We start from the raw sequence: 57,671 nt of genomic DNA, 5'->3' as shown, positions 1-57,671 counted from the left end.
TGAAACAATAGAGCCGATTATAAATAACCTGCCAATGACGAATGTTTCATGGCTGGATTCGCTTGCCTTTTGTAATAAATTATCCAACATGTTTGGTAATACTGAATGCTACACATTCACAAATGAAAGCAAGAACACGATATATAATAAGGCAGCAAACGGCTTTCGTCTATTATCTGATGCTGAATGGCAATACACTTGCAAAGCGGGAACCGCGGGATATCGGTATGCAAGTATTGATCAAATTGCATGGTATCAAGGTAACTCCAACGGTTCAGTTCATCAAGTAGGACAATTGCTTCCTAATTCATGGGGGCTTTTTGATATGATTGGAAACGTGTGGGAATGGTGCTGGGATCTATACGATACTGAACGATATGGGAACTATAGTGTCTTTCGGGGAGGTAGCTGGGCTGAAGTTGCGAACAACTGTGGTTCAACGAGTAGAAGGAAAAGCATGCCCGATTTCAAAATTGATGATCTTGGTTTTAGAATAGCTCTTAATTCCTAAGCTTAATAATGAATTCTAACCAATGAAACATAGGCTAGTGCAGACAGCTTCACTCGTAAACGACTTGAAACACTTCACAATGTCATACCTCTTCCCCCTTTAGCGTAAAGATTTCTTCATTTTAAAATTCGGGATTTCCGTACCGTTGCGTTCAACAATTTGTTGCTTTATAACTCTTAATCCATTTTTCCCCAAAATCGATCTTTCAGTAATACTGGCATCGGTGTCAATCTCGACAAGAGACAATCTGTTCGCTTCCGATTCAAGGGTGCCTACCAAGATGGAAGCAATGCCTTGACCATGATAATCTTTTTGAACAAATAGTCTTTCAAGGTACGATAGCTTAATGGCAAAGTTCACTCGTATGCCTTTCCTGCCAATAACGAGGTTGCAAAGGTACTCCAGGTTGGCGTATAAGAAATCAAATCTGAATCATTTAACCAAGCCTCCATTGCTTCCAAAAAAAACTCCAGTGTTTGGTTCTGCCAGGTGGAAGCATTCTCAGTTAAATCATGTCTCAGTGCAAGAAGAAATGTTATCAGGTCTACTTTTGTTGATTCGTTCTTTGGGGTCAACTTATGAGGTCCTCCTTCAATAAATAGATTCAACTAAAGTTATCCGATAGCAATGATTTAACATATAGGCAAGTAAGTATGTTGCTATTTCTCCTATTCATAAATTTTTTTTCAAGCATCATTCCAAGTTTTTCAGCTACTCTACTAGAAGCGTGGTGAGTTTCCGGCATATTTGCGCATATTCGCTTTAGATGTAATTCTTCGAGCCCATACATCATTAATGCTCTTGCAGCCTCGTATCCAATGCCTTGGCGCCAGTAAGTGGATTTAATAATGTAACCTAAGTCGTTCTCGATTTGTCCATCTGTCTCAAGCTTCAACAGCCCAGCATCCCCGATTATTTCACCTGTTTCCTTGAGTTCAACCGCAAGTCTGCCATATCCTGTTTGGTAATTCTCGATTCCTCTTTTTTGGATCCATTCTTTACATTGAGAATAATCGAAGGGCCTTGGCCAGAAGCTCATTGTTAGGTCATCCGAAAGTACTTGATGTAATGCTGAGATATCCTCTGTTGTATACTCTCTTATACGCAGTCTTGCTGTTTCGATTTTCGTCATAGCAGAAGCTCACTCCCATTCGTTGCCGCGGTTTACTTATAGACGTTAGTAGCCTTTAATTGTTTCGTCAGAGATTTATGATTAACTCGCAGGCTCGTAGGTAACTAAAAAAAATGGAATCAAGATTATAGAGGAATGCCATAAACGAATGCCCTTGAGACAATTATCTCCGTTCCCGTTCAACCTTCTCTTAGATATACCAACCAATTGAAGGAAAAATCAAGCCGATTAATCCCATTATGAAGAAGAATCGAAACCATCTTTCTGCTTTCACTCATCCCATCTTAAAGAAAATCAGCCACACATTATAACTATACCATTTAAATATTCCATAATTTTCCAGACTTTTGTAGCTGCTCATTCCCGCAATGAAAATCTGTTCCTTCTCCTGCGTCTAGCAAGACGGGTAAGGTGACCGTCGCTTGTCACATCCGGTATTGAAGCCGTATCCAGAGAAATTCTGTTTAATTCTTTATCCAAGTAGCGGAATTCTTTAATCTGAATGGCATTTGAAGTACAAATATTATTTTCTTCTCTTCTTTAATCAAATAGGCATACATTCATGTTACGCTACTACTTGATAAAGAGTCGACGGACTATAAGTATCGAACGTCACGTTCCACACGGCCAATATTATTTTCAATCCAGCCTTAAAAAATTGCCACGAATGTTATCCATCAATCCCTCAGGCAAAAGAGATGTTGAACTTTTGTATACTAAATGGGCCGTATAGAAATACATTCTACACGGCCCTTCTTAAAACCTATTCAATTGGATCGTTCTCAACATTCCCATCGGAATCAAATGGTCATTACTGGTTCAGCCTAAACGGGTCGATTAATAATAAAGAATTTGATCTCGAGAAATGTATTTCAAAGGAATCAGCCTAGTTTACCATGAAACTGGGGATGAATTATTACGGAACTTTTATTACAAAAGGTACTGTAAACACTTTTCCATTTTGCTGAAATTGCCCCCAAATCTTATATACGCCGGTATGTGGAAAAGTCGTCATAAATTTAGCATCCGGTCCTGACACATTCTCATCTGTCGGATGCACATGAAGATAATTCTCTGCATCTTGAGTTAAGATTACGACGTGTCCAACAGCCCCTAAGTAAGGTTGCAGGTCTTTTACAGGTTGCTTCGACTGTGCGTCTTTAATATTGAAGTTCAAGTTTAGTTCCATACCTGCCATAAGGTGATCAATCGAAAGCGTTACTTCCTTACCGTCTACTAATTTAGTTAATGATGTGTCAAGTTCAATTGATTTTTGAGCAGACTGTTCTCCTTGAACCGTAATCCATTGGCTCTTACTCATTGCACCCATACCCGTTGGAGAGATATCTGCAATCACCTTGAACTCACCTGAAGTCGGAAATTGTGTAGTTATGGTAAATTCACCATTTCCTTTGTAATCGGGGTGAATATGGTTAAAAAAAGATAAATCTTTGCTGACGATAATAAAGTGCATCTGTTTTTCATGCACAGTATCAAATTTATCAATTGCTTTGCCGTCTTTATCCTGAATATTAATCGTAATCGTTGAATCTTGGTTTGGCACTGTCTTCTCACTAGAAAGTTTAAACTTTGCTTGGACATTTCCAGCATGTGTGGAATCAACATCATTTCCCATGCCGCTATGATCCATTCCTGCTGTAACGCCTTGCACTGCATGACTCGTTGAAACTGGCGTTTCGCTATGCGAAGAGTGCTTGGTCGAACTTCCTGATTTTCCGCATGCCGTTAAGAGCGCAGCCGTAAGTAAAATCGAAATTGCTACTTTATTCATGATTTCCTCCTAATATTAGGAACTTAGATCAGAGATCTAAGTCCATCCTCATTATTTCTTTATCATAAAAGGTACATATGAGATCTTGTGTAGATCGGCACTTAAGATTGTCTTCATACATAGAACTCCCCCCGTTACGCTCACTCTGCAATTGCTTTGTGCAATGCCTCGATTGTTATCCGATTGATAAATTTCGAAAACTTTTCTTTCATTTTGCCATGTTGTTGATAATAATGGATAAGACTTTGAACCATCTGAATCAACATGTCTGCTCGAACGTCAGATATTAGCAAGACCGCAAAAGATGGCTTTAATGATTTGGGCTCGCCACCGATATAAATATCAAACGTATCTCTCATTTTGACTACACCGATATCTTTCAACAAGGGTTCGCTTGTTCCGAGAGCACACCCTGCATATCCAATTTTCAAAGGTGTTGGCGTTTCGATCCCTGAGATCGACTTATTTAACGCTTCAGCCATTTCAAGCCCTGCATCTTCTGCCCCACGGCAAAAGTTACACGTAATAAGGCTCTTGGTCACAAATCCAGTAGGATATATTTCTAAGCCGATCTCAGACAACTTTTCCTTAACTTCATCAATTTTCTCTTCTTGCATTTCAACATACAATTGTTTAAATGTCGTTAATTCTATTGCTGCATCCTCACTGACGATCGATCCCAGGACCGCCAATTGTTCTGGTTTAAATATGGTGCCACCAGTTTGAAACCCTGGGGTAATAGCAAACTTCATCATCTACATCTCCTACCCTCCCATGTATTCTGCTTATATCTTCACTCTCTGCAAGCGTAGAGCGTTTACCACAACTGATACTGAGCTTAGCGCCATAGCAGCACCAGCTACCCATGGAGCTAAAAGTCCAAGTGCCGCAATCGGAATCCCTAGCGCATTGTAACCGAGTGCCCAAAACAGATTCTGTTTAATGTTCATCATCGTCTTACGGCTCATATAAATGGCATCTGTAATGCTTGTAAGTTCTCCACGCATCAGTGTCACGTCCGCTGCTTCCATCGCAATATCAGTGCCAGTGCCAATAGCTATGCCGACGTCTGCAGTCGCAAGAGCAGGAGCATCGTTGATGCCATCCCCCACCATTGCCACTAACTTTCCTTGTCCTTGAAGTTTCTTCACTTCTTCAGCTTTGCCTTCCGGAAGAACTTCCGCGAGAACGTGATCGATACCAACTTGCTGAGCTATTGCATGTGCTGTTCGTTTGTTGTCACCTGTCATCATGATGACATCGATGCCCATCTGTTTTAAAAGAGAGACGGCTTCTTTCGATGTGTCTTTGATCGTATCCGCTACGGCTACCATTCCAGCATACTTGCTATCCACCGCTACGAGCATCGCTGTTTTACCGTCAGATTCGAGCTTTTCCATAGCAGTTTCTGCTTTACCGAAGTTAATTGCTTCACGCTGCAGAAGCATACGTGTTCCAACCAGTACATCCTTGCCATCTACAATGGCTCGAATTCCATAGCCGGGAATGGCTTCAAACTGCTCCGTGGTGGTAAGTTGGATACCTTTAGCAAGAATCCCAGCTACAATCGCCTCAGCAAGAGGGTGCTCTGATTGTTTTTCAGCAGTGCCGATTAGTCTAAGAAATATATCTTCTTCATTCATGTTTTCAATTTGAACGTCTGTAAGTTCCGGTTTGCCTTTAGTGACTGTACCTGTTTTATCAAGTACGATGGTTTGTACTTTTTGCATTGATTCTAAATGTTCCCCGCCTTTAAACAGGATGCCAAATTCCGCCGCGCGACCGGATCCAGCCATAATCGATGTTGGAGTTGCAAGTCCTAAAGCACAAGGACAAGCAATGACAAGGACAGCAATAGCCTTTTCTAGTGCAGTTGCAAACTCACCAGGAGCAACCCAGATATACCAAACCAGAAATGTTATAACCGCAATTCCTACAACAATCGGGACAAAGATACCCGAGATCACATCAGCGATACGTTGAATAGGTGCTTTAGAGCCTTGGGCTTCTTCCACAACTTTGATAATTTGAGCGAGAGCTGTCTCTTTCCCAACACGAGTTGCTTTAATTTTTAAGCTGCCGTTTTTATTAACCGTAGCACCAATAACGGCGTTACCAGCTTGTTTCTCAACAGGGATACTTTCCCCAGTAAGCATAGACTCATCAACGGCAGACAAACCATTTAAAACGACACCGTCGACTGGGATTTTCTCACCCGGTTTTACAAGAACAATGTCCTCAATGACAACTTCCTCAACTGGTATAGCCATTTCTTCACCGTTCCGAATGACTAACGCTGTTTTCGCTTGAAGGCCCATCAATTTTTTGATGGCTTCTGAAGTTCGTCCTTTCGCCAACACCTCAAACAGTTTACCTAAAATAATCAAAGTAATAAGAATCGCACTTGTTTCGTAATACATATCCGGTGCATGGTGGTGGGCATCAACTGAAGTTGCCCACTGCAGCGTTAGGTATAAACTATAGAAGTACGCGGCAGATGTTCCTAGAGAAACAAGCACATCCATATTGGCGCTTTTATTACGAAGGGCCTTGTAGGCTCCAATGTAAAACTGGCTACCAATAATGAATTGAACAGGTGTAGCAAGAACAAGCTGCATCCAAGGATTCATTAAGAACTCTGGCAGGTAAATCCATGATGTAAATGTAAAGTGGCTCACCATGGCCCACAGAAGGGGTAGTGAAAGTATTGCCGACACCATTAACTGTATTTTCTTGTGGCGTATCTCCTTTTGTTTATAATCGCCTTTTGATGCATCTTCTCCTTTAGGCATGGCTTTGTATCCTAGTTGATCAACTTTGTTAACCATATCGCTTACAGACACTTCATCAGCGCTATACGCGACATGGGCTGTTTCTAAGGCAAGGTTAACCGTTGCTTTACTAACTCCAGGCATCTTATTTAAGCCTTTCTCAATACGAGTTGCACACGCTGCGCAAGTCATACCAACGATATTAAAATCCACAATATCCTTTAAAGTGCTGTAACCCAGATCCTGTATTTTCTCTTCCATAGCAGCTACACTAATTTGGCTCGGGTTATATGTCACTGAAGCCTTCTCAATTGCAAAATTCACGTTTACATCTGAAATACCTTCTAATTTCTTCAAGCCTTTTTCTATCCGGTTTGCGCATGCCGCACATGTCATGCCCGTTATTTGCAGATTCGCTTGTTGCTCTAACTGTTTGACCACTTCATACCCTCCACCCGTCTCATACCCCCATGGGGTATGTTTTTTTCGAAAAAAATAAGTGTTACATTGGAGCCGCATGAAGCGGCTCAGCTAACTTTATTTTAGAAGATGACCGCAGGACATACCTTCAACTTTCATATCTAATAATCCCTCTCCTAATCATTTCATTAATTTATTCATGGTAATCATGAGTTCCTTGATAACTTCGTTATCCCCTTCTTGAATGCGCTCAATCACACAACTGTTTAGATGATGCTCGAGAATCAGTTTCCCGACACCGTTTAAAGCTGATTGAACCGCTGCGATTTGATTTAACACATCGTCACAATACGTATCTTTCTCAATAAGACCTTTCACACCGCGAATTTGTCCTTCGATGCGATTAAGCCTAGAAATCAAGTTGGTTTTTGTTTTATCTGTATGATGACTTTTTCGATCAATGTTTGAATGAGAAAAACAGCCCTCATTTAATTCTTGGTTATCATGTTTTTCCAATTTCGTTTCCTCCTCACACATTTAATATAGCATACCCCCCTACCCTATATCAAGTTATTTGTATAGTTATTTGTAGGCTACATTTGTCTAAGGCATATTTGCAAACGGTGTAGGCGAACATGCTTAAATGGAAAACTATCATCCAGATTATGTTTTATACCAATTATTCACCCACATTAATGATTTGCCCCAATTAAGTAACTATAAACGTGATGTTACCGTTACAACAGGGCTACATATTGAAGTTCTCATTCAACATTCAAGAGTTGTTGGATGATACGAATAGAATGGCTTTTGAGACTGTAATTACTCAAGGTATATTTAGCTTTGTCCTTGATACTAGCATGCGGAAGCGTGAACTTCACGTCTTTAAGCTGGTTTGAAATCTTGGTCAGCAATTTACATTAGACACTTATATAAGTTTGTGATATATTTTTTTTATGGAACCTAAAAATAACTTGACTGAGTTGAACGTTAGCGAATTCGCTATGGTATTCGAAGATTTAACGAGGGTTTTCATTCGGTTACCTTCAATTGAAAAATTAAGCTTCACTACACTTTCCGTCTTGCATACGTTGTCTCGCAAGAGTCCCATGCGGCTTACTGAGTTAACAGCTAATGAGCAAATTACGCAGTCGGCAATCACACAGTTGGTGACCCGACTTGAACGAGACGGACTCGTCGAGCGCCGACCAGATCCAAATGATGGCCGAGTCGTTCAAGTGCATATTACTGCAATGGGAGTAAATGTTATTGACTCGCGTCGTTTGGACCGCATGACACATCTCTCAAAGTTCAGTGAAGGGCTCACTCTGGAGGAAAAACGGGCAATTACTTCCGCAATTCCTGCAATGAGGCGTCTGGTCGAACTGGGAACCGATTCGTAGTCTCAGTCACGATTACATTTCCGTAATTCATACCCCAATGAGGGACAAAACAAACGAATACAAGGAGGAACTCCTTTTGCGCTTGAACCGAGTCCGATCTACGTGTCGGATGAGTTACTTGCTGATCTCCAAAATCGTTTAAAAGCAACCAGATGGCCTCTCGATGCTGGTAATGATGACTGGTTTTACGGTGTTAGTCGGAACTACCTTGAGGAACTCGTCGACTATTGGATTAACGAGTTTGACTGGCGTAAATCCGAGAAGGCTATCAACAGTAGATGTTGATGGAGTTTCTGTGCACTTTATGCGTAAACCTGGCGTTGGGCCCAAACCTATACCATTGATCCTGTCCCATGGCTGGCCTTGGACGTTCTGGCATTGGTCCAAGGTCATTGATCCACTAGCGGACCCTGGTGCATTCGGGGGCGATCCTGCTGAAGCATTCGATGTTATCGTGCCCTCACTCCCTGGCTTTGGATTCTCGACGCCACTGCCAAACAATCCGGACATGAATTTTTGGAAAATCGCCGATCTCTGGCATACGCTCATGACCGATACTCTGGGCTATGCGAAATACGCAGCAGGAGGATGCGATGTAGGCGCTCTCGTGACCGGTCAACTGGGACACAAATATAGTGACGAGCTCTACGCAATACATATTGGTTCTGCTCAAAAGCTTAGCCTGTTTAATGGAGATCGCGCTTGGGATCTCTCCGGAGGTCGTCCTATTCCTGACAACATCCCTGAGAAAATCCGATCGCAGATTTTGGAGTTTGACCGCCGTTTTGCTTCGCATCTCGCCGTTCATGTGCTTGATCCCAGCACACTCGCCTACGGACTGAGCGACTCGCCAGTTGGAATGCTCGCATGGATCTTGGAACGATGGGCCAGATGGAGTGACAATAACGGCAACGTCGAGAATGTCTTTACAAAGGACGACATCCTTACACACGCAACAATCTACTGGGTCAACAACGCTATCGAAACCTCTATGCGCGTATATGCGAACGCTAACCGCTATCCATGGACACCGGATCATGGTCGTTCACCTGTCATTGAGACACCAACCGGTATAACCTTCGTAGGCTACGAAAATCCTCCGGGTATCACGACCCAAAATCGGGTACCGAATTTTCTCGAAAGCGATCGAGCTCCTTGGTATAAACATGTCAACATCACAGCCCACGAAAATGGTGGACACTTCATTCCCTGGGAAATTCCGGACAAGTGGGTTGAGGATTTGCGCCGCACCTTCCATGGACGTCGATAAGAGATTCAACAGGATTATGTTTTCAATAAAGGATCGAGGTTCTTAGCTCGTTTACTATACATAAAGGGTCCAAGTATTGGTCTTTATAACGAAAAAAAGTATTGCTTTAATTGTTGATCGTCATAGGAAAAAGAGTATGGGGGCGCAGGAGGCCATTGTAAAACTAGCCTTTTCGTTTAAATGGGGTTCATTTACAAAAAGAAGACATCAACCGAAGTGGTCGATGTCTTCTTTTTGTACGCGAGAAATTATTAAATCTAAGCTTACCAGTTCTTCAGGACACCGATTTATCTACCTGCAGCTTGTTCCAGGATATAAGCAATCTCGTTCATATCGTTTCTATGGTTGATCCAGCTCCGTAGGTAAAACCGGCCACATAATGTTGCTAAAGGTACCCTCGACAAATTGACCGTCCACACCTGCGGATACGACCAATCCCATTGTAAATGGCTCTGTGAAGGTAATGGTGTGCGAGCTTCGCTCGGTCCATTCGGCGCCGTCGATCGACGAATAGGTTTTCACATGATTCCCCACTTTTTCAACCTTCAACCAGATGGGGCCTGAAACCTTAACTGTAGGTGCATTGAGTGGAATGGTCTGGGACCATGATCCGGCAAAATCACGCTTGATGCTTACAAGCTCGCCTCTTCCGCTAACAAATATGCCTTGGTGGGCACTATTCGCCGCCTCGCTCTGACGGACCATGACGCCGATCTTGATGTCCGAGTGCGGCGCGCTGCCCGAATAGGTCATCCCGTCGACTCTGGCGACGATCGTGGCATCACCGGTCTTAACGTTCTGATAAACATACCTGAACTTGTCGCTCATACCCCAGACGTTCGTTCCGGAGCCCGTCACCTTCATGGACGCTCCCTCATGAACCGTAGCCCCGGCGGCCGCGCCACCAACATCCGCATTCTCATACTGTCCCGGCTTCAGCACAAAAGCAAAATTTGCGGTGATTGTCTTGTTGCCGTCCATAATGACAGTTAGAGGGTTGGACGTGCTGACGAAGTCGCCGCTCCATCCCATAAAGACATAATTCTCGTGCGGTGTAACGGTCAAGGTGACTTGTGTCCCCGGACTGTACGTTTCCTGCTCGGAGCTCCGTGTAATGACGCCATGCTCCGCGATGGTGGTAAGGGTGTACATGTCCGTTTTCTTCCTGAAGTTGGCCTTAATGAGCTTGTCGGCATTCATCGTAATCGTAGCCGGGTTGGTCAAGCCGCTCAGGTCGCCGCTCCAGCCGGTGAAGACGTAGTCGGTATCAGCGATTGCGGTCACCGTTACCTCGGTACCTGAAGGATGTGCAGTATCCGACGGGCTGACAGAAATAATTCCGTTGACAGCTTCGGTCTTTAACGCAAATGTCGGCACGGTAGGCCACTCCACATGACCGAACTTGGCCGTGACGAATTTCCCGTCCTGACCTGCGGTAACGGCCAGACCCGCGGTGAACGAACCCTGGATGGACACGATCGTCTGTGAGCCCCTCTGGACCCAGTTCTCGCCATCCATCGAGGAGTACGTGGTCAGCCGCGTGCCGATCTTCTCCACCTTCAGCCATACCGGAAGTTCCAAGGTGTCGGCAACCTGCCCTTTATCCGGGTACTCGACAACCGTCCATTTGTTGTTAATTCGGAACTGACTGCGTATTTTCTTCTCGTTGGTGATGAAAATGCCCTGGTAATCGTTCGGCAGGTCGGTTACCTGCCTGATCATAATGCCTGCCCTCGCATTGTTCGCCGTTCCGTTGAACTCGGTCACCTTGGCGACAATAACGGCATCGCCGCTTAGGTTGTCCTTGTAGGTATACCGGAAGCTGTCGTTTTCTCCCCACAAGGCGTTTCCGGATGCCCGAATCGTGATCTCACTGTCGTCCTCGGACGTGCTACCGCCATGGGTGGTCAGAATGTCAGCGTTCTTGTAAGGGACGAACTTCGCTGAGATCATCTTATGTCCATCCATCAGAAGATCGATGGAATCTGTCGTGCCGATCAGATCCCCACTCCAGGATACGAAGCTGTACCCTTCGTCGGGTATCGCCTTCAACTTGACCACTGTATTCGGCGCGTATCTGCCGCCGGGAGGGTCAAGCACGATGGTGCCACCTGTGACGTTCTCCACAATCAGCTCACAGATATCAGGCATCTTGCTGAAGGTGGCCGTAACGGTCTTATTTCCGTCCATTTTCACAACATTAGGATTGGCCTTGCCCGTCAGAGCTCCTTCCCAGCCGGTAAAAGCATACCCGGCATTCGGTACCGCCCTCAACTTAACCTCTGAACCTGCGTTATAGAGACCGGATTCACCTTCCACCGTTCCCCCCGGACCGGCATTCACCGTAAGATGATGCATGCCCGGCCAGTTGACTTGGCTGAACTGTGCGGTCGCCGTCTTTACGGTTCCCGTATTGTTCTCGCCAGCGGAAGTAAACAGGCCCATCGTCAATTCCGTGTTAGCGCCGTCCCATCCCCAAATGGTGTCCTTGTAATAGGAGTTCCAGTTCACGCCGTCACTCGACCAGCTCAGCTCAATATCCCGGTTGAGCGTCCGCTTGATCTGCAGCCAGATCGGCTGCGCCGCATCGATGTAAACAAACGGCGGTTTCGGCAGCACATCGAACCAAGGGCCGCCTTTTCTCATCTGGACGATGAGTTTGCCGTTCTTCACCAGAATCGCAGCGTAATTGGCATCATCCGCCAGACTCGAGCGCATCTGGATACCGGCTACGGCTCCAGCTGGATTGTCGGTAGTGAAGGAATCCAGTCGGGCGGTGAAGACCGTGTCACCTTTCTGCCCCGCACGCAGCATATACCGGAAGCTGTCTGGCGCAACGCCGAATTTAGTGCCGTGGCTGGTTAGCGTATAGACATTGTCCGCTACCGTCGTGCTCCCCGGCTGCCCGGCGACCGGCGTGACATCCACGCTCATCAGTCCGTATGCCAGCTTGAAGTTGGCCGCAACCGCTTTGCTGCCGGTAACGGTGAAGATGAGAGGATTCGCGCTACTGACGACATCGCCACTCCAGCCGGTGAACAAATAGCCCGGTTTAGCTGACACTTTCAGCGTTACTTGTGTCCCTTCTTCGTATTTTCCATCTTGCACATTCGCCGGTTTGTCGACAACGGACGTGACACTGCCGCCCTCCGTTGCCATGAACGTAATCGGGTAGGTGGGCACGGCCGTGAAGTTCGCCGTGATCTCTTTGTGTCCGTTCATCTTAACCAAGGCGGGATTGTCGTTCCCGTCAAGGCCGGTCCAGCCAGTGAACCGATACCCGAATTTTTTGACGGCTGTGAGAATGACCTCGTCGCCTTCCAGGTAGGTCTCTTTGATCGGATTGACCTTGATCGTTCCCTTCAACGAATCCGAGACTCCAGCCGAAAGAGTGTACTCGGGCAGCGGCTCGAAGTGGGCAGTGACGGATTTGTCGGTGTTCATCATGACGTCTACGGTCGGATTGGTACCCGTTGCCGCTCCAGTCCATTCTTTGAATTTGTATCCGTACACCGGCTCCGCGGTAAGCGTGACAACGTCGTTCTGGCTGTACTTGCCGTCTGCGTTCTCCTGCGCAACGGTACCGTTAGCCGCGTCGACCGCGAGGGTCTTCACCGGTACCTCCGTATAATTGGCGGTAACGTTCTTATCCCCATCCATCGTAAGGGTGACGGTTCTGCTGCCCCCCGTTACGCTCCCGCTCCACCCGGAAAACTTGAGTCCGGCTTTCTCCTCCGCCGTAAGTGTCAGTTCCATGCCTTCACTGTAAGTGCCGCCCGCCGGAAGCACCTCGCCCCCTCCAGGGTTCACGGTAAGCGCATGGGTCTTCACCGGAATCAACGGCAGCATGGACGTGGCGTTCGCAGACAGAATATTGACTGAGAACTCATTGATTACATTCCACGAATCCGTGTAGCGGTACATCTTGGCATGATCCTTATAGTTCGGGAAAATCCTCGTCTTCGCGACCATATTCCAAGGGTCGTCGAACCAATACGGATAAGGCGTACTCTGCAGATCTGAGTTCGGATACCCTGGCGGCGGTTCCACCCAGCCTCCTTGTTCGTTATTTGCCTCTGCTTGTTTATGAGCTACCCATTGATACTGGCTGATCTCGTGGACGAACCAGCGCGGCGACCGCTGCGGATCGCCCAGTCCTGTAATGAACGACCGGCTGACGGCATTGCCGCCCAGCTCGTAGTCCCACGTCCTACGGATACGATCCATATAGACCGCTTTCCTCTCCGGATCGGCGGAGACCTTGTAGCCTACGACGAGCGGCATCAGGTTCGAGCTGGTGAACCGCCAGCCGATCTGATCCCCTTTGAATCCGTCATCCTGCGTGGAAGCGCCGAACGGCGACTCGTTCTTCAATTCCGATTCCGCGAAATTAATGATGCCGCTTTTAGCCCACTGTCTGATCTCCTCCGTGACATATGGATTCTCATACAGCGACACGAAGGTCCCGAGCCACGCCCGGTCCAGCACCCAATCCCAGAGCTTGATGTTCTTGTACGTATCGTCCTTCAGGTTGGTCGGCATATGCTCCATGAGATACGGCATGTAGGTCTCGTGTTTGCCCGTCGCAACCATAAGCGCACTTGCTGCCAAAACCACTTCATTGGACCAGGATTTTTTCGCTCCCTTATCTGTCTGGTCGTAATAGGTGCCGTGTTCATCCGTATCACCAAACTGGACGAATCCATTGAAGGCTTTTTCGGCGGCAGTTAGATAGGCATTGGCCTTATCCGGATAATACTTCTGCATGAGCGGCGTATTGTACGCCTGCGCCATTACACCTGCGGCAAACAGGGTCTCGGCCCTGTTCGGTCCCTGCGTGGCATTGTAGAACATCCGGTTCGTAGCGCCTGTCAGCGGCTGCCCGATCTCGTATGACCCCACATTAGGATCGCTGCCCTGCGGTCGGAGATAATTCGCCAGCATGCCGTTGGTAGAGGTTTCCGTGATCGCTTTATACAGCCAGTCGAGCTCGTAGACAAGCTCGTCCAGGAAATCTGGCGCTCCATTTTTCGATTCCGGAATTTCCAGCGACTCGCCGAGCGCCTCCACCTGCTGCGGAAAATACTTTGCGCCCATCAGCATATCGATGCCGACGTAAGCCGAGTTATAAGGATACTTACCACGGTCGCCCGCATCCATGTGTCCACCTGTTAGGTCTTTCTTTGCGCCCTCTGCGTTATGGCCGTTCGCATTATACAACGCTTGGTCGATTGCATCGTCCATATGCGCTTTTGGGCGGTTCCAGTGAGTCAGCGAGGTATCATAAAGTCCGTGATCGCCGTCCCGTTGATGGAATAGCGCACGCGTAATCGTGTAGGCGATGTTGTCCTTGTATATGCTGCTGCTGACCTTAAAGGGGTACGATGCGCCGACGCCGGGAATGTACAGCTCATAGTTCCCTTCCGCCTGCAAGGCGCTGAAGTCCAGCGTGTAAATGTAGCTTTTGCTCCATCTTTCCAGAACGAAAGGATACGGCGCGGTGACCAATCCGGTGTAGACTGTTTCTCCAGTCGCCTTGTCCACCACATGGAACTTCTTGTAGGCGCCGAACTCAATGCTTCCCTGACCAGTCCAGAGAGACAAATAGGCGATCTTCTTCCCTTCCGACAGGTAGCCTACCTGATTGGAATGGATCACAAGATTCGGTTTGGTCAAATCAAATTTGAAGGGGAACGCTCCTACCTGAGCAACCGCAGGTTTAATGGCGATTGAATACGTGTTCCCCTCCTTGAACTTCACAGAGGAAGGCAATTTGAGATAAGCACGATAGAAGACCTGAATCTTGCCCTTATTCTCCTTGTGGGACGGGTTGTACGGAGCCTGCTCGGGGAAATACCGGTATTGAACCAGAATCGGCGTCACACCGCCGGAGAAATCCGGATCGTCCGTGCTCGTAATCGTATAATTGTCGGTGTCCGTTACGTTCTCATCGGAATACGGAGTATCTACTAGGCAAAACTCCATCCATTCTGCATTGATTACCCCGGCATAAGACTCCTTCACTTCCGGCGCGATTGGGGGACGCTCTTTCAAGGCGGACGCGGTGCTGCCCGACGTGGCGAAAAAAATAAAACCAAATCCAATCGTGACGACCAGGAAGGCAAGGACCTTCCGCGCGTAATTGGTCAACATCCTGAGTTTCCTCCTCGTTTTTGTTAAGATAATGTAAAGAATATTCTGACTATTAGGAAAATAAAGGGACAATCCGTTAGTCAATTACAGAATCCATTCTTATTTCCAAGAATGGGATCACCTCCTTTCCATCTGCGCCATGCCGATCCCTATAATTCGCACTTTTATGGTAACGAGTATTGTTCGCTAAAGTCTACGCTCTATAAGTATCATGTTCATCTTGGCAAGTGGTTTCATCTCCGACACAGCTTCACTTCCGCTTGTGGTCAGCAACCTTGTAAACATCGTCTCTTCCGACATCTTCGGCGTAGGCTTAGTCAAAAATGCCAGTCGGACAATCGTTCCAACCATGTTCTCCGTTGCGGCCAGCCTTCTGGCTTGTTCTACCGCCGAAGTATTCCGAAGCGGTATGATTTGTCGCAGTTGAAGAAGCCGTCTGAAGCGATTAAGGATTTACGTATGTTTAAATTTTATGGGTCAAGCTGATCTTCAGTAAAACGTACCTGCTGAAAAGAATTCATTCCCTTCACTTGATTCTGAGTCAGTCAAAGCCATAATTACATCTCCTTTGTCTTGCAACGCTCAAAATTCCGAAAAGGCGTTTAGTTACTGATTTCTTAACGTTAAAGTCGGAGCATATACCCATTGCAACAGAAATATAAATTGTTATTCGTATGACAACACTTAACTCATCCATATAAATAATTGAGTAAACATATAGGTCCAAGGAATGAAAATACGGCGGGAACCCATGGCACTCCAGCGAGTACTCATTGCCTTCACTAGGGCATATGAGCGGACAATGCCGTTCTCCAATTGGCAGTCGACGAAATTGTCGAAAACCATATGTTAGTAACTGGTGGACTTCCATTATGGCTATCCATAAAGTTAGATTCACCTCTGGCTACTAGTAAATAACTTCCTTATTTGATTACATGCCTAGAATAGAATTTAACATTATCGATTGTCAACCACACTTATCAATTTATGATAGATATAAAAACATAAAATCATATACTTATATATTTGTGCTTTAACATAATCTTAATATGAAAAAATTATGTTGATAACATTAAAATTCTATTGATAATATTGCTTATTTTTTTAATAGAGAGTGATAATAATTTCGGTGAAAAATAGTGTTAGACTGGAAAATAGAGTTGTTGACTGAGATAATAATAAACTATTTGACTAACGTGGCAGCGCTCAACAACTCCAGCAAATAGTTTGTCAATATTTAGTTATTAATGTTGGCTTCACGGGGCGGGGAATACTTAAAAAGGTGCAAAAGAAAGGCCGGGAAACCCGGCCTTTCTTAATACGGTGCTTACTATAATAATCTGTCCATACATACACAACCGACTTGAAATGCCAGCTTACCTAAAATGTATTTTGGCTTCCTCTTAGCTTCATGTTGAAGGTTCTCATTATTTTTGCATCATAATTATCCATCGTTAATCTATGTCTACATAGTAAAACCGTCATCGCAGGAATATAGCATGCGATGACGGTTTGGTGAAAAGGTTTCATTTTCAGACGGTTGGTACGCTTCACGAAGTTAAACCCAGATAGTTTCATATGCTATTTTAATTGTGTCACCATGAGATTCAACTGATAACTTTCCTTGTTCTTTTCTTTCTCATTTTTAACTATTTGCACGGTAACGTTCAGGGAATCTGATTTACCGTTAAGGAATACAGAGTTTAAGGCGTCTCCCTCATCTTCCTTGAGGTCCGTACGCTCAGGTTTTATACCTTTTTCTTTGAGCGCATTTTCATAATATGTAGCTAGTTCATTAATCGACTTAGAACTAGTTAGCGCTACTATATAATTTTTGCCCTCATTCGTATTGGTTACCATCGAACTTTCAATCTGTGAACCTGGAAAAGCGGTTAAAGGAAATCCCTTTGGAAGTTCCTTGGCTTCCCCATTCAACTGCACTTCTCCCTTATCTGAGCTTATCGTCACCCCATTATTTTCTTGATTGACCTTAAGTCCAGTAGACTGTTCAATTATTTTTTCGGCAGCCTTCTCAGAAACTTTTTCTCCTACTCCGCAACCTGAAGCAGTAGTTAAAGTCAATGCAAGAAGTATGGATAGTGAAGCGGTCTTTGTAAATGTAAGCATTGTTCGTCCTCTCCTTTTTCACTTTGTGATAATCATTATTTTGCTAGAACCATGAGGTCCTCTTATGGTAAGGATTATAGATTTCATGTTATGTTATTGTCCATAAAAATGCGACGGACTATAAGTATCATTTTACTTCAAACAAATATTGTCTTAATTGAAAGCTTAGCGGCTAGTATCGTTCTATCATTTAATTGTATTGTTTGCGATACAGCGGCGAATAAAAAAGTCCCCAGTGAGTTGAATACCTCTGCAGGGGACTCTTAATTATACTATTTTTCTTTAAGAAGTAGCTTCCATGACTTTACATGAATATTATCCGTATTCAAATAAAGAAGAAGGTCCTGACAAAATAGTCGAAATTCATCTTTCTCTCTGTTTTTCTTCTTTAATACTATACAAGCTTCAAAAGTTTTTTTCTTATTAAAAGCTAAACTATTAAGATTAAATGGTTCTATATACTCTCCATTGTGTGAATATGTCCACGAATTAATAAAAGGACTTAGCAGTTTTCTATTGAGATCGTCGATTTCAGTATCGCACTCAATAGCTAGTAATACTTGACTTCCTTTTTCCAACTCGCCTTGAATAGGACAATATATTTCTTCAATGTTATCCCAAACAATTTGCATAAATCAAATCTCCTCAAATTCAAAATGCTGGTACTGACCTTTACCAACTGGCATTGACTTAATTATCTGTCTAAATTAAGCTACTGCGTTTTTTCACAAGTTCTTTTAAGCGTTTTACAACATTTAGCTCATCAGATCTCGTATGATTATTTCGATGTTATATCTGTGTTTTGTTCAATACTATTTACATTCTTGATGGTCATAGGCAATGAATAAATAGGTGTTTCCAATTCATGTGAATAAGGTCGTGTTGTAGTCCCTCCAAATGGTATTAATATTGTTAATAAGACCATACTTGCTATTATCGGTGAATTTCGTTTTTCTCCACTTCCAAAGCATAGAATGACTCCACTCGATAACTTCAAACACAATATTCCAAATTATATTGTAAGAATGTACTATTTCCAATCGACTATAAGTAGCAACCTCCGTTAAAAGATTCTATTTTCGGGATCCTTGGCAATAAAGAGAAGGAATCCATACGAAAGAGGGGAAATATTATGGATCATGTGTAACTAGAAAGTAGATTTTCAAAAGATCATCGGAAGGCTATCCCGTTTTTGAGATTCATAAATAAACCTTGAAGGTGACGTAACGTCACCGATTATAATAGAATCACGAGAGGAGGAAGAGTGCTTGAAGCCGGAGGATTACCAATACCTGACAACGGGCCAACTCGCGCAACGAACGGGGATGACCCTGAGAGCGCTTCGCTACTACGACAAGATCGGTTTGCTAAAACCGACACAGTACAACCATGCTTCAGTCCGCCTCTACAGTAAAGACGATGTGGCCCGGTTGCAAAAAATCCAAATGCTAAAATACATCGGATTGTCTCTTGCCGAGATCAAACAATTGATCATAGACGACAATGCCCCAGATCAAGATTTGGGAAGTTCTTTGAAGATGCAAAAGGAAATAATCCAACACAAAATTTCCCATATGAAGTACGTATCCAAAGTGATTGAAGAAGCGTTGGGTATGCCGGATGAACAGGCGCAAGAAGTGGAATGGGAAGATTTAGCGGACATAATCCAAGCAATTCAAAAGGAAAAGGACTGGAGTGAACAATACCATAATGCGGTTCGGCTGCAGGCGAGAATACGATTATACGACCATTTCAGCTGGAACAAGGTTGGATGGCACCGGTGGTTCTTTGAGCATCTGGGCACCCTCCCCCATCTAAAGATACTAGAGCTTGGCTGTGGCGATGCAGCTTTATGGAGAAGAAATGTGAACCTTGTTCCAAAAACCTGGAGCATTACGCTTACCGATGTGTCAGCAGGGATGCTTGAGGAAGCCAGGATTGGTTTGGGTGCGCACTACGTCCAGTTCAAATTCCTTCTTGCCGATGCACAGTCGATTCCTTTCCACGAAAATGAGTTCGATATCGTGATCGCCAATCACATGCTTTATCATGTGATTGATATGAATCAGGCCATTTCAGAGATGCACCGGGTGCTGAAGCCTGGCGGCTGCTTGTACGCCTCAACAATGAGCCAAAGTCATTTACAAGAGATCGAGCAGTTGACCCGATCTTTCGATCCGCACATTCAAGTACTTGATCCTGTAATGGAACGTTTCCAGCTTGATAACGGGATAGACAAGCTGCAGGTATCATTTGCGGAGATCGAACTGATCCGGTTCGAAGATCACATGCAGATTGACGATGTGCAGCCGCTCATCCAATACATTACATCAACGCCAATGAATGCGCGGAAGGTTCTTGTCGGAGCGACGCTCGACCAATTCACAACTTATTTACAGGCCAAGATAGAGGAAAAAGGAAGTCTTTACATCACGAAGGACTCAGGCTTCTTTTTGGCCAGAAAAAATTAGAAGGATAAGGAGAAATACGTATGAGACCGAAAATTGAAATGGTGAAAGAAGAGATTTTATCGAACAATTGGTACGTATTAAAAAAAATGACCTTCAACTATCAAAAGCGCGATGGTAGCTGGGAAACGCAAGCTAGAGAAGCGTATGACCGCGGCAATGGCGCTGTGATTCTGCTGTATAACCGGGATATGCAAACCGTCATTCTGACCCGACAATTTCGAATGCCTACTTATCTAAACGGAAATGAAACGGGAATCCTTATCGAGGCATGCGCCGGGCTACTGGATAAGGACTCGCCGGAAGACTGTATTCGTCGTGAAACAGAAGAGGAAACCGGATACCGTGTTTCCAATATCCAAAAGGTTGGGGAGGCTTATATGTCCCCAGGATCGGTAACGGAAATATTATATTTTTTCGTAGCCGAATATACACCGCATATGCAAACTGGTCTTGGCGGAGGCGTAGAAAAAGAACAGGAAGAGATTGAGGTGCTGGAACTGCCCTTCAATCAAGCCTTGCAAATGGTGGAGAACGGTGAAATCCGGGACGCCAAAACGATTATGCTACTGCAATATGCCCAGCTTCACGGGTTGCTTCCATCTTTAAGCAAGCCTCAACATATCTTAATAGCCGGGCCTTATCGTTCCAATACGGGAGACGACAAGGCGTTAATCGAAGCCAATATGGGGCTAATGAATGAAACGGCCTTGCGCGTTTATGAGTTGGGGCATATGCCCGTACTCGGCGAATGGTACGCCCTGCCTCTAATGGAAACAGCCGGTTCGCGCCGAATCGGAGATGAGATATTCGAACGAATGTTTCACCCATCGTCCGTTCGGCTGTTATCCCATTGTGACGCCGTACTTCGAATAGGAGGACCCTCCAAGGGCGCCGATGAAATGGTAAGTACTGCCGAGGCCAATGGGAAAAGGGTATACCGAGCTCTCGATGAAATCCCAGTGCTTGCTTAGACAGGAGTCGCGCTTCAACTAATTCAAAGTTTACTGCCCCAAAAGGGAACCACTAGGACAACCGTTCTAAAACCACATTTTTTAAGGGTGTCCTGAACCAAAATAGACCCACATATGATTGATGTGGGTCTATTTTGATATTGTCAACTATTTCCGTTTGTTAGTCCTTCCGCCACATAATCGATTATTCGATCGATAATTAACGGAAACAAGTCAGCACCCAATTGTTCCTTATGCAGACGAAGTAACATTACCGCATGAAGAATTCCCGAAATGACTTGTGGATCTTCCTCGGAGAGCTGGTCCCGATTTATGAGGTTTCTTAAGACCGCAGTACCAGTAGATCGATTCGTTTCGGAGGCACGCTCTCGAATATGTTCAGGCAGTTTACGAAGGAGACGTTCGTACTCCCCCTTCTCAAAGATCGGCTGCAGAAATTGGTTCTTGTCAGCCATCTCAAAGGCACTCTTGAGCAGGCCAACTATCAATTCTTTAGGAGAACGATCTTGCTTTGAGAGTTCCTGTAGAAGTTGGTTTTGAATCGTTTCTTCGTTCATTAGAATATCCCAATACAACTCTTCCTTTGTCGCAAAGAACTTGTAAAAAGAGCCTTTTGCAATTCCGCATGCTAACACAATCTCATCTATACTGGTTTTGGATAAACCTTGTGCAGTGAATAAAGCCTTTCCGTTTGATAAGAGTGAATGACGAATATGTTCTTTTTCCTGTTCCGTGAATTTTGGCATAGGATAGGCCAGCCTTTCTTTTATTTTATATGATCTAATATGGACATTTAGTCACAAAATCGTTTATAATCATAATAACAAAGTATAAAAGAAAAGGAAATGGCTGCTTTAAGCAGCAATTTTTTTTTGGTTTTATATGACTATACAAACTAATAAAGTCATAAACGGAGGTTTTTATATGATAATTGGAATTCTTCGACACTTTGAAGTCAAACTAGCATACCCGAATCAAAGGTTAGTGTCGAAAGATGTGGTGATTAAATGGTTCGCAGATTATGATAAAGCCGATGTTGTTGTAAAAGACGTGAATTTGTGTGATATTGATTGGGAAATATGTTACTCAAGCGACATGTTAAGAGCGATCCTAACGGCAAAGGAAACTTACAGAGGAGAAGTGATAGAGTCCAGCAAATTAAGGGAGATACCATTGCCTACATTTACTACAAATCTGAAAATGCCTTTTATATGGTGGGCCGTCGCCGTAAAACTCAAACAACTTACAAATCATGAGAGCCGGGAGCAAATTAGAAATGCACAGCAGAGAATCAGCGAAATTTTGGATCAAATCGCTACCGGCAGACACAAATCAATATTAATTGTCAGCCATGGCTCTCTTATGAGGGAAATGCGCAAAGAACTGCGAAAAAGAGGGTTCAGCGGCCCAGGATTTTCTTATCCAGAGAACGGAAAGCTATATGTGTTTGAAAGGTGAAGATTGCAGAACGGTAACGATAATGGGAATTAAGGTACAAGTTAACGTTTCGAGATAAATGATTTGCGGCTAATGAATAAAACTGCCCTGCACGTTTATGAGAAAAGCAAACATTACTGCCTGAAAACAGGGAGCAGTTGCCGCGGCAATCTGCTCCCTGTGTATAATTACGATTACTACAATGTCAACAAATCACAACAATTTCCCACTCAATCTGTGTTCAAACATTCGGATACAAAGTTTGAAAAAATAATGGAAATGATATACAAAATGGCTAAAGGAGGATTTTTCATCGATTGATTCAGCGTGCATGAGAACAAAAAATGACCGAGTGAGCAGCCCGGTCATTTCTTTATCATCTGAATAATGCCTAACCACTACCAATGAAAGGCTCGGCATATCATCCTTAAACTAATCTGCCCCATTTAGTTCTCCGTTCCGTTCATGGTAGATTAATCCTAATTTGGTGTTGCACCAGCCCATTCAGGCCTTAGAGAGATAATTCCAATGGATGTAATCATATTCAAACATGGCAGCTGAATCTCCAGCGTAAATAGGTATTAGCTCAAGCTACCCTACATTTGCGAGATACCCAGGATTCTTTCTAATATTAAAGCAACTCCATCATTATCATTCGTTTCTGTTATTTCTGTTGCAATTTCTTTTAATTCTTTAATTGCATTCCCCATCGCTATTGAACTGCCACAGGATTGAAACAATCCTAAATCATTAAAGTCATCTCCAAAACACATGACATCACTCATTTTATAACCTAGCGATTCAATTAAATGCTTAACAGCATTTTCTTTTGACGCTTTTAAAGACATTATTTGAATTAACTTCCCATCATCTGTACTTATAATATTTACCTGGTCTCCAAACTTATTCATGATATGTTCAGAATCATGACAATCCGTTATAAGAATTTTCGTACAATCAAAGGTTTTCAGTTTTTCTATACTAATAATTGTTGGGTTTGTTGTAATCTTCATCATTTCTCGATAATCCAACGATTTATAACTGAACCATTCATCTTTGACTTCAACACTTATATTGGATTCAGGGTCTACCGATAGGCAATAATCGAAAATAGAAGCAACTAATTCTTTAGATATTGAATAATGAATCTCCTGATCTGTCACATTGCATTGAAATAATCCACCATTATAAAAAACCACCGTTCCAAAAGAAAACAAATTTATATCTTCATATTTCACATTCCTTGGAGGACGGGCTGTTGCAAAAATAATATGTATATCCTCAGTTTTCACCTTCTGCAAAGCGAACAAATTTCTTTGAGATACTTGCTTTTTTGAATTTAGAAGGGTGCCATCTAGATCCAATACGATAAACTTAGGTTTCATAACTTTTCTCCAATCACCTTAGGGTACGATCCGGATCTGAAATTGATACAGTATACTAGCATAATTATCAACAACTAAAAGAACCAACTTACCGCACAAGCGGAAAGCAGCCTCTATATTTAGTTGTTATTATCATTGCTTTTATTATATGTGTACACAAGCTACTTCTACTTTTACTAGTTGGACTGAATTACACTACAATTTTTTATAAGTTCATTATCGTTTATTCCCAAAAGTTGATACGCATTTTCAATCATTTCATTATTGTGTCCAAATAGGTTTAGTGATCTATCCATAGTATTGCTCATCGCCGAAACATGATTTAATTGCTGCATCATGTATTCAGAATTACAGAGTGTTACCATTCGATTTATATTTGAAGTCAGTTTCTTTTGGAACAAACCTGCCTTTTCTGCAACCTCTGGTAAAAATACCGCAGGATCACCATCAGAAGCCAACATACCCCGATAGTCGAAAAATACACTTAAGTCTTTATCCCCAAATAAAGCGCTTATTTTAAACCAAGTTTTCGACATGTATTCAACATGCTCCCCATTCAACAATCCCCTGATCTGAAAAGATAATATTCTATTTTCAAAATCAACATGATATTTAAATCGTTCTGAGAGTGGAAGTACGAAATCTTGCCGTTGATAGGCAGGAGTATCGGAGAATCGTTCTATAGAGAACATATAACCAAGGGATACATGGAATGCGGAAGCAATTTTCTCCATACTCACGAGGCTCACATTACGTTCCCCCCGTTCCACACTACTTATATAGGTACGATCAAGACCTGCTCTATACGCCAAGATTTCCTGTGACATGCCGGATCGTGCTCGGAGTTGTTTGCAGCGGAATCCAAATTCAGCTTGAATATCCATATAAGTAATTCTCCTTACTTAGTTTGTTTTTAGACGATGTATCTCTATAGCTCTTTCTCTTTTACTTAATGCTCTCTCAAAATCACCTTAATGCCATTCTTAGGCCGTAATGTCATTAGTGGCTCCATTTCGATCGGTAGCTGACCTGGCACTAAGCGAAGCCGATAACGCTGACCAATCATACACAAAGCGATCACCATCTCTAGCATCGCAAAATGGCTTCCGATACAACCACGCGGCCCACCGCCGAAAGGAATATAAGCAAACTGTGGTATCCGTTTCACAAGATCATTCTCGAACCGTTCCGGAATAAAAGATAACGGGTCTGGAAAATATTCAGGATTCTGGTGCATCGCGTAAGGACTAAATAGAATAGACTGCCCCTTCTTCACTGTAAAATGGCCGATCTCAACGTCCGCTGTTGCAGAACGTCCCGTAAAAAAGCTTGGTGATCGCAATCGCATCGCCTCCCATAGTACGTTTTGCGTATAGGTAAGCTGCATATAATTCGCATCAGAGGGATCATTTCCTTGTAGTACACGATCCCACTCCTCGTAAAGTTTTAATTCTACCTCTGGCTGCTGCAAGATATATGAAAAAGCCCACGATAACGCGTTTGCCGAAGTCTCATGCCCCGCAATAAACATAATCATCAACTCGTCGCGCAACTCCCTATCACTCATAACGGCTCCACTTTCATCTTTGGCCGTAAGTAGTACAGAAAGAAGATCGCCATTCCCTAGTTCAGGATTCAATCTTCTTTGCTGAATGATCGAATACACCGCAGAATCTAGCGCTTGAAGCGCATCTTTGTAAGCACGGTTTTTGGCGGTTGAAATGAACAGAGGTACCGCCATAAGTGAACGCATCCGTTCTGAACACATCTGATTAATTAACTCATAAGGCTCCCTGATTGCACGAGAATGATCATTTCCGTCTAAACTGAAAAGTGTTTTAGCAATAATTGAAAAAGTGATGTTTGATATATCATCCGTGAGCATACGTTCTTGATCTGATTTCCAAGTATCTAATTCACTTCGAACAATCTCTGCCATTTGCTTGGCATAAGTCTGAATATGCGCTCTCGTAAAATGCGGCTGCATGGTACGTCTCATCCGCTTATGCTTCTCACCCTCACTGGTCGCTAGCCCGTCTCCCACAAAAAGACGTGCCTCTTGAAAGCCTTTTAACTTAACAAAATGCTCTTGTTTTGTAATTAAGACCTCTTTTAGAAGCGCCGGATCATAAATAACATACATGGTCTGAGGGCCAAATCTAATTTTAGCCACTCCACCGTAATCCTTTTGCAATCCTGTTAAGAACCCGAGCGGATCATTCCGGTATGCCATCAAATTCCCACCAAGCAAAGATCCCTTAGGTCCTATGGGGGGCTGTAAGTGCTTCATTGTTGCATTCATTTTAATTAATCCTCATTTCATATAATCTATATTTACACCAAAAGGCAGAAACCCTCACTGGGCACATTTCGTAGTATACAGCGCAATAGAAAACTTGAGGAGGATGAACTTTTTTCACCCTTATGTGAACAAGGGTGAAAAAAAATCACCCTATCAACTCTGGAGTTTACTTTGTTATACTAGGAGTAACTCAATGACGGTTGGAGGCAACATAGATGGATCGCATACGTGTCATGCTTGTGGAGGATGATCTTTTTTGGCAACACAACATAAGCTCAGATTTGGCTGAGGAAGAAGATATCGAGGTCGTTGTTGTCGCTGGCACGAAGGAAGAAGCTGTTGATGCGGCTTTTCGATATCCATTAGACATCATATTAATGGACATTAATTTAACCGGAAACAATCTGGATGGATTAGAGGCTATGAAGGAAATCTTGTCGAAGCTCTATGAACAAGGGATAAAAGTAATCATGCTTACATCTTTAACAGAGCGTGATGTCATTATGAAATCTTTCCAAATCGGCGCTCTTAATTACATCACAAAAGTAAGTTATAAGGATATCGTACGTGCCATAAGAGAAGCACACATGGATCGTTCGACAATCCATGCGGATGCCGCTCGTATTATGCGCAGTGAAATCCAGCTCATGGAATTGTCTCCTATGGAGAGAGAAGTATTTGACCTTCGCAAGGAAGGGTTTAGCAAACAGCAAATATCTGACAAACTTCATAAATCAACGAACACTATCAAATCACAATTGAAGAGTATCAAGGATAAGTTGACTTATTTTAAAGGAAATTAAACCTAATCAACATATCGTTGAATTGGAAATTGCAGAATGACTGTCGTCCCCTTCCCCATTTCTGTTTCTGCAATGTCCAATTTACCTCCGTGCTTCCTCATAACCGACAGACAATAAGGTAATCCTAGACCATGATTATAGGAATTTTTCTTCGTTGTGTAGAAAGGCTCAAAGATCTTGGTCAGTTGGTCTTTAGGTATGCCTACCCCATTATCCTTCACTTTGATGATAAAGTAACGCTTTGATTTTACAGCTTGCAGTGTGATAATTCCACCACTCGATTCCATCGCATCCATAGCATTATGAATGAGATTTGATAGAGTCTCCTTCATATGTATCGTATCGCAAATCAAATCACCTGTTTCCACCTGCTTCAATATAATCTCGACGGAGCGGCTTTCCAAAAGCGGTTGCATCGGCAAAATAACTGCTGCCAATAGCTCCTTCACTTCTATTTGGGATTCACTTAATAGGATGTCTTCCGCTTTGTCCTTAATTCTCCCAACCATACTTAACAAATGAGCGGAAACCGAATGAATTTGTTCAATTGCCTGCAAGGATTTTTCGGTCTGACCGGCATGGATGTAACCCTCCGTTTTCTCCGTTAAATAGTTGATTTTTTGAATCTCATTTTTGATGGAATGATTAAGAATGGAGACCCCCATTGTTAGTGCCCTCATCGAATAATCCAACTTATCGCGTTCAATTCTTAGTTTAATGCCAAGAAATCCATACTTCAAAGTATAGAAAATAATGATCGCTACCAGACCAAGAACAACCACTACATTAAATTTCCACGCCCCATTACTCTCCAGTTGAAAATTCCACTCTCTCAATGTCAATGATCGAAACCCCACAAAATCAAATACGAATGCACACAATGTACCAATAGTGAAAAGGATGCCCACCCGCTTTTTATTTCTCTTTTCGTGATACTCCGTGGCTCGTCTAAAGGCGACATAGTAAAATACATAGCTTAGTAGGAGATAAAAGCCGGCCCACCACCGGAATGTGCTGATGTCGAAGCTACCCCAAGGTGTAGTACTAAGATTATCAGAAAATAGTACCACAATAGCAGGTATCGAAAGTAGAAGCGATACCTGCAGCTTCTTTTTAAAGGATTCAATAGCACCGATCCATAACGCTCCCATACAAGCGGCAAAAGGAAAAAGGTAAAAATAGATACTCATAGCAACGACACTGAGTTGATATATCAGTGAGCTTATGGAAGGTGTTAACCATCCTAGGGGTAAAATAAATGGCATGATCACCAAATGAATGGAAAAAGTAAAACTCGCCATTCCCCCGAAAATCAACGTAATGCCGATCCAAAAGTTCATTCTAAGACTATATATTATAAGAACGACTCCCATTGTCCATAATGATAGGAACATAAGAATATAGAATAAATTCAAGGAAACCCCTCCGTCAATACAGGATTAATTTAGCTCATCAAACTAAATCAATTTTATCATAAATAGTAAAATTGGTATAATCTGAACAAGTGAGTTTAATTTAAAAATCACTTAAACTTACTTAATAATTACTTTCAAATACTTAAATAGTATGATAGAATTACTTATATGGGGTGATATTCATGTATCAGGAAGAACGATTACTAAAAATACTCGACTATGTTAATAAAAACACCGTGATGAGTGTTATGGATATCTGCTCTCTTCTAGATGTATCTAGAGATACAGCCCGAAGAGATATTGTTAAATTAGTACAAGAAGGGGTTGTTATTCGTACACATGGAGGTGTCGCTCTACCTCAGTTGCAGAAGGAAATAGCTAGCTATCAAGAACGTTTAATTGACGAAACGGACAGTAAAAGGAAGATCGGGCAGTTAGCAGCTAATCTAGTTCAAGATCGGGAGACAGTCATTTTTGACGTATCAACTACGGTACAGTCTGTAGCCGAACAAATTACCGCCAAAAACATTACGGCGATCACACATTCCATAGATATATTAGGAATTCTGTCAGGTCGGGAAGATCTCCAAGTTTATGTGCTCGGCGGCTATTTACACACCAAAAATCGATTATTATATGGCCCCTCTGTCATTGATAAGCTAAGAGATTTAAGAGCTGATAAGGCATTTATCGGAGCTACAGCTATACGCGCCGATGGTCTTTATTTTCCGTACGAAGATGATGTTTCCGTTAAAAAGGAGATGGCCCGGCGATCGGATCAGCTTATTGCTGTGGCCGATTTTACAAAGTTCGCTAGCAAGTCGGTTTATCGTTTAGATTTTGACTTTGTAGATATTTTGATTACCGATCAAGAGGTGCCTATCGAAATAAGCGAAGTTCTTCATCATAAAAATATAACGATAATTCAATGTGATGAGAAACACAACTATGAGGAGGAAAAGAGCCATGAGTCTTAAAATTCTACACAATGTAAATGTGCTTCAACAAGATGCCCCCGAACTATCTGTCACACTTTGGATACGAAACGGAAGGATTGAAAAAATAGAAAGTGGTCCGACTTCTCTTCCAGAGGGCGAATATGAATTCATAGATGGTCAAGGACATTTATTAGTACCCGGCATGATCGATGTGCATATTCACGGTGCCAACGGATACAATATGATGGATGGCAGTGAGACAAGTATTCAGGAAGTTTCAAGGGCTTGTGCTGAAACAGGGTGCACCTCATTCTTGGTCACCTCTGTCAGCTCTACAATCGAAGAATTATTAGCCATGATTCGAAGCGTCAAACGTGTTATCGGGCATGAAGTCGGGGCCAAAATTGCCGGGCTTCATCTAGAGGGGCCTTACCTGAATCCTAAACGTAAAGGTATGCAAAATGAACGATATTTACGTCATCCGAATCTGACTGAAATGAAGGATATTTTTAACGAAGCCGATGGACTGATTAAAATGGTTACGATAGCTCCAGAATTGCCTGGTGGAATGGAACTCATTTCTTATCTGAAGGAAATGGGTGTGGTTATCGCTGTAGCGCACTCAGATGCCTCTTACGAGGAGGCCAAGCAAGCCTTTGCAGCAGGAGCGAGTCATGTTACGCATTGTTTCAATGGCATGCGGCCGATTCATCATCGGGATCCAGGCCTAGTTGTAGCAGCTTTTGAAGAAGAACATGTCAGTCTCCAAGCGATTGTAGATGGCATCCATTTGCATCCTGCGATCGTTCGAATGATGCATCGTCTCAAAGGACCAGATGGCATGGTACTTATCACAGATGCTTTGCAAGCCATGGGTTTAGGGGATGGAAATTATGTGTTCGGTGGCCATCATGTTACGGTTACCGAAGGTGTGGCACGTCTAGAGGATGGGACTTTAGCCTCCAGTACAGTTACGATGAATGAGGCACTGCGTTTAACCGTTGAAACAGGTATTTCATTGACAGACGCGGTTCAAATGGCAGCAACAACTCCTGCACGCATACTCGGCCTTGATACTATAGGCAGGATCTCGGCGGGTTTTGATGCTGATCTTGTCTTGTTAGATGAACAATTCCAAGTACAATGGACAATGATTAAAGGTCAAATTATTTAATGAGTTGATATTGCATGACAATAAGGGCTGTCCCTCTAGGTCGAATGACCTTGAAGGACAGCCCTTATTTTCTTGTTAATTACTCCAAATCCGATCGCTCAGCTTTGTATTTTACCAACGGAGTGGCTTGCAGAGTTTTGCCTTCATTGCTGCTTCTGCTTTAACTGTGATAGATCCACCGGGAGTGTAGTCCTTATTTTTCATTAAATCTCGGACATCGTCATGCATTTGGCTATCTTTCCCTTTAACCCCGGACTTCGATAGATCCATTAAATCAATTCGTGCCGGACCAAAATCGGCTTTGGCGACACCACCCAATGAGGGGCACCCTCCATCCCAGCTATCTTCTACCTTCATTCCTAAAGTTAATGATGCAGGTCCATATGAAAGCTTGCCCGTCACTTCAACGCCAATAGCATCCTTTGACAAGTCCTCGAAAGGATTCACATCCAAACCGCCACCGGCGCCAAATCCGAACTCTACGCAGGCTGAGAATCCTTCGTCGGTTGCGCAAACTTTCCCACCTCCACCAATACCTTCATATAAAGAACCTCCGATGCAGAACAGACCGCAGGGATCACGCAATAGTACAGGGTTATTGTTCACGTAAGCGTACAAATTAGCCTGCCCGCTTTCATGCAGAATCGGATCACGAGCCGTCCACCGCCCACTGAATGCATCATAATCGCGTGCCCCGAACCGAATCAATCCTGTCGCTCCATCCCCAATCCCCCCGGCAAAGCCAATCACGAGTTCAAATGCTGGATTCGAATCATTCAGCAGCACGCCATAGCTGTCGTACCTAAGCTTTTTGACGACTTTCCCGTCGGTATCGAGCACTAATTGAGGAGTTCCTACACCGTCAGTAATTACGTAATATCGTACGCCTGCCCGCTCCAGTCCTAGCAACAGTCCATTCTCATCATAATCATACTGAGTCATAACACCGTTTGGATCGATAGATGTAGTCAGCATCTGCAAGGAGTGCGGGTGACCGTACAGGTACTGAACCTTTCCACCAGACTCATCCTGCCGAGCTGTCCTTCTCCCAATTGCATCATAGGTGTACTTATAAGTCGCATCGCTAACCGTGGCTTCAAGCAATTCTCCGCGGATGCCATAACGAAACGAATCGTTACCTCGCTGTTTTAAGAACCCGTCATCATCGAATAAATAAGCGGTTGCGCCAACATTCTTAAGCTGATCGAACTTATCATACACGCTTATTTCCTTTGCACCGTTAAACTCCCGACTGATCCTGTTCTTGTTCTCGTCATATTCATAGGTCTCAATATCCAATTTTCCATCCGCACCGTATCGTTCGGTAGAAATTAATTGGCCGTCCCTATCGAATTCATAGTGTTCCTTTGCTTGGCCTTCTACAGAAGTAACGGTTCTATCTGTAACCAATCCTCTCTTATCATACTCATATTCAATCCGATGTACTTCATCACCATCAAGTTCAGTTGTTTGGTTTACCTTCCTGCCAATTTCATCATAGCCTATGTTGACTTTTAATTTTCCATCACTAATGAATCTGATGGTTCTGCCAGGGCCACTGCGATTGAATTCAAACGCGCCAAATCGAGTCATCCGATTATCAAGATCGAAGCTAATCGGCGTATTGACTGTTGTATTCGTTAGAGCGCCATAAACTTGTCCTGTCACTGATGTTTGGAACCCTATCACATTTGACAAAGCATCATACGTGTAGTCGAATCTTCCTTCTGCTGCGCCAGACCAGATCATGCGACTAACATCTTCTCCATCATAAGTGTAAGCAATCTCTTGTAAGCTTCCTGCTTGCTCGCTTTGAATCTTTTGAACACGTTCCGTGGCATCTGCATAAGTGAATGTGCGAAGAATATCGGGATCATTCATTGCTGTCATTCGCTTACCTCCAATTTGTTCATACAGATAGTTGGTTTCTCTGCCACTTCTCAGTTTCGATTGTTCTAACTTTCCGCTATTGCTATGCTCCAGTGAAATCCAAGGCTCCAAACCATCAGGGTTGAATCCTTCAAACTGATTTAATGAGTTAAAATGCTGGCTGTAATTAGTACCGTCAGGCATGGTGATCTTGGTTGGATTACCGAAATCATCGTAGTCTTTACGATACGTTTTACCTCCAGGTGTCTCCATACTGATCACGCGTCCTGTTTCGTCATATCCATAGTTTTTCACGCTTCCATATGCATCAAAGACAGATTTCAACCGATTTTTCTCATCATAGGCATAATTAAGTGCTTGATCACTACGTTCAATTCGCTCAAGACGACCTCGTTCATCATAATGATAGGAAGTTCCAGATAGTGAGGAATCTGCAGTCGCAATTCTGCTTACCCTCCCCTTCCCATCCAAGTACGTATATAATACGGCACCTTCTGCACTTGTCTCTGTATATTTACGTGTTGCTACCTCATACTGCACCTTAGATATTGCCCCATTGATGTTGTACTGCACGGTGTAGGATTCCAACGTACCATTTGGTACAACGGCCAAACGAGATTCCGAAAATTTCACTTGGCGACCATCTGCATTTATGGCTGTCATCTCTTGCAGTACTGGGACATTCATGCCCCAGCGCGGATCAGGTGAGAACGTTTTGTTGACGGTCGTACCATTCGGCAAATCCAACTGCTGGCTGTAATCGCCATGAACGGTCAAAACCGTTTGTCCCCCAGCCGGGTCAATCGAGGTACGAATCAATTTCCCATTGGATTTCTCTACTTTATAAACAGTAGAACGAGCTTCCGGATCAGTAAATACAACCCTATATCCGACCGCTGTATCTGTCCTTTGCAGTGTTTTAACACCATCCAATGCATTCTCTGCACGAACTAACAGCCCCTTGCTATCATACTCATACTCACTGACAGCTTGATTTGGATCTATAAACCGAGTAAGCAGCCCCTGGGCATCGTACACCATCTTGTATGAGCGACCCGCGTTATCCGTAACCGCAACGAGCTCGCCATTGGCGTCGACATCAAGCTTCGTCCTCCCTCCACCCGGTTCAGTGATTGCTAACGGCACACCGCTGACATCGCGTTCAATCAAGACCTGATTGCCCTCTCCATCATGGATGGCGATAAGATGCCCCGAATCATCATAGCTCAGCTCATTAATCAGAGCGCCTGTGAGTGAATGGAGTGTTTTTATAAGTCTTCCGTTCCTACCGTCAAATTGGTAGATTTTCATTCCACTCTCATCCGGTACATACATCGTCTCATTAGAAGTAATTCTATAATGTTTTTTCAAATATTGATCCGCGACAATCAGACTGCCATCTGATTCTACGGCTTGGAGAAATAAACGCGTTCCATTTAGCTCATCCTTCATTTTCTCCAACAATGCCGATTGAACCAACTCTAGATCACCTTTCTCATTAATTCGGTATATCTTATTGCGGAACAACTTATCTTGAAAATAAAGACGCCCTCGTGCATCCATCATATCTAGATCGTTCGCATTGAATCGTGTGCCAATGGCTTCTGCACCATCCTCTAAACTGTTGCCATATACGTTATAACCGTACTCGCCTGCATAGCGAGAAAGCGTCCCATCTGGACTAATCTTTCGATAACGAGTTTTCATCCCGCCATAATAATCGTAATTGTTATCCTTCAAGTACAAGCTGCCATCAGGCCCTATCATGATGCCGTGCACAAGTCCCACAGCTTCCTTGGTTGCAGGGCCGTTCTCAAGGCTTTCAACAACCCCAGGATCATTCATTTGTGCAATGTGCCCATCAGTACCGATCCGGTACAATCTTCCTTTGTTACTTGCCTCAACTTGAAGAAAATAAATACTTCCGTCCGGGCTTATTTCTAAATCAATTACTTCGGCCAACTCTGCCTGATTGGCCTTTGAACCTTCCGCAATCGGCGTACTGCCGCTACCTCTAGTTCCTGTACCAGCTACAGTTATCCACTGTGTTTCTGTTCTTTTTTTCCTAATTATTGAGGATGCCTCATACGAGTACACATAAATTGCACCAGATGCATCAACCCTAACTGTTGATGGTTTAAAATTCGGCCCAAATTCGCCAGCTCGATGAAATGTTCCATCGTAACCTATGCGAATTAACAGATAGTTATCTTCCTCTTTCGCGTAAGCTGTTGTGTAATATTCTCGTTCCAAACCTGCGACCAAAATCGATCTGTCGAAGTCGAAGTCCTGTTCCAACGTCGTCTTACTAACCGAATTATCAGGATCACCGGTAATTTTCAATTCTTTAAATAACGAAGCGCTTCTCTCAAATTTTTGATGATTACCGGTATGCAGCATTTTCTGCGTTTGATCATAGATATGGTGAACATCCAGACTCCAACCAGCAATACCTGATTCCTTATAACGGTTAACGGGACTCTCCAGCTGCCCGTTCCATGTTCGTGATGTGGTTACCTCACGTTGCGCATTTGCTCTTCCTATAACCACGCCTGTAGGAGTTACACGCCCGAAGCTTTGGTAGAACTCTTCGGCAGAACGGTAGTAACGAGCGGAGTAATGATAAGAGACAGTTACCTTATACGGATGGGCGCTCGTTAACAATCTCTGGTAAGCATCCTTCCCGTTCCAATCAAACGTCCATTGTTGATTGGATAAAGCGGCGAATTGTTTCGTGTAAGTATTACCACCAATATCAATCTGTACAGTCATGTACTTGAGCGATGCAGGCATCGGGTTCTCATCGCTTACCGGTATTTCAAGTCTGGATTTAGGAAAAAAGCCCTCGGACCTTTCACTGTTGTAAGTGAGTGCCATCCCAGTGCCCGGAATGGGTATTCTCTCCCCTAAAGTTTGGTTTTGACAACCAATAATAGAACCACTCTGTTCACAAGGGTCTTTAATATCAATCTGATTGAAATTAGGGCTCTTATCCGGAGGATTGATCGCATCTGGCGGAGGTCCATATGGCCAATTAGTGTCCCAAGGAGTAAAATGCTCGATCGGCGTTCGCCATAGACTTTGGCCGGGCAAGTAAAGCTCTGCCAGTTTCACTCTCTCTTCCTCCGTGAGACCAAGCTCTAGCAGTCGCTCCTCACTGTCTTCACTTCCGTCGCCGTCCGTATCGATTGCAGCTTCTCCATTATCGATTGACATGATACGAATCACTTTGCCATTGTCAGAGGCGACCCAGTTTCCTAATAGGCGATCGAAGTAACCTGTCGGTACGATTTCACCTACGGGAAAATCAAGATAATTTTCCACATAATAAAACAAGGGCTGATTAAACACAACTTCTGAAGATTGGGCTGCGATTGCCTCATCTGCCGATAATTCTACAGCATGCGTGTAACCCACATAGGAAGGTAAATCCCCGGGCATAGCCTTCATCCCCTGCTCACCAACCGTATATTCAGTTGCCCGCAAATGAATTTCGGTTAATTGCTGCATCGTGCCGTCCGGCAGACGCATGGAACCTGTCACGCCTTTCGGAAAAATAACCGTTGGTGTACGTTGTCCCTCTGAGTCGCTAACCGTACTGCCTTGCGCACTCTGAACCTGCTCTGCATCCATCAGATCGACTACTGTAACTTGCGTATCATAAGCCGTCATCACGACATCTGGAATGGCAGCATAATCGCCGGAAATGACATTCCACTTCCGCTGCACTATCATATAACCGTTCTTCTCATATTGAACCGTGCCGTTACCACCGCCGTTTACAGCCATATCGAACATACCGTCGGCCCGGCTAAATGTCTGCCCCCACTCACTGTGATCCAACAGCGTGATCTTCACGCCCGAGAGCAGTTCGCCTGATTTATCCAGCACTTTGCCTCTCAGCACGGCTGAAAGGTGTTCGTCAATCGCTCCCGGTACAACACCAGTTTGTATCGGCTGACTTCCGGTATATAAGAATTCAGTCATCGCCGTGAAGCTTGGTATGCTAGTTGTCGTTAGCGGGTTGGCTGCTCCGATAGGGTCTGGAGGCAAGTTGTTGCCGCCATTGCTGGAGACTGGAGTTGTTGTAAACGTTGATGATTTATCCGATTCATTGCCGCTTTGATCATAAGCAGTAATAGCAAATCGATAAGGAATACCGTTGGTTAGATTGAGAGCCGTATAATTCACAGCCGTGCCCACATCAACAGCTGTGTTCCATGTTACAGCATCGGCTGATACATAAACATTGTATCCTGCCAAATCAGCTTCGCTGTTGGTCTCCCAACCAAGCGTCACCTTGCTGTCACCGGCATTACCGGTCAGCCCGGCAGGAATGGTTGGTGGCTCAAGGTCTTCCTGTGGAGGGGGGCCGGAAGGAATAACTTCAACGGATATCGAGCGCATGGATTCGTTGCCCAACTTATCGTAGGCTGTAGCTGCGAATTGATAGGAAATTCCATTCGTAAGACTTTTGGCTTTGTATAAGGTGTTAAGACCATTGTCTGTACTTAACGTCCAAGTAACACCGCCGTCAATAGACATATATATCTTATACCCTGCCAAGTCATCGTCATTATTGGCTGTCCAGCTCAAATCCGCTTCCTTATCCCCTGAGGTAGCTACCAGTCTTGTCGGAATTGCAGGTGGTATTCGGTCTGTGTCACTACCTCCTCCAGTGGGATTACCCGAGGAATTGCCAGATGAGCCGCCTGATGCTGCTTCTTGGGAAGAAGAGAAAACCAATTGGCCGAGTTCCTTGTGTTCACCTGCTTTAGGCGAGTGATAGGTCCCCGCTAAAGCAACTTTGCTGCAAGCGCAGCCAGGTATTGAGGCTTGATCCGAATCCAGCAAGTTAAGCCCTTGCAGCACATCCATCCCAGCACCGAATACACCCTCGGGTCTGTCCGTCTGAGCTGTATAACTCTGAATTCGAGGATCTTCCAATAAGTTAACTGTATAATCCTTTTCAGGAAGAACAACGGCTTTGAATGTTCCGTCTGACTTCGTTACAGCAAAGAATGTAGGATTTGTCGTAAGGGTGACCAAAGTTCCGGCCGATGGGCTTCCATTCTTGGCGACAACCCTTCCAGTGAAAGAAGCGGCTGATTCAGTCTTTAATTGAAATGCCGTATGCACACTGTCAACTTCAACTTTCTTATAAGCAACAGATTCTTGACCAATCGAATATAGTTCATAAGAGCCGGAAGGCAGAGAGAACGTAACGTTTCCCTTTGCATCGGTCTTCCCCTCCGCCATGAACATTTTTTTTCCTTGAGGATGAACAAATACTTGTGCATCGACCATCAAGTTATTATCCGGAGTTTGAACAGTAACAGATAGCGTTATATCAGATGTTGGCGTCTGACTATTTGTCAGCTTCCATATCCGATCCAGTGCAACTACTAGTTCAGCTCGAGTTAAATTCCTTTTCCCATGAAAGGCGCCATCCTCATATCCTTGTAGAACCTGAGCATCTGATAATGCCACAACAGCCTCAGTCGCCCAAGGCGCAATGGCGCTCCTATCTGTAAACCTTGAGACTGAAAACGTTTTGCTTGGATAAAAGCGATGCAGCAAAACTGCTGTCTCCTCACGTGTAACATACTCGTTAGGGCGGAAGCTACCGTCCTCGTAACCTTGGATGAAACCAAGGTTCGATGCATCAAGCACATCCTCCGCGAACCATTCCTTTTTCACATCTGAGAAACCCGAGATATCTCTTTCAGAATGCTTAAATCCGGTCAAGCTTGCCATACGATACACAAATACAGCTAATTCAGCACGTGTTACAATTTGATCCGGTTTAAACGTGCCATCTTCATATCCCTGAATGACCTTTTGGCGAGTTAAATTGGCAAATGACTGCTGTGCCCATGGCGGAATTATCTCCTCTTGTGCTGTTGGAGGATTCTTGCCAACCTCTGCCGCCGTAACTTCCATACTTCCTGTTAGCTGTAAAGATTGTACCAGCAACAAAAGCGTAAGAATGAAGGCAAGTTTGCTTTTCTTTAAACGATGACTCATTAAAAACCTCTTCTTTCAATTTGAATTTCGCGATTTTCCCAATGCAAAACCTGCTCCAAGACATCACATTTTAAATTTCTCATTCATTTCTTGCAGCTCAATGGCCATCTTCGATAGTGCCTCGGAAGAAGCCGCAATTTCTTCCATAGATGCGAGTTGTTCCTCTGCAGCTGAGAATACATTATGTGTAGCTGTTGCACTTTCTTCCACAATGGCCGATATAGTCCCCATCGCTTGGGCTGCTTGATCGACACCGTTCAAAACTTGCTGAGAAGCGATCGATACTTCCTGAATTTGCTTCTCCACATCTTCTATCGAAAGCTGAATTTGACTGAACAACTCACCGGCTTTATTCATAACTTGGATGCCCCCAGTTACTTCTGAGAATGTTACGTCCATCGATATAACCGCTTGCTGCGCCTCCGTCTGTATCGTCTTAATCATGTTGATGATTTGTTTGGAGGAATATGCCGTTTGCTCGGATAGTTTCTTAACTTCCTGAGCAACGACGGCAAACCCGCGTCCGTGTTCTCCTGCTCGCGCCGCTTCGATAGAAGCGTTCAACGACAACAAGTTGGTTTGAGTTGAAATTTCACTAATGAGAGAAACAATATTGCCAATTTCATTCGATTGGTTAGTTAAATTTTTAATGACTAGCGATAGATTTTCAACAGTACTTTGGATGGAGCTCATCTGCGTCACCGCGGTCTGAATAGTCTGATTACCTTCCTTCGAAATTCGGGTAGCCTGCACTGCTTTCACAGAAACTGCTTGCGAGCTGGCTGCAATTCCCTGTACATCCTTTGACATTTCTATAACAATGCGTGATCCCGTCTTGACGCTGTCCACCTGCGTCTCAGCACCTTCTGCCAGCTGTTGGATATTCTCGGCAATGAACTGTGTAGCATTCGAAGTCTGCTCCGAGCTTGCCGTTAGCTCCTCCGACGATGCTGCAAGTAGACTGGAGGTTTCGCTCACTTCCATCAGAATCGTTCTTAAAGAATGGATCATCTTGTTAAAGCTTTGGCCAAGCTGTGCAATTTCATCTCTAGCCCGTGTTTCTTCCATTTGAACAGTCAAATCACCTTCACTGATTTGCTGAGACACATGAATTAGTTTTCTGACAGGAACTATGATGGAGCGGATGATGAAATATATAATTGCTGCACCTACGATCATAGCAACTAGAATGACAAACAAGGTTGTTCTCAATACTACCGCTGCTTCGTCTTTAATCTCTTGGAGGGAGAGCGTCCCCATAACCTTCCAGCCCGTTAATTCATTCTGTTCAACAACTGACCTCATGGCTTGCCTTTCTTGTATTGATGAAAAGGTGATGTGTTGACCATCTCCTATGAAAGATACAAGTTCAGTTGGAACCGGAGTACCCGGCTTCATGGTAGGATGAACCAGATAAGTCTTCGACTTATCGATAATAGACAAATAACCGTGCTTCCCAATCTTCACCCTCTTCACTTCTGCAGCAAACTTTGTCATATTCAAATCGACAGCAATGACTTTGGAACCATCCTCAGTCGCGCTGGCAAATGTAACGACAAACTCCCCATTCGTCGCATTAACGTACGGATCTGTCATAATGGTTTGACCCTTGGCCTTTATGGCATTCTCGTACCAAGGTCTTTGGCGCGGGTCATAACCATCCGGCATAGCCACCTCTGGATAAAGAACCATCTTACCGTCTGAGGCACCTACATAAGTCGCATCCAGCTCGGAGTGAAGGGATTGGAATTTGGCAATTAAGTTTTTTACTGTAGGCTCTGAAGGGTTGGCACTTTCAAGTTTGTTGGGCAAGCTTTGCGCCAAATAATCGACATCTCTGCGGATTGGTTCCATATAATCATTAATCAGTCTATTAAAATAATTCACATTTTCCTGAGTAGCCACCATAATATGCTGCTCTACCTTTTCTTTGGAACTCTGATAGGAAAACCATCCTATCGTCAAACATGGAATTAATAAAATAGCAGAAAAAGATAAGATCAACTTACTTTTTAGCGACATTCGAAATGCATTTCCCTTGTTTGTCATCATCATTTCCCTCCGAATGTACACGCTTGTGATCAATTACTTCTTTTATCTCCTTGAAGCTTTAAACTTTTATGCTTTAAGCGCATAGAAAATCGTTCATCTGCAAAATAATAACTAATATCTACGCTAAGTGTGTGACACAGAATTTCAATATTTTTCAACGATACATTGCGCTCACCACGTTCCACACCTCCAATATATGTTCTATTCAGCCCAGAGAGAGAGGCAAGCGTATCCTGAGATATACTTGATCGCAGGCGTAATTCTTTGAGGCGTAATCCGAAGTCAAGCAAAATATCCATAATTAAGCACCCTTTTTGAGTATTGAGTATATAGTCATGTTAAGCTAAATGCTCGAGTAGAGTCGACGGACTATAAGTATCGTTGCTAAATTGCAATTGCCCCTTATGATATCTATTAGCATTCTTGAGGAATAGGAGTTCATTATGTCCCAGATTGAACGTATAAGTAAGCACATATGGATCCAGCATGCGGATCATGGAACGGACCGTCCCATACTTGCTGCAATTGTCGGTGAGAAAAGAACACTGTTACTGGATGCTGGCAATTCTCCGGCCCACGCTGCGCAATTTCGCGAGGAACTCACTAGGCACAACATTCGTTTGCCCGATCTGCTAGTTTTGACACATTGGCATTGGGATCATACATTTGGCATGTCTGAATGGAAACTTCCCGCGATCGCGAATCAGCAGACAGCGATGCGACTTGGTCAACTTGCAGACCTCATTTGGACCGATGAGACTCTCAATGATCTTATTCGTGAAGGGATTATTAACGAGGTGAGTGCCAGACATATCCAGTTAGAATACAGCAATAATCGTGAGATACACATTATTGAACCTGATGTAATATTTCATGATAGGCTAACTATCGATCTTGGAGGAGTACTCTGTGAGTTGGAACACGTTGGCGGCGATCATGCAGAGGATTCCTGTCTCCTCTACGTGAAGGAAGATAAAACTTTATTTCTGGGTGACGCACTCGGACCAGCAATCTACGGAGGTCCTTATCGATATACCAGTGCTAACTTCCTGAGACTAATGGAACAAGTTAATAGGTATGATGTTCAAACATACGTTGAATCTCATTCACTGCCTGCTACTGCCGATGATTTCCATGAAGACATTAAACGTTATGTGCAATTAGCTCGATATGTCGAAGCATTTGGCTACGATCATGTACGGATTACCTATGAGATGAAACAGTACCTACAGGTGAATGAGCTATCTGACGAGTTTACCAAAGCAATTGTGTGGTTTCTGACAAGCGATGCAAAGTAACTGAAAGTTACTTTACATCGCTCACGTCTAGCATAAGTTACTTGTCAGAGACAACAATCCATGCATCACCAAGCCAGTCACTCTTAATCCGATAGTGAACATCTGAGCCTTTTAATTTCTCAAAAGCAAATACAGTCTGTGGAGTGAGCTCTCCTATCTCTTCTCCGGAACGATGGAAAATTGTTCGAAACAGCGGGGTTTGAAACTGTAACTTGATCTCCTTCTCGATAGGTTCCGTCGGGACAACCCATTTCATGCCTTTATCCGTATTCACGTAGTACCAATAGTCATCCTTAGCTAATACATCAACTGTTTGTGGATCAAGCCTCCCAGTAGCTTGATGGCTAAACGTGTCGTCATAAATATCAAAAGAATTGTTAAACGTGATCGTTCCGCTATTCGCCTCTACAAAGTGTCCGGGACGTATCCATTTCAGGCCTAGCCAAGTCTCAATGCTTACGAGTTGTGTCCCTTCTCCAAAGAAATCTCCTCTTGCCACTACGACTTGAGGAGCAAGTACCCCTATTGGCTGTGGATTATGGCCATGCTTAAGTGGAAAGTCATAAAAAACCTGATCCGTTTCAATAAGCATTTTCTTAGGTTGATCATATTTTCTCACTTCTCCTTCCACAAACTCATTGGGATGAATCCATTTTTCACCCAACCATGTATGTACCAGAGTCCAGCCCTTCTCAACAGTTTCTACATGGCTCGCTTTTTTTAAGGTTTGAGGGGATAACAAGCCAACGATTGCTGAATCTTTTCTTGGTAAGTCATATAAGGCTGTTTCCTCTAACGTTGTTACAAATTCTGGACAGTACATCCCACAAGCAGCCTCAGTTTTTATTGCATAATTTTCCGAGAACAGTACTAGTGAGATACCCATAACGCCAGCTATCAACATTTTTCTCATTCTTAATCTCCCCCTAATATAAAATAGCCCCCATAGTTTTAAGGAAGGGAGCAAATGATCCAGCTTATATGTAGTAAACTAATTCCTTTTTGTTGAACGCTGTAATTCCAAAATAAGCTCCTCAAGCTGCTTAAAGCTGTTTACCATCGTCTGAACAGTACTATTTTGCTGATCAATACTCGCTGAAATCTCCTCAACGGAAGCACTCGATTGCTCAGTAATGCTAGATACATTTGCAAGTTCAGAAGCAATTATTTGAGAAGAATTTTTCAGCTCAGTCACCATATCTTGAGATTCAGCTACTTGCTCCACTACAATTTGCATGGTTGCGCTAATGTCTCGGAACGTTCTCTCCGCATCGATGGCAACCTCTTTACCAGCTAATATAGCCTGCTGACCCATGGTCACCTGATTGGTTATCGTTTGAGTCTTATTCTTAATTTCACTTAGAATATCCACAATTTGCTTAGTGGAATATTGAGAATTTTCAGCCAATTTACGCACTTCTGATGAAACCACGGCAAAGCCTCTTCCATGCTCGCCTGCACGTGCTGCTTCGATTGCCGCATTGAGTGCGAGTAAATTCGTTTGACTTGAAATATCGCTAATCGCCGTAACAATATTCCCAATATGCTCACTTTGCAAATTTAATTCATTCATTGAAGTAACCGTCATTGTTACAATATCTGCCAATTTTTGAATTTCCTTGGTTAAATTCTCAATTTTCTTACTACCTTCCTGCGTCTTTAATGCTGTGGATTGAATCAAATTATCAATTTGCGCAGAATTATTAAAAGTCCTCAAGATGGACATATCAACGGTTTTAATGGATTCATTAATATCCGCAACACTGCTAGCCTGTGTTTCCACACCTTTGGCGACTTCGGAAAAAGCAGTGGACAATTCATGGAAAATCATTCCTGTAGATCCTACATTTGAGCTTAAGCTTTGATTGAAAGAAGTGAGCACTTCAATGGATTTGCGAATTTTTACTAGCAGTCGATCTGATTCGTGTTGTGCCGCCACAGATTCTGTCCAACTCTTTTCAATGTCTCTTCTGAGTTTCGTACCAAGATGAGCTTGTAAACAGAGCATGCCAGCTATGAAAAACAAGATAAAAATCAAGGTGATCATCATGGATTGAGAACCATCAGACTTGTACACATCTGGTGTTTTAAACATGAAAGTCAGTGCCAAAATAATCGTGATGATACTATTCACTAAGATATATCTTAAATTCAAATAAATAGCATTAATAGCCAGAGAGATAATCAACATGACAAAAATGAGCAGATCCGCTTTTTGTATAGCCAAAGATATCGTCCCTAATAAAATAATAGCGGAATACACATAAGGAACAATTCTAATCCCGATTTTTTTGTAAACAAAATAAGTAATGATTCCCCCGGGCAGTAGGCAGATTGCCGAGTTTATCCCTAACTCCCAACGACCCACTGCCATATAAAACACTGTACTCAGTGCACACGAGACCATGAAAAACCAGGTGAGCAATATATTAACTCGATGTATAAACGCTAGGTTTCTATCCACTGAATGACCTCCTACTTTTGGCAACTCTCATCCTGACATTCCACTAATCCAATTAAAGTCATTCTTTCAACATACGCATTCTCAGGTTATCTTGTGTTTAAGTACTCCTTTATTACAAGCAGTAAATCATCCTCACCATCAGCCAACCACTGCCCATTTTCAACAAAGAGACTTTTCTGAACTTTAATAATCCCGCTCCGTTTCGCTAGCCGATTCATCTGATTCTGCATAAATCTCGAATTACAAAGTACGATTACGTGTTCACAATGAGGCAGAAACCATCGTTGAAGTTCTTCCCAAATTGCTGTAACTTCATGTTGGAAGGTAATGGGCTGATCTTTGGTCATCATTTTGCTATTATCAATAAGTAATTTCACTTTACCTGAAGTAAGTTGCCGACAGGCGTTCTTTAAATCCACGGAGATCTTCTTTACTTCATTGAGATGTAGAGCCCCAGTCACTTGCCAAGCAATAATATTCTCCTCATTCTGTACGGTAAATCTAAAACGCTTTTCTAGAGGAAGACTCAATTCACTTTTCAAAAAGGCCTTATGTAAAGAGAATCGTTCATCGGCAAAAAAATAACTAATATCTACATCAAGTGTATTACATAAAATTTCAATATTTTTCAATGAAACATTGCGCTCCCCACGCTCCACTCCCCCAATATACGTTCTGTCCAGTCCAGAGAGAGAGGCAAGTGTGTCTTGAGACATACTTGATCGTAGTCGTAATTCTTTAAGACGTAATCCAAAGTCTTGCATAATATTCATAAGTAAGCATCCTTCTGGTTAATGGGTATAAATCAATCCTAAACTACACGCCGCGCAGAGTCGACGGACTATAAGTATCATTTCCATTTAATAATAAATGATTACATGTTAGAAAGGACATATGTCCTTAATTTATCATGAAAAACGAGCCAATAGAAACTGCTCTATAGGCCCGCTTATTAAAAACTATTTTCTTTCACTATTTTACATTGATTTCATGAAAGTATGCATATCTTTGACTGTTGTTATTTGATTTCTTTGAAAGATAACCTGGGTAATAAACGACAAATCATCAAGATTGAATGAATGCAACCATTGTTGAACATCTTCATATGGAATATTAAAACGGACTTTTAGATATTCACTAATCATCTCTTTCCTGGTTTCCAATTCTAGTCTATAGGCATACTTTTCCATTTCAATATCAACGTTAGGCAAGCTGTCCGTATAAAAGCCATCCACATTCATTCTTATATATTTCCGTGCGGTTGCTATTTCGTTAATGGTATGGAGATATACCCTAACACCGTGTTTCTTTAATTCTGCCCCAAAAACACCACTGTACCGCTCGGGATAACTTGTGACTATGTGAATCTTATTTTTTTTCACGAAATCTAGGACCTGTTCATCACTGTCCTTAGTCTGATAGAGCGTGTACACATATCTTGGGAATGGAAATATGTCCTCAATAATCGGGTACATCTCAGCACTGTACAGTTGCGGAATTACCCTCAACAATACACTGAAGTTAAAGGAGGCTGCTGCGTCAACCAACTTGCTAAATTGTTTCCTTACGATATCAAGATCTGTATGCTTCGTATCAGTCACCAAAAAAGCATCCGGGTGCTCAGCTAGAAACTGACAAAGATCGTCTATTGTACTTGGTGAGTATTGGCCTAATATCTTCAAACTTTTGAACTGCTCCAGGGAGAGCGGCTTGCCTTCTTCAATGCCCTCTGGAGGATTTTGCCCTAAAACCTTATATAAATAAGAATCCCAATCGTGTCGAGCAACCAACTCATCGTCCGAGGTTAGCTCAAGGTCCACTTCAAAAGCTCTATGCCCTCTTTTCGTATAGCTATGTTCCATCGCTTCTTTGCAGTTCGTATAATTAACGCCGTGTAATTGCCCGCCTGCATGGCTCACTGCTGAAAAGTGAATGGGAGTTTCAATGACGATTGGAGGCGTTGCCTTGAACAAACTTCCCTGAGCAAATAATGTTGTGAATGTATCGAAGTTTATTGCTTCAATCACTTGTGCCGAAGAGGGATCAATCGTTACAAGATTGAACCCCCTCTGATTAAGACTCCACTCTTCTTCATCCAAACGGATATGGCTGGAATTGCTACCCAAGGCCCCACCACTTCGAATGACAGCTTTTCTTCCGCCCAGATCACCTTCCCACTCAATATCCTCAGGTGCAAATTGCTCATGGATAACCTCAAAGGAGGATGGACCCGTTTTGTGTGCGACGAATATATAGCTATACCGCAGATGTTGACTATTCAAATGAATACCAAAGTCCGCTAGTTCATTGGCAATTTCATTGCTTAACTGTTGACTTCCATCATCCTTAACAGATATGACAATGTGTGAAGATGGCTTTATATTCCTTAGAAAATCTATGAAATACGTGCCTTTTTCAACACTGACCTGATATTTGTGCTGTCGAAGATAGGGGATATAATTACTACTCATAAAATATATGGTTTTATTGTTATCTGAGAGATTAACACTTTCAAAACTTGATATCGTTATGCCATACTGTCGATAAATCTTTGAGCAATACGCCATGAATGTTTTCCACTCGCTCTTATTAAACTTGGAAGACGCATGAGAGGGTAAAGCAAGCAATAGGCTTTCCTTCTCCATCATCGACATATCTTTGATATTAAGTTTCATTTGCTTCTGCCTCCAAGGATGCGCAATAAATGGCTGAATCATCATAGATAGTGACAAAGGTATCGACCCTGTGTGCAGATATAGGTGCAAGTTGAATAATATCGAAAACAACCATATTAATACCACGTAGATTTGGAGACAACTCCAAGCCATTGAACTTAATGCTGGATATGTTCCCGGTTGCAATACCGGCACTTGCTATGCCTACATCGACTGGTATTATATAATTGTTCAGCGTATCACCTGAATGTATCGATAATGATAGAGGAAGGTCAGATACTTGCTCGTAAAGACTTTCGTAGACATTATCATTTATTTTCCTAATTAAATTAATATAACTGTGTCTAAGATGTTCCCTTGTTAACATATGAATGCCATAATTCGTCAAGCTTTCCTGCCATCTATGATTCATTGCTTGAGATCCATCATCTTTCACAGATAAGGCAATTAAGGAAAAAGGCTTTACCTTTCTTAATAAATCTATCAAGTTATCCCCTTTTACTAAGCTTACATAGTAGCCGTTCTCCCACAAAAATGGCATAAGAGCAGGATCATCGAACAAGACCTTTGGTTGCTTGAGTATCCCCTCCCTATTCCACTGTTGTACGAGCATAACATCATTCTCCCGGCATAAATCCTTGAATTTCTGATATCCAACTAGATCTTCCCACCATTGTCGGTTCTCCAGTAGGACCATCTTAGACATTTCAAGTTCTTTAAAGACCTCATTCCATTTGGCAAAGGAATACTCATTTTTGGGCTTGATATCCTCTTTGCTTAAAGAACTGATATCTTCTAGTACTAATGTGTTTACAGCCATATGAACGAAATGATGCGCATTTGAACGATTAGCACGTAGTAGCACTAGCAACCAGCCCATGAACAAAAGGAAAGCAGTAATTTTAATTGCTATGAGGATCATGAGGTCACATCCGATCCATGACCCATTTTATAAGCCATATGAATGCTGTTAAGAAATGTTGTTTGGAATGTATCCACGTTATAGCAATGAATGACGACACCTGTCTCCATATCTAGAACAGTTATATTAAGTCCTCTGCTGTCGTTGCCATACACGGATCCGTTAACTTTCGTTACCGATGTATTTCCTACCTCTGCCCCTTTACTTGTCATCTTAATATCTGCAGGAATTGCAAATCCTCTTACGAATGTGCCTGCTGTTATCTCCATCTCAAGAGCATCACGAGATGCTACTTCATACAGTGAAATAAACCCTATATTCTTATATACTAAATTAATGTAACTATGTCGGTATTTGGCTTGATTTAGCTCATGGAAACCATATTCCTTCATATGATAAGCAAAGCTGCTTGTAAACATATTTGCCGCATCATCTTTGGCAGAAATAAGGATTAATGTATGATTCGGTAAGGCATCCAACGACGCTTGAAGCGATACACCATTAAGGAGCGTAACCTTATAACCCTGTTCTTTGAGGAGTTGCTGATAGGATCTATCCTCAAAATAGATTGTTTGTTCATTAGCGTCCAGATCTAAAGTCGAATAGAACTTTATATTTTTTTTCGTTGATTGACTATAGAACACCTCTAATTTTCTCATACTTTCCAGGTCATAATCTTGACCTTTAAGATAGTTCTCTTCCTCCCACAACGATAGCGGAAATATAACCGCTTGATCATCAACCATACCTAATATTTGCTCAATAATCGGAGAGAACATGACCTCTTGTGTCTCGGAATACACATCATCGTTGTTCTCATTTTGCACTCCAAGCATCAAATCATTTCTAATGAGATATTCGGATAACAGAATTTGCTGCTTCGCATATTGAAAATGCTGTTGTACGATCCCCTCCAAGGGAGCTTCCAATTGGCCCGAGTGTCGGTTAAGAATAACGCTTTGACTGAAATTCCCAGACTGCGGTGCAACGCAGAGCAAATCGCGGTTTGTAAAGGTTCCAAGCGGATTCGCAGACAAAGGGATGATCCGATCATCTGATGCTTTTAGTAAACTATCCCCCATCCCACTAGGGATTCCTGGAAGTCCCAGTAAATGAAGCAGCGTTTGACCTATATCAAGAGTGCTTCCCATTTTATCTGATTTCAGTGATGCTTTCTTGCTTGATGAGCCGCTTGCTATAACAAATGGGACTTTAGCCACATTTACGCGATTGGCCGTGTTCATTGATTCAGATTGAGCAAGCCCAAGATGCGTGTATAAATCGGATAAATGCTCTAGGGAAATTCCTTCATGATCGCCATACAGCACCAAGAGGGTATTCTCCATCTGCCCTTCGCGCTCCAAACAATCGATAAAATGTCTAAGCGCTCTATCTGTATAATTCACACATTGATAATACAGTGACAGAAACTCAGGCAATTCTGGATTTAACTGTAACCCCCAGTGCTTCTTTTCTAGCTTAAATGGGAAATGAGAGGTAACACTAATCATGAATGAAAAAAAAGGTTTCTTCATTTTCTTAATCCGTTGAACGGATTGTTCAAAAAACGAAAAATCAGCAAGCCCGAAGGAAGTGATCTTCTCTGAGGACTTGTAATCCTCCTCAGAATAAAAAGAGTCAAAACCATATGTACGCATCATGGTTCGACGGTTATAGAAATCCCCTTTATAGCCATGAAAAGCAGAAGTTTGATAGCCTTCCCTTCGCAATATTTTAGGCAACCCATAATACCGTTTGTCATAATGCTTGTAATTCACGATTTCCTTCTGAAGCGGGTAGAGGGAGTGCAAGACGGCTAATTCGACATCAGCAGTATGTCCCATCCCAAACTGACTATAGATCTCCGAGAATTGCATATGTTCTCTAGCTAGCTTATTAAGAAACGGTGTAAGCTCTTGTCCATCTACAGTACGATGCAGCAAGAACTGTTGGAATGATTCTAACTGTATCAGAATAACGTTCATACCTTTGAATTTTCCAAACCATTCATCTTTGACTTCCTTATTTAAATTCAACTTCGAATTTCCTTCCTGCTCCTTAGCTTTTTGGGACTGAAATTCTTCTAGCCGAATTTGTTGCTGCTCTATCTCTTCCTTGCGATCGACCAGCCACTTGAAATAGTAAGAGATAAACATCCCAAAACGGTGTGTCTCCATTGAACCTGACTGAATCCTCTTCACCTCTAATCTCGTCATTATGATTAGTATAAGCAACAATAGATTTAATAGGATCCATTTCACCAATGGATCCATCACAGATAAGGCTGGCGTATATAGAACAGCTGCCACAACTCCGACTAGTCCGCCTAAATAGAGAATATCGGAAGGTTTGAGTAAATATCCGGCAGATTTAATCAGTATTGCTCCATTTACAGCAACTGATACCTTTGTAGAAAACGTCTGCTGGATCTGGAAGAGCGCAATGTTCTTACCAAAAAATCTGGTATGGATTAGATTTATATAATACGGTACACTGAGCAGACTAATTAATATTGCCGCTGCTCCATGATTAATTTCCATCACGGATTGTAGACCTAAAGCGGTAATGAACGAAACCATAATCTGCTCACTCGAGACAAGCTTGTTTCCATGATTATAGTTAAGAACTACATTCCAGCTTAGATGCCATGCGAGTATAACGAGACAAACCAACCATGACATTCCTGTCTTCCTTCTTTCTATTAGCCAAATATCTTCACGTTGGAATGACCGCATAATTCTGCTTCATGTGAAATCCACTGCATTCTACCAAAACTCGCCTCTGGTTGTATTTCCTCATTGCCACGAACAAAGACAGCCTTTCCCTCTTGTAAACAGCGTATCGCTTCAGGTAACCATTCTTCTTTTCTAGCTTCCGCTCCTAAGCACAGTTCCACTACATCAACAGCAGAGCCATCAGTTCCCTTTCTGGTATCAACACCCTTATCACCCAGCATGTCTTGAATAACCGCTTTCCAACGTTCTTTCCATCTTGTCTTGTTAAAAGCTTTGGATACCTCAAGTGCATTCTTTCCAAGTCGTTCCCGCAACTTTGGGTCTTCCAAGCACTCTATGATAGCAGCCTCCAATGACTTGCTGTCCGCATTAATCAGAAGGCCATTATATTGGTCAATAATTAGATCGGTTAGCCCGCCTATCCTAGTTGCTATGACAGCATTTCCCGTCGCGCATGCTTCTAGGCAAGACAGACTTGTTCCTTCGCTGTGTAACGTGGGAATTAAGACAATATCCGCTTCTTTATACACCATATGCATGTCATCTGGATCTCGATGGTAAGTGCAAATACGGTCCGGCCAACGCTCCATTGCCTTTTCTATATTTTTCACATCATCTTCAAATCCTTTACCGACGAAATGGAACTCTGTCTGGGGATATTGAGTTAGGATGCTATCTACAATGTCCAGTGTCATAAATAAGCCTCTTGGTTCATATAACCTGCGTGGATAGACAATACGAATTTTCCTATCACGTTTTTTCTGCACAGGATAGAATTCAGTAGGGTCAACATAGTTAGGAATGGTAATCATCCGTTGTCCAACTCCATAAGAGACGGTTTGGAACCAGTTAGCTGTATTCGTATCAACCGATACCATCTTTTGCACTTGAGCAGCACTTTGAATAAAACGTTCATTAGATTGCCAAAACTCACCGCCTTCAATAAAATCACAGCCCGGATGATCCCATGCCACTCCATGGCTAATGCCGATACTGGGATGCGCCGTTTGCGGGTATGCTTGAAAGAAAGCAGAATAAAAATTCAATTGCGATTTATCCTCTGCGGCATATAGATATCTTTGGTTAAATGCTTTCATTGCATCGTAGCTATAAACCTTCATATCCAGTCTGTCATGTCCGAGACTGTATACATCGATCTCTTTATATTTGCGGTACCAAGCATAATTCCCATACTGATAAATATCCAATTTCAAACCAAGCTCGCCGCATGCTTCATGCAAATCTACGAGATACCGTTCGGCCCCACCAGAATAGTAGTTCTCACCGTCATAATCAAAAAATGTCGAAGTAAAAACACTTACATGATTCTTGTATGACCGATTAGCATACAGGCTCAGACAGGAAGGATGGGATTCCAATTCATGAATAACCTGCTTCACTCGTGAACTCCATTTATTTTCCTTTGCTATCGACGCTAGATGTTTAACTGCATCAGGTGAAGTATGCCAGAACGAAGACTCTAACTTAATCGCTTGTCCAGGCCGGATCACGGTAATTCCAGGTCCTTCAAAAGGAACAACTTCCTCAATGGACGTCGTCAAAATAGGCTTACCAATCGCACAATATTCAAAGAATTTAACAGGAGACACCGAATTGGTCAGCGTGTTCACTTTAAAAGGAATGATTAGCGCATCAAAAAAAATGGTGTAACTTTTAAGTTTATAGTAAGGTTTAGAACCTAAAAAGTGAACATTTTCAGGAAAATGTTCTTGCGTGATTCCGCAATGCCCAATCAATACGATTTCAACGTTCGGCGTTTGTGCCAGCGCAATAACCATCTTGCTGTCAAACCATTCCTCAATTGCTCCATAGTAGCCGATTATTCTTTTTCTTTTATCCAATATCGATTTCAGATCTTTTGGAACTTCAATATGCTCATCCTCATCAAATCGAAAATCTTCCGGTCGGACGGCATTAGGTAAATAGATAACATCCTCCCTGTCTGCCACATATTCTTTTAGACGATGCGCTGAATAAGTCACTATATCAGCCTCATGAAGCACTTCGTAATGCTTGGCTAACATATTACGATCATATAAACCGAAAAAGTCAACCCGGTCGAGAACATCATACCAGATGGTTTTGTGTGGCAGAGCATCAATCCAAGGATTTTGAAGCAAATAGGTATTAATAATAAGAACATGGGAAGTCTGCAATGCTTGCAGCAAATGATCCTGATTGGAAACAACAAACATTCCCTCTTCTACCTCGTTCAGGTAGAAATGATCATCGACATCACAAAAGAAACATAAATAACCCTTACGTGCGAATTCCAGTAGAATCTGCTGTGGCCGCTGCATAGGCTCCCAATGGACAGCTTGAGGATAAACAACAATTCCTCGATATTTACGCTCACGAATAAGCTTGGTAATTTCTAGTGACTCTGGAGAAAGAGTGCATTTAACAAGCGTTTGGTAATAGGCAGCACGCGCATTAAACTCAGGTGCAAAAACTAAATCATGTTGCACTAATAATTCCTGCTGTTTTAGAATCTCTTCCTTAAGCGATTCAATTGACTCGGTTTGAACTTTACTATCATTCTCAAGTTCCAAAAGAGCCGTCTTGATGCGATCCACATCAAATTCGGTATCCTCCACGAGCCGCTGAAATTGCTTAATTGCCAGCTGTAAAGCATCCGATTCTCTTGTTATTACATTATTCCTGTCTGTATCCATTTGTTGTACCACCATATGTCGCTCCCTTGACGAGATTCTTTAAGATTGGAACGATAGCTTGTGCATCCTGGGAATCAATCCGCGCTGCGTTCTTGTTCAGGGCTATATAGCTTTTCCACTTTTTATCTGAGTAGGTAACAAGCGCTGCTTCCTTCAACATCGTGTAGTGTTTTAGCTTGGAATCCGCATCCATTCCCCACAATACATCTTCATGCGCGCAAATATCATACCATATCGTTTTTCGCTTCAATAAGTCAAACCATGCTGACGCTATCACCCAGTTGCATAACACAATAGGGGTGACCGAACTTTCATTCAACCATGCAAGCAGAATAGTGTCACTATTATAATGATACAAATGATAGGAAACACATTGAAAATTATCCGCTATTTCATTATTAAAAACAAAACAAAGGAAGCCCGCATTTGATAATTGTTCTAATAAATTTTGCGCGCGCTCAGGTTCAATTCGTACTCCCTCGGGGTACACAATGATCCCCTTATAGTGACTCAAATCTCCTTTTAACACATGGGGTACTACAGGTACTTCCTTCGCTTCCCTCATCAATTTGAACTCGGTTTTATAATATTTCTGCCTTTGTTCATATTCGAACAAGTAGGAAAGCCTTGTAAGCGATTCTTCCAACACATTTGACATGCTTTCAAGCTGCTCTGTTAGTTTATCTAGGATCTGATCCCTTTCATTTATAACAGATTTACGCACACTCAATTCGTGCTCCCATTCTACTTTAACAGCTGTAATTCGATTAAGCTTCATCAGAGATAAGTTATAGAGTTTTCGCAACGAATCCAACTGCAGCTGTTGGTGAGTATGTTCAATTTCGTCTAGTTGACCTGCTTGGTTCCTTGTTTCAGTCATGACGCCAACTCCTGCTCTTTTATACAAAATTTAAAAATAACCATTTGCGTTTTAACTTCTCCTGTAGAGCTAGCCAGCCACCAAAAGAACCGTTATCAATTTTGGATGAGAGACTGTTACTATGTATGCGATAATAATAGAGCGGCAGCTGAAGTGAAATAATTGATCCTACTAGAGCTATCCGCACCGTAAAGTCACGGTCTTCAATACCAAAGAGCGTAGGGTCAAAGTTACCAGTTCTCTGCAAAGTGGATGCTCTCCATACAAGAGATGGCCCACCATTTTGCATTCCGTTAAGCTTATAAGTTGGCATTCGAATGGTTTCACTGACCAAGCCGTTCTTATCTATATGATAATAATCCGAATAAACAGCAGCAGCATTGGGATGTGCGGATAGCTTCAAAACCATTCGCTCCAACCAACTTGGATGAGCCTTATTATCAGATGAGGTCCAGGCCATCATTTCGCCCTTAGCCTTTGACAATCCATAGTTTAGTGCCTTCGGGAGCCCACCATTGCGGTCAATCCTGTAATAGCTTAGACGACTATCATGTTTAAACTGATTCGCAACTGCATGAATATCTTCTTCAGATCCATCATCGACAATAATTAATTCAAGCTTTAAATAAGTTTGTGAAAGAATGCTATGAATGCTTTCAAATAAAAACTCTGTATCATTACGAACGGGTAAGATAACACTAACCAAAGGACAACCATTCTCTAGGGATGAATCATTATTCATTTCATCGGAATTACGTTGAAACAACAACGCCCACTCCGGCATATTCAAATAATGGAATAGGGGGGGGAGGTACGACTTTGCTGTCGAGGAATCTCGGTTATATATCTCCAAGAGCTTACGAGCTACCTTCTCGGTACCATCCAATCTATAGTGTTCATAGATGGCTTCTGCTAAACGATAAGCACATCCTTCATTTTGGTAAGATGAACATTCAAGACTATAACGCCATGATCGGATAGCCTCTTGTTGTTTGCCCAGCTGCCACTGAAGTTCCGCTAATAAAGCTAGCCAATCAGTCTCGGTTGTAAGCACGTGCTTCGTTTCGATCATTGGATGTAATTGCAATGATTCCTCAATCAGATCAATAGCTTCCAATTTCATATCATTTATTTGAACATTCTGAGAAAGCTTCCCAAATAAATAAATAAATTCTAATCGATCCTGAGCATTTAAGTCAGTAAGCAAAGCATTGTAAATGTACTCTGATGCCTGTTCGATTTGACCAAGATTGATACAAGCAAGTATCCGATAAAATCGGAAGGTCACCCATTCTGCTGCTTCTTCGTCCGGTTCTTCCACCTTCAGAACTTCCTCATATCGTTGACAACCGAAGGCAGTAAGTAATTGATGACGAGGCGTTTCTTTCCGAGCAGCCGCCATGTACAAAGTTTGTTTATCTAGAGCGATAATAAAAGGGCGTTGAACGATGAGTGGCGATGAATTCGTTAAAGCTTTACCGGTCGCTATCATACTCGAGTTGTTTGGCTTGACACCTGCCATTATCTGTTTATCTTCAGTCATGAATTTGCTCGCATACAGTCGATTCTCCAATGAACAGCTTCCGATGCGATCCGAATAGGAGCGTACAGAGATACAGCCGTTTTTAGATAAAACGCTATATATAACATCTTCGTTCACTTCCGACACCAGTCTCTCATTTGCCAACCATATCCAAGTCACATCAGATTCACAAGCTAAAGAAAGCTTCTCCGCGGCTTCCATAGAATTACTTGCTTCAACAAGATGAATTTGACTATTTCCAATTTGTAATTGACTGTTTTTAAAATCGTGCGAATTTGACCAATATCCAACATCAAAGGGTATGCTACTAAATTTTTCTTCAAAATGCTTGACTAGTTCCTCCAAGTCCATATCAAGATGTGGATGGACAACTAACAGTGCTAATTTCATAATTGGGGCCTCATTTCTATTTGATTGACGTACTAACTTTTGACTGGCAATCCAATTATGCTTGCGTAATGTCTTCATTAGAGAAATACAGTGATTTGGAAGCAGAATTTGCTGCTCCAGGCGAATTTCCCATTCCTTATAGCTTCTGACCGCCTCAGACCATTGCCTAAAAGCAAAGTGTAACTCCCCTGCTATTGCATATGCATCGAGATAATCTGGAATCTCTTCGATAGATGCTTTAACCGCCATCTCAACTTCACTGATACGATTTAATTGAAGAAGTGCCATAATTTTATAGTAATGCACTTGAGCACGGCTGTAAGTTTCCTTAACAGCAAGTAGATCGAATGCTTTATTGACATAATGGAGACATTGCGAATACTGTTCAACATTAAAAGCTTCGTTTGCTAAATAGCGATAATTTAATCCATCCTTAGGATCTAGCTGAATTGCCTTTTGAAGAAGACTAACATTTCTAATATGTTTAACTTCATGTTCCGATTCATCATAACCATAGTGATGAAAAGTACCACCAGGACAGATCTCAATTATTTTGTTATTGGCTCTATTTGAAACTAATGTTTCATGTATCGATCTTTGATAGTGATAATAACCTCTTGCAAATAACCGCTCTACATGTGTTATGGAGAGTAATTGTTTATCCGACACTTTGAAGTGGTTGCATGTGAAAGTGAAGACAGTTTCCGGATTTTTTCCTACCAGCCATTCCTTCAAACTTATTGACTTGTCCCATGAGAACACTTCATCTGAGTCAATAATTAAGATCCAACTGCCATGCTTAGCATGTTGCAAGGAAACATTTCTTGCTTTAGAGAAATCATCAAGCCATGAGTGGTGATAGACAATTGCTTCACATTCTTGAGCAATCCTTACCGTTTCATCGGTAGATCCTGTATCGAGCACGATGACTTCATTTACATGTGCTTTTACGCTTTCAATCGCATTAGCTATTGTAGCTTCACTATTGCGGCTAATAATACAACATGTAAGGAAAATCTCCATAATGTACCTCTTTCCATATAGTAAAGCCGTCATCGCGGTAACAATTGTGCGATGACGGTATGAACAAATAGTTGACACTATTAAACTGTTGGATCGCTATTAGATACCTTTTTACCTGTTTCCAATAAAGTACCCATGGATTCTTTATACTGTTCAAATTGTTCACTACGAACAAAGTTATTGGTTAGCACGGCAATCTCTTGGCGTGTAACCTGTGCCTTAGGAGAAAACTGACCGTCATTTGTTTGCAGAAGTCCACTTTCAATTGCAGCATGAACGTAAGCTTTGGCCCAATCACTAACCTTGTCCCCGTCGCTGATGGGTAGATTACTTCCTTTACCTATGATATTGGTTTGTGTGATGCGAACCAGTATTACTGCCAATTCTTCCTTTGTGAGTACAGCATTGGGTCGGAACTGTCCATCAGAACCTACCATAATACCCAATCTAGTCATACTATCAATATATTTAAGACCCCAGCTATCAGAGCTAACATCAGTATATGTGACAGTCGGTTGAAGTACCTCCAGTTTCAAGGCGCGAGCAAGAATTGATGCGGCTTGAATCCTAGTTAATTTACCTTCAAGGTTCATGTCGCCAT

General features: G+C 42.7%; 38 protein-coding genes and 2 pseudogenes (2 of these 40 cut by a window edge). 12 read left to right on the top strand and 28 right to left on the bottom strand.

Annotation, left to right across the window (positions count from 1 at the left end):
• Window positions 1–511: the 3' portion of a formylglycine-generating enzyme family protein gene (locus tag AC58PV_RS06485; protein WP_497431804.1), read on the top strand. The gene continues 200 nt to the left of window position 1, outside the view; only the last 511 of its 711 coding nucleotides appear in the window; its start codon lies beyond the left edge, outside the window; it ends in the stop codon at window positions 509–511.
• 99 nt (window positions 512–610) lie between these two features.
• Here the strand turns inward: AC58PV_RS06485 and AC58PV_RS06480 are convergent, their stop codons facing one another.
• The 7 genes from AC58PV_RS06480 to AC58PV_RS06450 form a co-directional block, all read right to left on the bottom strand.
• Window positions 611–871, bottom strand: coding sequence for a GNAT family N-acetyltransferase (locus AC58PV_RS06480; protein WP_497431457.1), 261 nt, complete (start codon window positions 869–871; stop codon window positions 611–613).
• Window positions 868–1,086, bottom strand: a complete 219-nt coding sequence (locus tag AC58PV_RS06475) for a DUF7660 family protein (RefSeq protein ID WP_497431456.1) — start codon at window positions 1,084–1,086, stop codon at window positions 868–870. Before AC58PV_RS06475 ends, AC58PV_RS06480 begins: the two co-directional genes overlap by 4 nt.
• 29 nt (window positions 1,087–1,115) lie before the next feature.
• Entirely contained in the window at window positions 1,116–1,643 is a 528-nt protein-coding gene (locus tag AC58PV_RS06470; protein WP_497431455.1) for a GNAT family N-acetyltransferase, read from the bottom strand.
• Window positions 1,644–2,559: 916 nt separating this feature from the next.
• Entirely contained in the window at window positions 2,560–3,435 is an 876-nt protein-coding gene (locus AC58PV_RS06465) for a DUF8832 domain-containing protein (protein WP_497431454.1), read from the bottom strand.
• Between the two features lie 140 nt (window positions 3,436–3,575).
• Window positions 3,576–4,190, bottom strand: a complete 615-nt coding sequence (locus AC58PV_RS06460; protein WP_497431453.1) for a nitrite reductase — start codon at window positions 4,188–4,190, stop codon at window positions 3,576–3,578.
• Between the two features lie 30 nt (window positions 4,191–4,220).
• Window positions 4,221–6,602, bottom strand: a complete 2,382-nt coding sequence (locus tag AC58PV_RS06455; protein ID WP_497431803.1) for a heavy metal translocating P-type ATPase — start codon at window positions 6,600–6,602, stop codon at window positions 4,221–4,223.
• A gap of 204 nt (window positions 6,603–6,806) precedes the next feature.
• A complete protein-coding gene (locus AC58PV_RS06450) occupies window positions 6,807–7,163 on the bottom strand; it encodes a metal-sensitive transcriptional regulator (RefSeq protein WP_497431452.1) in 357 nt (118 codons plus the stop codon).
• Window positions 7,164–7,582: 419 nt separating this feature from the next.
• Here AC58PV_RS06450 and AC58PV_RS06445 point away from each other — a divergent pair, with 419 nt between their 5' ends.
• From AC58PV_RS06445 to AC58PV_RS06435, 3 genes and pseudogenes are all read left to right on the top strand, one after another.
• Window positions 7,583–8,029, top strand: coding sequence for a MarR family winged helix-turn-helix transcriptional regulator (locus AC58PV_RS06445; protein WP_497431451.1), 447 nt, complete (start codon window positions 7,583–7,585; stop codon window positions 8,027–8,029).
• A 102-nt stretch (window positions 8,030–8,131) separates the two neighbouring features.
• Window positions 8,132–8,348 (top strand): annotated as a pseudogene (locus tag AC58PV_RS06440) (epoxide hydrolase N-terminal domain-containing protein); the annotation flags it as partial.
• Entirely contained in the window at window positions 8,334–9,299 is a 966-nt protein-coding gene (locus AC58PV_RS06435; protein ID WP_497431802.1) for an alpha/beta fold hydrolase, read from the top strand. The pseudogene AC58PV_RS06440 and the gene AC58PV_RS06435, both read left to right, overlap by 15 nt.
• Window positions 9,300–9,638: 339 nt before the next feature.
• On the opposite strand, the gene AC58PV_RS06430 is transcribed toward AC58PV_RS06435, so the two are convergent.
• Window positions 9,639–15,452: an InlB B-repeat-containing protein gene (locus AC58PV_RS06430; protein ID WP_497431450.1), complete on the bottom strand. Its 5,814-nt coding sequence runs from the start codon at window positions 15,450–15,452 to the stop codon at window positions 9,639–9,641.
• A gap of 214 nt (window positions 15,453–15,666) precedes the next feature.
• Here AC58PV_RS06430 and AC58PV_RS06425 point away from each other — a divergent pair.
• A pseudogene (locus tag AC58PV_RS06425) lies at window positions 15,667–15,920 on the top strand (ArsB/NhaD family transporter); the annotation flags it as partial.
• Between the two features lie 1,113 nt (window positions 15,921–17,033).
• On the opposite strand, the gene AC58PV_RS06420 reads toward AC58PV_RS06425, so the two are convergent.
• Together AC58PV_RS06420 and AC58PV_RS06415 are read right to left on the bottom strand one after the other, a co-directional pair.
• Window positions 17,034–17,579: a hypothetical protein gene (locus AC58PV_RS06420; protein WP_497431449.1), complete on the bottom strand. Its 546-nt coding sequence runs from the start codon at window positions 17,577–17,579 to the stop codon at window positions 17,034–17,036.
• 272 nt (window positions 17,580–17,851) lie between these two features.
• Window positions 17,852–18,211 carry a hypothetical protein gene (locus tag AC58PV_RS06415; RefSeq protein ID WP_497431448.1) on the bottom strand — a complete coding sequence of 120 codons (360 nt, stop codon included), beginning with the start codon at window positions 18,209–18,211 and terminating at the stop codon, window positions 17,852–17,854.
• Between the two features lie 636 nt (window positions 18,212–18,847).
• Between AC58PV_RS06415 and AC58PV_RS06410 the strand changes: the two genes are divergently transcribed.
• Both AC58PV_RS06410 and nudK read left to right on the top strand, forming a co-directional pair.
• Window positions 18,848–20,050: a MerR family transcriptional regulator gene (locus AC58PV_RS06410; RefSeq protein ID WP_497431447.1), complete on the top strand. Its 1,203-nt coding sequence runs from the start codon at window positions 18,848–18,850 to the stop codon at window positions 20,048–20,050.
• Window positions 20,051–20,070: 20 nt separating this feature from the next.
• Complete coding sequence (gene nudK / locus AC58PV_RS06405) at window positions 20,071–21,021, top strand: GDP-mannose pyrophosphatase NudK (RefSeq protein WP_497431446.1); 951 nt, start codon at window positions 20,071–20,073, stop codon at window positions 21,019–21,021.
• Between the two features lie 143 nt (window positions 21,022–21,164).
• Here nudK and AC58PV_RS06400 read toward each other — a convergent pair whose 3' ends face one another.
• The gene (locus AC58PV_RS06400) at window positions 21,165–21,767 is read right to left on the bottom strand and encodes a TetR/AcrR family transcriptional regulator (RefSeq protein WP_497431445.1); all 603 of its coding nucleotides are present in this window, start codon (window positions 21,765–21,767) and stop codon (window positions 21,165–21,167) included.
• 178 nt (window positions 21,768–21,945) lie between these two features.
• Here AC58PV_RS06400 and AC58PV_RS06395 point away from each other — a divergent pair, with 178 nt between their 5' ends.
• Window positions 21,946–22,479 (top strand): histidine phosphatase family protein, encoded by a 534-nt coding sequence (locus AC58PV_RS06395; protein ID WP_497431444.1) that lies wholly within the window; start codon window positions 21,946–21,948, stop codon window positions 22,477–22,479.
• 575 nt (window positions 22,480–23,054) lie between these two features.
• Here the strand turns inward: AC58PV_RS06395 and AC58PV_RS06390 are convergent.
• From AC58PV_RS06390 to AC58PV_RS06380, 3 genes are all read right to left on the bottom strand, one after another.
• On the bottom strand, window positions 23,055–23,843 hold the full coding sequence (locus AC58PV_RS06390) for a Cof-type HAD-IIB family hydrolase (RefSeq protein ID WP_497431443.1): 789 nt from the start codon (window positions 23,841–23,843) through the stop codon (window positions 23,055–23,057).
• Window positions 23,844–24,019: 176 nt separating this feature from the next.
• Window positions 24,020–24,727 carry a helix-turn-helix domain-containing protein gene (locus AC58PV_RS06385; RefSeq protein WP_497431442.1) on the bottom strand — a complete coding sequence of 236 codons (708 nt, stop codon included), beginning with the start codon at window positions 24,725–24,727 and terminating at the stop codon, window positions 24,020–24,022.
• A gap of 65 nt (window positions 24,728–24,792) precedes the next feature.
• Window positions 24,793–26,145: a cytochrome P450 gene (locus tag AC58PV_RS06380; protein ID WP_497431441.1), complete on the bottom strand. Its 1,353-nt coding sequence runs from the start codon at window positions 26,143–26,145 to the stop codon at window positions 24,793–24,795.
• A gap of 215 nt (window positions 26,146–26,360) precedes the next feature.
• On the opposite strand from AC58PV_RS06380, the gene AC58PV_RS06375 reads away from it, so the two are divergent.
• Complete coding sequence (locus tag AC58PV_RS06375) at window positions 26,361–26,948, top strand: response regulator (RefSeq protein WP_497431440.1); 588 nt, start codon at window positions 26,361–26,363, stop codon at window positions 26,946–26,948.
• 2 nt (window positions 26,949–26,950) lie between these two features.
• Here AC58PV_RS06375 and AC58PV_RS06370 read toward each other — a convergent pair whose 3' ends face one another.
• Complete coding sequence (locus AC58PV_RS06370) at window positions 26,951–27,790, bottom strand: sensor histidine kinase (RefSeq protein WP_497431439.1); 840 nt, start codon at window positions 27,788–27,790, stop codon at window positions 26,951–26,953.
• A gap of 755 nt (window positions 27,791–28,545) precedes the next feature.
• Between AC58PV_RS06370 and AC58PV_RS06365 the strand changes: the two genes are divergently transcribed.
• Both AC58PV_RS06365 and nagA read left to right on the top strand, forming a co-directional pair.
• Window positions 28,546–29,340 carry a DeoR/GlpR family DNA-binding transcription regulator gene (locus tag AC58PV_RS06365; RefSeq protein ID WP_497431438.1) on the top strand — a complete coding sequence of 265 codons (795 nt, stop codon included), beginning with the start codon at window positions 28,546–28,548 and terminating at the stop codon, window positions 29,338–29,340.
• Complete coding sequence (nagA, locus tag AC58PV_RS06360) at window positions 29,330–30,475, top strand: N-acetylglucosamine-6-phosphate deacetylase (RefSeq protein ID WP_497431437.1); 1,146 nt, start codon at window positions 29,330–29,332, stop codon at window positions 30,473–30,475. The genes AC58PV_RS06365 and nagA overlap by 11 nt, the downstream gene beginning before the upstream one ends.
• Window positions 30,476–30,586: 111 nt before the next feature.
• Here the strand turns inward: nagA and AC58PV_RS06355 are convergent, their stop codons facing one another.
• From AC58PV_RS06355 to AC58PV_RS06345, 3 genes are all read right to left on the bottom strand, one after another.
• A complete protein-coding gene (locus AC58PV_RS06355; protein WP_497431436.1) occupies window positions 30,587–38,392 on the bottom strand; it encodes an S-layer homology domain-containing protein in 7,806 nt (2,601 codons plus the stop codon).
• Between the two features lie 63 nt (window positions 38,393–38,455).
• The gene (locus tag AC58PV_RS06350) at window positions 38,456–40,414 is read right to left on the bottom strand and encodes a methyl-accepting chemotaxis protein (protein WP_497431435.1); all 1,959 of its coding nucleotides are present in this window, start codon (window positions 40,412–40,414) and stop codon (window positions 38,456–38,458) included.
• A gap of 59 nt (window positions 40,415–40,473) precedes the next feature.
• Window positions 40,474–40,743, bottom strand: a complete 270-nt coding sequence (locus AC58PV_RS06345; protein ID WP_497431434.1) for a helix-turn-helix domain-containing protein — start codon at window positions 40,741–40,743, stop codon at window positions 40,474–40,476.
• Between the two features lie 144 nt (window positions 40,744–40,887).
• Here AC58PV_RS06345 and AC58PV_RS06340 point away from each other — a divergent pair, with 144 nt between their 5' ends.
• Window positions 40,888–41,742 (top strand): MBL fold metallo-hydrolase, encoded by an 855-nt coding sequence (locus tag AC58PV_RS06340; protein ID WP_497431433.1) that lies wholly within the window; start codon window positions 40,888–40,890, stop codon window positions 41,740–41,742.
• Window positions 41,743–41,779: 37 nt separating this feature from the next.
• Here the strand turns inward: AC58PV_RS06340 and AC58PV_RS06335 are convergent, their stop codons facing one another.
• From AC58PV_RS06335 to AC58PV_RS06290, 10 genes are all read right to left on the bottom strand, one after another.
• Complete coding sequence (locus tag AC58PV_RS06335) at window positions 41,780–42,655, bottom strand: hypothetical protein (protein WP_497431432.1); 876 nt, start codon at window positions 42,653–42,655, stop codon at window positions 41,780–41,782.
• A 78-nt stretch (window positions 42,656–42,733) separates the two neighbouring features.
• Window positions 42,734–44,206, bottom strand: a complete 1,473-nt coding sequence (locus AC58PV_RS06330; protein ID WP_497431431.1) for a methyl-accepting chemotaxis protein — start codon at window positions 44,204–44,206, stop codon at window positions 42,734–42,736.
• Window positions 44,207–44,292: 86 nt separating this feature from the next.
• Window positions 44,293–44,979, bottom strand: coding sequence for a helix-turn-helix domain-containing protein (locus tag AC58PV_RS06325; RefSeq protein WP_497431430.1), 687 nt, complete (start codon window positions 44,977–44,979; stop codon window positions 44,293–44,295).
• A gap of 204 nt (window positions 44,980–45,183) precedes the next feature.
• Window positions 45,184–46,881 carry a glycerophosphodiester phosphodiesterase family protein gene (locus tag AC58PV_RS06320; RefSeq protein WP_497431429.1) on the bottom strand — a complete coding sequence of 566 codons (1,698 nt, stop codon included), beginning with the start codon at window positions 46,879–46,881 and terminating at the stop codon, window positions 45,184–45,186.
• Window positions 46,871–47,803 carry an interleukin-like EMT inducer domain-containing protein gene (locus AC58PV_RS06315; RefSeq protein ID WP_497431428.1) on the bottom strand — a complete coding sequence of 311 codons (933 nt, stop codon included), beginning with the start codon at window positions 47,801–47,803 and terminating at the stop codon, window positions 46,871–46,873. Before AC58PV_RS06315 ends, AC58PV_RS06320 begins: the two co-directional genes overlap by 11 nt.
• On the bottom strand, window positions 47,800–50,484 hold the full coding sequence (locus AC58PV_RS06310) for an LTA synthase family protein (protein WP_497431427.1): 2,685 nt from the start codon (window positions 50,482–50,484) through the stop codon (window positions 47,800–47,802). Before AC58PV_RS06310 ends, AC58PV_RS06315 begins: the two co-directional genes overlap by 4 nt.
• Before the next feature lie 20 nt (window positions 50,485–50,504).
• The gene (locus AC58PV_RS06305; protein ID WP_497431426.1) at window positions 50,505–53,249 is read right to left on the bottom strand and encodes a glycosyltransferase; all 2,745 of its coding nucleotides are present in this window, start codon (window positions 53,247–53,249) and stop codon (window positions 50,505–50,507) included.
• On the bottom strand, window positions 53,215–54,114 hold the full coding sequence (locus AC58PV_RS06300) for a hypothetical protein (protein ID WP_497431425.1): 900 nt from the start codon (window positions 54,112–54,114) through the stop codon (window positions 53,215–53,217). Before AC58PV_RS06300 ends, AC58PV_RS06305 begins: the two co-directional genes overlap by 35 nt.
• Before the next feature lie 19 nt (window positions 54,115–54,133).
• Window positions 54,134–57,070: a glycosyltransferase gene (locus AC58PV_RS06295; RefSeq protein ID WP_497431424.1), complete on the bottom strand. Its 2,937-nt coding sequence runs from the start codon at window positions 57,068–57,070 to the stop codon at window positions 54,134–54,136.
• Between the two features lie 80 nt (window positions 57,071–57,150).
• Window positions 57,151–57,671 carry the 3' portion of an S-layer homology domain-containing protein gene (locus AC58PV_RS06290; protein ID WP_497431423.1) on the bottom strand. The gene runs 172 nt beyond the window's last position, so the window shows 521 of its 693 coding nt (coding positions 173–693); its start codon lies off the right edge, out of view; its stop codon occupies window positions 57,151–57,153.

This window comes from Paenibacillus sp. J22FR83, assembly GCF_059691955.1.
The sequence above is the reverse complement of the archived record's forward strand: the minus strand, read 5'-3'. Positions and strand labels throughout refer to the sequence as shown.

What these genes read in the sequence shown, in the direction of transcription:
- nagA (WP_497431437.1), top strand. Translation starts at nt 29,330, where the DNA reads ATGAGTCTTAAAATTCTACACAATGTAAATGTGCTTCAACAAGATGCC.
- AC58PV_RS06295 (WP_497431424.1), bottom strand. Translation starts at nt 57,070, where the DNA reads ATGGAGATTTTCCTTACATGTTGTATTATTAGCCGCAATAGTGAAGCT.
- AC58PV_RS06335 (WP_497431432.1), bottom strand. Translation starts at nt 42,655, where the DNA reads ATGAGAAAAATGTTGATAGCTGGCGTTATGGGTATCTCACTAGTACTG.
- AC58PV_RS06400 (WP_497431445.1), bottom strand. Translation starts at nt 21,767, where the DNA reads ATGCCAAAATTCACGGAACAGGAAAAAGAACATATTCGTCATTCACTC.
- AC58PV_RS06395 (WP_497431444.1), top strand. Translation starts at nt 21,946, where the DNA reads ATGATAATTGGAATTCTTCGACACTTTGAAGTCAAACTAGCATACCCG.
- AC58PV_RS06390 (WP_497431443.1), bottom strand. Translation starts at nt 23,843, where the DNA reads ATGAAACCTAAGTTTATCGTATTGGATCTAGATGGCACCCTTCTAAAT.
- AC58PV_RS06465 (WP_497431454.1), bottom strand. Translation starts at nt 3,435, where the DNA reads ATGAATAAAGTAGCAATTTCGATTTTACTTACGGCTGCGCTCTTAACG.
- AC58PV_RS06455 (WP_497431803.1), bottom strand. Translation starts at nt 6,602, where the DNA reads ATGACATGTGCGGCATGCGCAAACCGGATAGAAAAAGGCTTGAAGAAA.
- AC58PV_RS06340 (WP_497431433.1), top strand. Translation starts at nt 40,888, where the DNA reads ATGTCCCAGATTGAACGTATAAGTAAGCACATATGGATCCAGCATGCG.
- AC58PV_RS06460 (WP_497431453.1), bottom strand. Translation starts at nt 4,190, where the DNA reads ATGATGAAGTTTGCTATTACCCCAGGGTTTCAAACTGGTGGCACCATA.
- AC58PV_RS06355 (WP_497431436.1), bottom strand. Translation starts at nt 38,392, where the DNA reads ATGAGTCATCGTTTAAAGAAAAGCAAACTTGCCTTCATTCTTACGCTT.
- AC58PV_RS06315 (WP_497431428.1), bottom strand. Translation starts at nt 47,803, where the DNA reads ATGATCCTCATAGCAATTAAAATTACTGCTTTCCTTTTGTTCATGGGC.
- AC58PV_RS06325 (WP_497431430.1), bottom strand. Translation starts at nt 44,979, where the DNA reads ATGAATATTATGCAAGACTTTGGATTACGTCTTAAAGAATTACGACTA.
- AC58PV_RS06305 (WP_497431426.1), bottom strand. Translation starts at nt 53,249, where the DNA reads ATGGTGGTACAACAAATGGATACAGACAGGAATAATGTAATAACAAGA.
- AC58PV_RS06365 (WP_497431438.1), top strand. Translation starts at nt 28,546, where the DNA reads ATGTATCAGGAAGAACGATTACTAAAAATACTCGACTATGTTAATAAA.
- AC58PV_RS06345 (WP_497431434.1), bottom strand. Translation starts at nt 40,743, where the DNA reads ATGGATATTTTGCTTGACTTCGGATTACGCCTCAAAGAATTACGCCTG.
- AC58PV_RS06470 (WP_497431455.1), bottom strand. Translation starts at nt 1,643, where the DNA reads ATGACGAAAATCGAAACAGCAAGACTGCGTATAAGAGAGTATACAACA.
- AC58PV_RS06300 (WP_497431425.1), bottom strand. Translation starts at nt 54,114, where the DNA reads ATGACTGAAACAAGGAACCAAGCAGGTCAACTAGACGAAATTGAACAT.
- AC58PV_RS06350 (WP_497431435.1), bottom strand. Translation starts at nt 40,414, where the DNA reads ATGTCGCTAAAAAGTAAGTTGATCTTATCTTTTTCTGCTATTTTATTA.
- AC58PV_RS06310 (WP_497431427.1), bottom strand. Translation starts at nt 50,484, where the DNA reads ATGTCATGGTTGGTTTGTCTCGTTATACTCGCATGGCATCTAAGCTGG.
- AC58PV_RS06420 (WP_497431449.1), bottom strand. Translation starts at nt 17,579, where the DNA reads ATGCTTACATTTACAAAGACCGCTTCACTATCCATACTTCTTGCATTG.
- AC58PV_RS06435 (WP_497431802.1), top strand. Translation starts at nt 8,334, where the DNA reads ATGCGTAAACCTGGCGTTGGGCCCAAACCTATACCATTGATCCTGTCC.
- AC58PV_RS06385 (WP_497431442.1), bottom strand. Translation starts at nt 24,727, where the DNA reads ATGGATATTCAAGCTGAATTTGGATTCCGCTGCAAACAACTCCGAGCA.
- AC58PV_RS06380 (WP_497431441.1), bottom strand. Translation starts at nt 26,145, where the DNA reads ATGAATGCAACAATGAAGCACTTACAGCCCCCCATAGGACCTAAGGGA.
- AC58PV_RS06445 (WP_497431451.1), top strand. Translation starts at nt 7,583, where the DNA reads ATGGAACCTAAAAATAACTTGACTGAGTTGAACGTTAGCGAATTCGCT.
- AC58PV_RS06415 (WP_497431448.1), bottom strand. Translation starts at nt 18,211, where the DNA reads ATGCAAATTGTTTGGGATAACATTGAAGAAATATATTGTCCTATTCAA.
- AC58PV_RS06320 (WP_497431429.1), bottom strand. Translation starts at nt 46,881, where the DNA reads ATGAAACTTAATATCAAAGATATGTCGATGATGGAGAAGGAAAGCCTA.
- AC58PV_RS06450 (WP_497431452.1), bottom strand. Translation starts at nt 7,163, where the DNA reads ATGTGTGAGGAGGAAACGAAATTGGAAAAACATGATAACCAAGAATTA.
- AC58PV_RS06375 (WP_497431440.1), top strand. Translation starts at nt 26,361, where the DNA reads ATGGATCGCATACGTGTCATGCTTGTGGAGGATGATCTTTTTTGGCAA.
- AC58PV_RS06430 (WP_497431450.1), bottom strand. Translation starts at nt 15,452, where the DNA reads ATGTTGACCAATTACGCGCGGAAGGTCCTTGCCTTCCTGGTCGTCACG.
- nudK (WP_497431446.1), top strand. Translation starts at nt 20,071, where the DNA reads ATGAGACCGAAAATTGAAATGGTGAAAGAAGAGATTTTATCGAACAAT.